This window comes from Amycolatopsis sp. NPDC024027 (assembly GCF_040638975.1).
GTDB lineage: Bacteria > Actinomycetota > Actinomycetes > Mycobacteriales > Pseudonocardiaceae > Amycolatopsis.
This window is the reverse complement of record NZ_JBEZYY010000001.1, coordinates 552743-607885: the sequence shown is the minus strand read 5'-3', so window position 1 is coordinate 607885 and position 55143 is coordinate 552743. Positions and strand designations below refer to the sequence as shown.

The window sequence follows — 55143 nt, the reverse complement described above, 5'->3', positions numbered from 1 at the left end:
GGCCCGAAGCAGTCCGGCGGGAATTCACCGGATCCGGCGTCAGTCCTCGACCAGCGCCGCGGACGTGATGCGGTGCAGCGAGTAGCGCTCGTTGTTCTCGCCTTCGAGCACCCCGCCGCCGACGCGCACGGGCCGGACGACGCGCTGGCTCGCCGTGCCCCGGGAGTCCACGAACCCGATCCACACCTCACGGCGCTCCAGCGTCGCCCGGGACAGCAGTTCCAGCGTCGCCGACGTGTCCGCGCCGCCGCCGACCGGCGCTCGCACCGACGAGCCGCGGCGGCGGGCCGAAGCCGCGTCGCCGGCGCGGAGGTTGGAGACGATCCGGGCCGCCTGGTCCTCCGTCAGCACCGCCTGCTCACCCGGGCCGCGGCGCGCCGCCCGTGCCTTCGCCGGCAGCCGGCGGCCGCCCGGCCGGATGTCGACCACCCGGCCGTCCGGGCCCTCCGCCGCCGGGGCGAACCCGGCGCCGCGCAGCGCGGTGAGGACCTCGTGCAGCGGGTCCGGGCTGATCACGACCGTCGGCGCGATGAGCCGCAGCGCGTGCTCCGCCGCGACCGGGTGGGCCAGCACCTCGGCCAGCAGCGCTTCGTCGTCGCACCGCAGGAACGACGCCGCGACCCCGCCGCGCAGCCGGCCGTGCCGCCGGGCGACGTCGTCGATCAGGTAGCTCAGCCCCTGCGGCACCGGCGTCGCCGACTTCGACTTGAACAGCGCGTGCAGCTCGTCGGCCGTGCGGCCGGTGTCCAGCGCGCGCCGCACCGAGCCCTCGGTGATCCGGTAGACCGTGGCGTGCCCCGACGACTCGACGTCGGCGGTGGCGGCGATTTCCGCCGCCAGCTCCGGTTCCAGCGGCCCCGGCGCGACGACCGTCAGGTCGGCCTGCAGCAGCACGCGGTCCACCGGCGCGGGCAGCGCGTCCATGATCGCCTCGACCGCGGCCGGCCGGTCGTCGGCGAGCAGCGCCCGCGTCGCCGTCGTGACACCCCCGAGGCCGACGATCCCCAGCGCGCTCGCTTCGGCCATCGTCCAGCGGACGGTCTCGTCCCGCAGCCGCCCGCCCCGGCGAGGCGCTCGCCAGGCCAGCACCGCGACGAGCTCGTCGACGCTCTTCACGCCCGCGCCGCGGGGCAGGTCGGCCAGCGCGGCGAGGATCCGCCGCCGGGCGACCGGGGCCAGCGGGCGGCGGAGGTCCTCCGACAGCGGCGCGATCGGCTTGTCCTTGGCGTCGCGCCCGCCGGCCATCCCCGGCAGGCGCGGCAGCTCCAGCCACGCCTGCGCGAGCGTCATCCACCGCTGCGCGGTCGGCGACGCGAGCCACGTGTCGGTCAGCGTCGTCGGCACCCACTCGGGCACGGTCGCCTCGCTGTCCGCGACGAGCCCGGCGCCCACGGCCAGCTCGGCGAGCAGGATCGCCTGGGTGTCGTCGATCTCCAGGTCCTTGGCGAGCTTCTTCAGCTCGCGGACACCGAGGCCGCCCGACTTGAGCACCGGCGGCGGGGCCGCCGACCACGCGCGCAGCAGGGCTTCGGTGTGGCGCAGGAACTCCATCGCCTCACCGGCCGCCGCTTCGTCCAAAATGGACGGCTGGTGCGGGTGAACCGGCAGCTCGGGCTCGGTGAGCGTGCCGGGCGCGAACGCCCCGCCCCGCACCGCGATGCCGAGCTCGCGCGGCAGCTCGACGGTCTGGTCGTCCCGCCGCAGCAGCAGGCCGCGGGCGAGCAGCTTCTGCACCGGCGTCCCGGCCTTCTCGAGCGGGAGGTCCAGCCCGGCGTCCCGGGTCCGGCCGATCGGCGGGCCCGCGGCGAGGGCGGTCAGCACGCCGCGTTCGTCGTCGGGCAGTTCGGCGAGCCGCGCGCCGAGGTCCTGACCGGCCAGCGACGGCGAGGACGAGCCCAGCCCGGCGGGGAACGGCCCCAGCGCCTCCCTGGCCGAGGGCGGCACGCGCAGGGCGTCGTCCGAGCCCCAGGTCAGCGCCCGCGCGCGCAGGCGGGCCAGCGGCTCGGCGACGTCGGTGCCGATGAGCTTCGCGACGTCTTCGACCGGCACCGGATCGCGGTCGGCGCCGGCGAGCAGGCACGCTTCGAGCACGGCCAGGGTGAAGGTGTCGAGGTCCTCGCAGGCGCGCGCGACCGAGCCCGGTGTACCGGCCCGGGTGGCCAGCACCGTGCTGTCGGAGGGCGGGGGCGTCGACAGGTCGCGCCGCGTGCGGAGCAGCTCTGCGAGTGCGTCGTCGGACTCCGCACGCAGCCAGTCCGCCAAAGAGGTCGCGGGCATAGACGACCAGGATACCGGGCGGTTGTGACCGGCTGCGCGGGCTCAGGCAGACTGTCTGCGTCAGCCGAAGACCGGTGGTGGGAGGACGTTGTGGCCAAGGGTGAGAAGAAGCACAAGGGCATCGACCCGACCTGGCCGGGCGAGGACGGCGAGCACCCCGTGACCGAGCTCGCGGCCGACCGCCAGGGCGCGCTTTCGCCGTTCGGCGACCTCACGTTCCCCCTCGACACGGTGCCCTACGTGCACCCCGAGACCGAGATCAACCGCTGAGCGCATTGTTACTGGTCAGTACCGGTATCGGCCCCTCGTGAGGGCGGTCACGGGAGTAGGTTTCCTCCCGTCCCAGCCCAGCTTTCCCACACGGGGGTAGTGCCATGCCGGTTCCCGGTCCCGGATATTCGATCACCGTCCGGGTGGAGGCCCCGGCCTCGGTCACCGCGGCCGGTGACCTGACCGCCGCCGTCGGCCGCGTCGGTGGCGTGCTGACCGCGTTCGACGTCGTCGAGTCGCACTCCGACTCGATCGTGGTCGACATCAGCGCCAACGCGCTGTCGGAGAACCACGCGAGCGACATCACCCAGACGCTCGACTCGCTGCCCGGCGTCAAGGTCCGCAAGGTCTCCGACCGGACGTTCCTGATCCACCTCGGCGGCAAGATCGAGGTCACGCCCAAGGTCGCGCTCCGCAACCGTGACGACCTCTCCCGCGCCTACACCCCCGGGGTGGCCCGCGTCTGCCAGGCGATCGCCGCCAACCCCGAGGACGCGCGCCGGCTGACCATCAAGCGCAACACCGTCGCGGTGCTCACCGACGGCTCCGCGGTGCTCGGCCTCGGCAACATCGGCCCGGCCGCCGCGCTGCCGGTGATGGAGGGCAAGGCGGCGCTGTTCAAGAAGTTCGCCGACGTCGACGCGTGGCCGGTGTGCCTGGACACCCAGGACACCGAAGAGATCATCCTGATCGCGAAGGCGCTGGCCCCGGTGTACGCGGGCATCAACCTCGAGGACATCGCCGCACCCCGCTGCTTCGAGATCGAGAAGCGCCTGCGCGAGCAGCTGGACATCCCGGTGTTCCACGACGACCAGCACGGCACGGCGATCGTGGTCGTCGCGGCGCTGCGCAACGCCCTGCGCGTGGTGGGCAAGAGCATCGAGGACTGCAAGATCGTGGTCAGCGGCGTCGGCGCGGCCGGCTCGGCGATCATCCGCCTGCTGCTGCAGAAGAACCCGGGCGACATCGTCGCGGCGGACATCGACGGCATCGTCCACCCGGCGCGCGGCAACCTCGACGACAACCTGGCGTGGATCGCGTCCCACACGAACAAGCAGCAGGTCAGCGGCACCCTGCACGAGGCTTTGGCGGGCGCGGACGTGTTCATCGGGGTGTCGGCCCCCAACCTGTTCGGCGCCGAGCAGGTGGCGACGATGAACAAGGACGCGGTGGTCTTCGCCCTGGCCAACCCGGATCCGGAAGTCGACCCGATGGAGGCCCAGAAGCACGCGGCGGTGGTGGCGACGGGCCGCAGCGACTACCCGAACCAGATCAACAACGTCCTGGCGTTCCCGGGCGTGTTCCGCGGGTTGCTGGACGCGAACGCCCACAACATCGACGACTCGATGCTCCTGGCGGCGGCCGACGCGATCGCGGACGTGGTGGACAACGGGAAGCTGAACGCGTCGTTCATCGTGCCGAGCGTGTTCGACAGCGCTGTCGCGCCGGCGGTGGCCGAGGCCGTGCGGAAGGCTGTGCTCGCGGAGCGCTGAGCCTTGGCGAACGTTTCCGCGGTGGCTGCCCGGGCCCGGAAGGCCGGGCTCGCGGGGCGCTGAGTCTTGCGAACGTTTCCGCAGTGGCTGCCTGGCGATGGGCCGGCCGCTGCGGGCTCGGCGCGCGGCCCCGGCGGGACCTGCGGAACGCTTTGCTCGGGGGCGCTGCCCGACCGCAAACCAGCCCCCGGTGGTGTCCGCCCGGCGCCGGAGGGCTGCGCTCGCGGGGCGCTGGCCGACCGCGAACCAGCCCCCCGTGGTGTCCGCCCGGCCCGGCAGGCTGTGCTCGCGGAGCGCCGAGCCTCAGCTGGTTCGCGCCAGCAGCCTCACCTCGACGTCCGGCAGGTCCTCGAAGCGGGCCTGGCCGTCCGTGGTCACCAGCGTGCGGCCGGTGGCCCGGGCGGTGGCCGCGATGATCAGGTCGTGTGCGCCGCGAACCTGCCCGGTCCGCTGCAGGTGGGCCAGGAGCTCGGCGTGGTGCTCGACGACGTTCGTCGTGTAGTCGACCACCGGCGTGACGGCCAGGAACTCGGCCAAGAACGCGCTGTGCGCCGCCCGGCGGGCCGGGTTCGGGTCGAGCCGCAGGCCCACCTCGTACTCGGTGAGCACCAAAGCCGGTACGGCGACGTCGTCCTCGTCGCCGATCGCGGCCGCCGGCAACCGACGGCGGGCGGCGTCGATGAGGATGCCGGTGTCGAGGATCAGCCGCGCCACGGGTCGCCGTCCAGCGCGGCGGACGCCGTCTCACGGACCTTCGCCACGTTCTCCTCGAACCGGTCGTCGACGTCGAGCTTTCCGGCCCAGCGGTGGAACACCGCGCACACCTCGGCGCCGTTGGCGCGCGGCGCGGGCACGATCAGCGCCACCCGCCTGCCGTTGCGGGTGACGACGATCGTTTCGCCCTTCTCCGCTTCGTCGAGCACTGCGGAGAACGACCGGGAAGCTTCTGACGCTGTCAGTTCCAGCATGGGATCAGATTATCAGATTCCGGGGTTCTGAACCACGCGGCCGCGGCGTTGTTCCCCCGATGGTGGAAGTAGCCTCGGCTGGTGAGTGAACTCAGCCACGTCGACGAGACCGGCGCCGCCCGCATGGTCGACGTCTCCGGCAAGACCGCCACCGCGCGCACCGCGCTCGCGGCCGGGACCGTGCGGACCACCGCCGAGGTGCTCCGGCTGCTGGCCACCGACGGCCTCCCCAAGGGCGATGCCCTCGCCACCGCGCGCATCGCCGGGATCATGGGTGCCAAGCGGGTGCCCGAGCTGATCCCGCTGTGCCACCAGATCGCGCTGTCCGGGGTCAAGGTCGAGTTCGCACTCGGCGAGGCCGAGGTCGGCATCCGCGCGACGGCGAAGACCACCGACGTCACCGGGGTCGAGATGGAGGCGCTGACCGCGGTGGCCGTCGCCGGGCTGACGCTGCACGACATGATCAAGGCCGTCGACCCGGCGGCGACGCTGGACGAGGTCCGCCTGCTCCGCAAGGACGGCGGCAAGACCGGAACCTGGGAGCGGCCGTGAAGCGCAGCGCGCGCGTGATCGTGGCGTCCAACCGCGCCGCGAAGGGCGTCTACGAAGACAAGACCGGTCCGGTGATCGCCGCCTGGCTGGCGGACCGCGGCTACGACGTGCCGGCGCCCGTCGTCGTCGAGGACGGCGACCCGGTCGGCGTCGCGCTGCGGGCCGCGCTGGCCGACGGCGTCGCCGTGGTCCTCACCACGGGCGGGACCGGCATCTCGCCGACCGACCGCACCCCGGACGTCACCCGCGCGCTGCTGGACCACGAGCTGCCGGGCGTCGCGGACGCGATCCGCGCCGCCGGCCTGCCGAAGGTGCCCACGGCGGTGCTGTCGCGCGGCGTGGCGGGCGTGGCGGGGCGCACCCTGGTCGTGAACCTCCCCGGCTCCAGCGGCGGCGTCAGGGACGGCCTGGGCGTGCTGGACGGCATCCTGGCGCACGCCGTCGACCAGCTGGCCGGGGGTGACCACCCGCGGCCAGCCGCCGCCGCCACACCCTCGGTGCGGGTGGCGCGGGCACTGGTGACCGAGGAGACGTTGTCGGTCGAGGAGCACGCCCGCCTGGTCGAGGACGACGCCGCGGGTGCGGTGGTGACCTTCTCGGGGGTGGTCCGCGACCACGACGGCGGCAAGGGCGTCCGGGACCTGACGTACGAGGGCCACCCGAGCGCGGGCCAGGTGGTCGCGGACGTCGTCGCGGACCTGTCGGCGCGCTGGACCGGCGTCCGCGCGGTCGCCGTGAGCCACCGGCTGGGGGCGCTGACGATCGGCGACGTCGCCCTGGCGTGCGCCGTGGCGGCCGAACACCGCGGGCAGGCGTTCGCGGCGTGCTCGGAGCTCGTGGACGAGGTCAAGGCGCGGCTGCCGGTCTGGAAGCACCAGCACTTCGCCGACGGCACGGACGAGTGGGTCAACTCGCCGTGATCCGGAACGCCGCGACCCGCTGAGCGGCCGCGGCGAACTCGTCCGGGTCGGGGCCGGTGACCAGGCCCAGCCGGACGAACATGGGCACGCCGTGCGGCACCTCGCGCGGGAAGGCGCGCATCACCCGCTCGCGCTCTTCGGCGTCGGTGACCTCGGTCAGCGTGACGGCCTGCTGGCGGCGCCCGTGGGCGAGCTCGCCCCGGCCGGCGGCGCGGACGTTGCGCGCCCAGTCGCCGTCCGGCAGGCCGGCGATGACGTACCGCTCGCCGTCGACGGTCAGCGGGGAGACCGGAGTGGGCCGTGGCGCGCCCGAGCGGCGGCCCGGGACGGTCAGGACGTGCACGGTGCCCAGCCGCAGCCCCAGGCGCGTCAGGAGGCGCACGAGGCGGTTGGCGGGGCGCAGCCAGCGGGGCAGGGCCGGGCGGGTGGTCGGCACGGCAAATCCTTTCGACGATCGAAATACTTACCGGCCAAGGTAGACTCTTTCGAGTGTCGAAGCAATCACTGGTCACCGAGGCAACCCACGCGGCAGCGGCGTTCGGCGCGGCGAACGACGTGGTGGACGAGGCCGCCGCGGCGGCCTTCGGCGTGAACCGCACGGACCTGCGCATCATCGGCCTGGTGGCGGCGGCCGGAGCGGTGACGGCGGGCCGGCTGGCCACGGAGGCGAACCTGAGCCCGGCGGCGACCACGACGGCGATCCAGCGCCTGGCGAACGCGGGCCACTTGACCCGCCGGACGGACGCGGACGACCGGCGCCGGGCGGTGGTGGAGCTGACGCCGGAGGCGGCGGAGCTGCTGGAGGAGGTCTACGGCCCGATCGAGCGGGCGGGCCGGGCGCTGCTGGCCGAGTACGCGCCGGAGCAGCTGGAGCTGGTCATCGAGGTGCTGCGGAAGGGCGAGCGGATGCAGCTGGCGGCGGCGGAGCGCATTCGTACGCGCTGAGGGGCCGGCGAATCCGTGCGCGCTTCTCGCGCTGAGGCGAGTGTGGGGCCGCTGGGGTGGCCTTCCGGCCAACAAGCCGCGGGCGTGGCCTCCGGCCACGGCTGAGGTGACTGTGGGCCCGCTCCTTGGCCTCCGGCCCCCGGTTGCCAGCTTACCGGCGAGGGCCGACAGTTCCTGGCGCCCGCGAAACGCGTGAAGGGCTCCCACCGCCCGGGGGATCGGCGGTGGGAGCCCGTTCAGGTCACGGCTCGAGGCCGGACCCGCGCATCACTGCGAGATCGTCACTTGGTGGCGATCTTCTGCCCGACGAGGATCAGGTCCGCGTTCGGGATGTACTTCGCGTTCATGTCCTGCAGCTTCTGGTAGCCGCCCTGGACGTTGAACTTCTGGGCGATCTTCGACAGGGTGTCGCCCGCCACGACGGTGTAGTCACCGGCCGGGTTGGAGCTGCTCACGCCGGTCGCCGCGGGGGCGGCCGGGGCCGACGCCGGAGCCGACGCCGCCTTCTTCGGGGCGGGCGCGGTCGTGCTCTTCTTCGGGGTCACCTTCTTGGTGGTGGGGCTGCTGGCCTTGGGGGCCGCCGAACCGCTGCCGCCCTTCTTGCCACAGACCGGCCACGCACCGATGCCCTGACCCTGCAGGACGCGCTCGGCCACGGCGATCTGCTCGTCGCGGGAAGCGTTCGCCGCGCTGCCGGTGCCGCCGTAGGCCTTCCAGGTGCTCTGCGTGAACTGCAGGCCGCCGTAGTAGCCGTTGCCGGTGTTGGTGTTCCAGTTGCCGCTGCTCTCGCACTGCGCGATGGCGTCCCAGTTGGTCGCCGACGCGGGGGTCGCGGCGATCGCGAGGGGAGCGCCGACCGCAATGCCCGCGATGGCGACGCGAGCGACGGTGCGGGTGGCAGCGGACATTTTGCGGTGCTTGCCTCGGTAAGACATTTGGATGCTTCTCGGTTTCCCAGCGCCTACGAACCGGTGTGAGGGTCAGGATCGGGGTCCTGGCGCCGACCATCTCAGGCCGGCAGGCGAGTCCGACGCACGGCGCGTCTTCGTCGTCCCCTCGTCCCTGTCCGGAAATGCTTTCGCTCGGGGTATGGGTCCGGGGATCCGTCGGACAGGGCTAGGCGCTACGGATTCCCGGTCGTGCTGGTTGGTCGGGGCCAACCGAAAAGCGACGGTACGTAACGATGGCCGTGATCGGAAATTATTCGGGGCGTGACCTACGTCACAGTAACAGCACGCAACCCTGGCCGATATGCCTGTTTGTGCAGGTCAGCGGGCCGTTATCTGGCCGTTTCCTACCCGAGATAAAACACGGATCGTGAGGCTTGCATCACGTGTTTCGCGGCGCGAATGGGCCATTCGCGCCCTCGGGATCGCGATTGAAGCGCGCATCTTAAGAGTCCCGTTGGTGCGGCGCCAGACTTGACATCCTGCACCAGATGCCTCAGGAGTCACAGTAGTCCCACCTGTTCGTGGGGTTTCCCGACCCGGTCGGAGCGAAGCCGACCGTCCCGCCCGAGCCCTGACGCCGACGCAGGGCGACGGACCAGGTGAAACGGGTCACCGGAAGGCGTGGTGGCCGGTCGCGATCAGCTTCTCGCGAACACCCGGATCCAGTGACGCGCCACGCCGACGCCCCGAAACCCGGTCGCCGAGCGGTCGGCCGCCGTACCCGAGCGGTCGACGATTTACCGGGAGGGCGAACTCGACACGCCTCCGCCGAACGGCCCACCCGCTTACAAGCTTCGGCGCAAGCCGCCAAGCCCAGCCCCCGTGTCTGGAGAGCCGACACGCGTGATCAGGAGGTCGACACACGTGATCAGAGGGTCGACACAGGTAGCTTGCCTAGCTTCGCCGTGTCGACCCTTCAATCACGCGTGTCGACTGTTCAATCACGCGAGTCGACCCTTCGATCACGTGGTGGCGGGTGGTCAGCCGCCGGCGAACGGGGGGAGGACGTCCAGCTCCGCGCCGTCCCGGAGGGGGCGGGTGAGGTCGCGGACCGCGATGCCGTCCAGGAGGTAGCTGACCGCCTCCAGCAGCCGGGGCAGGCCGGCGGGGTGCAGGCGGGCCAGCTCGGCCACGGCGTCGGCGACCGACGCCCCGGCCGGCAGCTGCACCTTCTCCTCTTCCACACCCGCCGCGGCCCGCGCCGCCGCGAAGTACCGCACCACGATGGTCACCGTCGCCACCTCAGCCACCGATCGCGCTCATCGGCCGGATCGGCTGCGCGAACCCGGCGTCGTTGATCTCGTGCCCGGCGAGCTTGCCCCACATCGTCGCCCGCCAGGCGTCCGCGACCTCCTCATCGCGCGCGCCCGCGCGCACGAGGGACCGCAGATCCGTCTCGTCGTTGCTGAAGAGGCAGGAACGCACCGCGCCATCCGCAGTCAGCCGGGTTCGCTCGCAGGCCGAGCAGAACGGCCGGGTCACCGACGCGATCACGCCGACGTCGCCGGGCCCGCCGTCGACCAGCCAGCGTTCGGCCGGCGCGCCACCCCGCTCGGCGGGGAACGGCGTCAAGGTGAACGCGGTGCCCAGCTTCTCGAGGATCTCGGCCGCGGTGATCATCTCGCCGCGGTTCCAGCCGTGCTGGGCGTCCAGCGGCATCTGCTCGATGAACCGCAGGTGGTAGCCCTCGTCGAGGCAGAACCGCAGCAGCGGCACGGCTTCGGTCTCGTTGAGCCCGCGGATCAGCACGGCGTTGACCTTCACCGGCGACATCCCGGCGTCCCGCGCCGCGGCGAGGCCGGCGATCACGTGCGAGAGCCGGTCGCGCCGGGTGATCGTCTTGAACAGCTCGGGGTCGACGGTGTCGAGCGAGACGTTGATCCGGTTCAGGCCGGCCGCCGCGAGCCCGGCCGCGCGCTTGGCGAGCCCGATCCCGTTGGTGGTCATGGACAACCGCGGCCGGGGCGACAACGCCGTGATCCGCGCGACGAGGTCCTCGAGGCCCGCCCGCAGCAGCGGTTCGCCGCCGGTGAGCCGGATGTCGGTGACGCCGAGCATTTCGACGGCGATCCGCATCAGCCGGATCAGCTCGTCGTCGGTCAGCACCTGCTCGCCCGGCATCCAGTCGAGGCCCTCCGCGGGCATGCAGTAGGTGCAGCGCAGGTTGCACCGATCGGTCAGGGAGACCCGCAGATCGGTGGCCACCCGGCCGAAGGTGTCGATGAGATGGGGGTTCTCGGGCCGGGGCACGCGAGAAGATCCTCGTGTACCGGGGACGCGAGGAAACCCGAGATCCACTGCTGTCATTACGCACAGAGTAGCCCCGGAACGCCCGGTTGAGATACTTTGCCCAGAGAGTGGTTCAGTGGACGAACTAAACGAGGGCCCGTGACGGAAAAGACTTACCCGGTCACCGAAGGGGAACTCTTCCGCTTCGCGGAATTGGGCCGCCAAGGCAGCACGTTCACCGTCCTGCGGCACGCCCGGATCGCCGAGCGGATGGGCCTGTCCGGCACCGACCACAAGACCTTCGACCTGGTCATCCAGGCCGGTGGACCGCTCACCGCGGGCCGGATCGCCGGGCTGACCGGCCTGTCCACCGGCGCCGTCACCGGCGTCATCGACCGGCTGGAGAAGGTCGGGCTGGTCCGCCGCGTACGCGACCCGGAGGACCGGCGCAAGGTCCTCGTCGAGGTGGTGCCGGGGACGGCCGAACGCTTCGCGCCGCTCTTCGAGTCGGCCTTCGACACCCTCCGCGAGCTGCTCGCGCAGTTCTCCCCGGCGGAGCGAAAAGTGATCGAGCGTTATCAGAACGCAATGCTCGAAGAGCTGCGCGCCGAAGTCATGGGCAATTCGCGCCCCGCGTAGCTTTTCCTCAACTGCGGAGATAATCTCTGCGGCATGCCGCAATTTCGGTTGTCCGAGGCCGCGCGCCTGCTCGGCGTCAGCGACGACACCGTCCGGAGGTGGGTGCGCGCGGGGCAGCTGACCGCGACCGACGACGCCGCCGGCCGCAAGGTCGTCGACGGTGCCCAGCTCGCCGGGTTCGCCCGGGCACAGGCCACCGCGCCCGACGACCCGTCCGCGGTCGGCCGGTCCGCCCGCAATAGGTTCGTGGGGCTGGTCACCGAGGTCATCACCGACAAGGTGATGGCGCAGGTGGAACTGCAGTGCGGGGCGCACCGCGTGGTGTCCCTGATGAGTACGGAAGCCGTCCGCGAGCTGGGCCTGCGCCCGGGGGTGCTCGCGGTCGCGGTGGTCAAAGCGACCACTGTCGTGGTGGAAACGCCGGAAGGAAGTCGATGAACAAGCCCGCTCTTCGGGGGTCCGGGTGGCGAAGCCCCCGGCTCGGGGCGAAGCCCCGATTTTCACAGCTCGCTCTCGTCGTGGCCGCCGTCGCCCTGTTCGCGGGCGCGTGCAGCAGCTCGGACGAGCCCAGCACGCAGCCCGGCGCGTCGGTCACCGCACCCGCGCCCAAGGGGGCCGGCAACACCGGCGGTGGCACGCTGACCGTGTTCGCCGCCGCGTCGCTCACCGAGTCGTTCACCGCGCTCGGCAAGGCGTTCGAAGCCCAGCACGCCGGCGTCACGGTGAAGTTCAGCTTCGCCGGCTCGTCCGGCCTGGTCCAGCAGCTGACCAACGGCGCCAAGGCCGACGTCTTCGCCTCGGCCGACCAGGCCAACATGGACAAGGCCGTCCAGGGCGGCGTGATCGACGGCCAGCCGGCGGTCTTCGCGACCAACAAGCTCGCCATCGCCGTCGCGCCCGGCAATCCCAAGGGCATCAAGTCCTTCGCCGACCTGAACAAGGCCGGCCTCACCGTGATCACCTGCGCCCCGCAGGTGCCGTGCGGTGCGGCGGCGAAGAAGATCGAGACGGCCACCGGCGTCACGCTCAAGCCGAAGAGCGAAGAGCAGGACGTCAAGCAGGTGCTGAACAAGGTCGCCTCCGGTGACGCCGACGCCGGGCTGGTCTACGTCACCGACACGACCTCGGCCGCGGGCAAGGTCGCCAAGGTCGACCTGCCCGAGGCGGCCCAGGCGATCAACAGCTACCCGATCGCCGCGGTCAAGGGCGGCCAGGCCGACCTGGCGCACCAGTTCGAGGAGTTCGTGCTCGGCGCCCAGGGCAAGAGCGAGCTGACGAAGGCCGGGTTCGGTCCTGCGCAGTAGGCGCGCCGCGAGTGGCCGGCGGGGTGACGTCCCCGCCGGCCACTCGCGCGTCCCGTGGGTGCTGGGGATACCGGCCACGCTCGCGCTGGCCCTCGTCGTCCTCCCGGTCGTCGGGCTGCTGGTGCGCTCGGACCTGACGCGGCTGCCGTCGCTGATCGTCACGCCGTCGTCGTGGCACGCGCTGCGGCTGTCGCTGATCACGGCGGGGCTGTCGACGCTGGCCTGCGTGCTGCTCGGGGTGCCGCTGGCCGTCGTGCTCGCCCGGGCCCGTTTCCGCGGGGTCCGGCTGCTGCGCCCGATCGTGCTGCTGCCGCTGGTCCTGCCGCCGGTCGTCGGCGGCCTCGCCCTGCTCTACCTGCTCGGCCGCAAGGGCTTCCTCGGCGTGCTGGTCACCACGCTGACCGGGGAGTCCGTGCCGTTCACCACGACCGCCGTGGTCATCGCGCAGACGTTCGTCGCGATGCCGTTCCTGGTCGTCAGCCTCGAAGGCGCGCTGCGCGGTTCCGGCGACCGCTACGAGCAGGTCGCCGCGACGCTCGGCGCGCGGCCGTGGACGGTGTTCCGCCGGGTCACGCTGCCGCTGCTGCTGCCCGCGCTCGGCTCCGGCGTCGTCCTCAGCTTCGCCCGCGCGCTCGGCGAGTTCGGCGCCACGATCACCTTCGCCGGCAGCCTCGAAGACGTCACCCGCACGCTGCCGCTGGAGGTCTACACGCAGGCCGAAGTGGACATCGACAGCGCCGTCGCGCTCTCGCTGCTGCTGATCGTCGTGGCGTTCCTGGTCATCGTCGTCGCGCGGCCGCGCTCGTGGGAAGGCGGCCTCCGGTGAGCCTCGCCGCCCGGATCACCGCCGTGCGCGGCTCGTTCGCCCTGGACGTCGGCTTCGACGTCCCCGCCGGGCACGTGCTGGCGCTGCTCGGCCCGAACGGCTCCGGAAAGTCGACGGTCCTGGGCTGCCTCGCCGGGCTGATCACGCCGGCGTCGGCGGAGATCACGGTGGCCGGCCGCGCGCTGGCCGGCGTGCCGCCGCACCGACGTGGGATCGGGCTGCTTTCCCAGGACGCCCTGCTCTTCCCACACCTGTCCGCAGTGGACAACGTGGCGTTCTCGCCGCGCTCCACCGGCGCCGGCCGCCGCGCCGCCCGGGAGCGCGCCTTCTTCTGGCTGGCCGAGGTCGACGCCGTTCCGCTGGCCGACCGGCGGCCCGGGCAGCTGTCGGGCGGCCAGGCCCAGCGCGTCGCGATCGCCAGGGCGCTGGCCGCCGAACCGGATCTGCTGCTGCTCGACGAGCCCTTCGCCGCCCTCGACGTCGACGCCGCGCCGGCGATCCGCGGCCTGCTGCGGCGGGTGCTCAAGACCGGGCCGACGACGGTGCTCGTCACGCACGACCCGCTGGACGCGCTCGCGCTCGCCGACCACGTCGCGGTGCTGAACGACGGCCGGATCGTCGAACGCGGCCCGACCCGCGAGGTCCTTTCGGCGCCGCGGACGGCGTTCACCGCACGGATCGCCGGCCTCAACCTCGTCGCCGGCACCGCGGTCGCCGAAGGGCTGCGGACGGCGTCGGGCGAGGTCGTCAGCGGGCTCCCGGCGGCCGACGTGGTGCCGGGGGAGCCCGCGGTGGCGGTGTTCCCGCCGAACGCCGTCGCCGTCTACTCCCGTGACGGCGAGCACCGCGGCAGCCCGCGCAACACGACCGGCGCGGTCGTCGCGGCCCTGGAGCCGCACGGGCCGGTGATCCGCGTCCGGGCCGAGGGCGACGGCTGGGCCCACGGCCTCACCGCCGACCTCACCCCGGCCGCCGTCGCCGAGCTCGCCCTGGAACCCGGCTCGGCGGTGACGCTGTCGGTGAAGGCCGCGACCGTGGCGATCCACCCGGCCGCGGCCTCTTAGCCGACGCCGGTCAGGCGGCGTCGTGGTGGTGGCCGCCGCCCGGGTGGACGTGGAACTTCGCCACCGCCGGCGGGTGCACGACGAACGGCCGCATCATGCCCTCGTCCTCGTGGTCGAGGATGTGGCAGTGGTACATGAACTCGCCGGTGCCCCCACCGAACTGCCCGGCGACGCTCACCCATTGGCCGGGGTTCACGATGATCGTGTCCTTCCAGCCCTCCTCGTACTCCTCCAGCGGGACGTCGGTGAAGCCGTCGATCGGCGCCGTCGTCCGCTCGCCGGCCTGGTCGAACGTCGTGGTGAAGGCCCGCCGGAACAGCGCCTGGAACTCCGTCAGGTGGATGTGGATCGGATGCGCCGGCCCGCCGTTCGCCACGTGCAGGATGTTCCACACCGCCCACCGGTCGTGGTCGATGAAGATCCCCGTGGTGTCGTCGAAGACCCGCCCGATCATCCGGAACGTCTTCAGGCCGCCGTTCGGGTCCTGGACCTGGATGATCCCCTCGCCGCCCGGGTCGGCCTCGACCTGCTCGAGGTCCCACAGCTCCGGGTGGCCGGCCTTGTTGAGCAGCAGCGCGATCCAGACGTGGTCGTGGTCCTCCGGCAGCGTCGTGCCGTGCTGCAGCCGGACGTACGACGTCGAGATCTTCTCCGGCAGCGTGAACGGGTCGTGCTTGGCCCGGCCGGCCACCCGGAACTCCATCAGGTCCGGCTCGACGATGCCCAGCCGCGGGTCGGCGTTGCGCAGCTTGAGCTTCTGGCCCTTGAAGCGGCTGAAGTCGATGAGGACGTCGAAGCGCTCGGCCGGGGCGACGGTCAGCCCGCCGGTGGGCAGCGGCGCCGGCGCGGGCAGCAGGCCGCCGTCGGTGCCGATCAGCCGGACGGCGTCGTTGACTTCGACGTTGTTCTCGTCGACCAGGTTCAGCGTGTAGAACCGCGAGTTGGCCGCGTTGAGCAGCCGGAAGCGGTACCACCGCGCGTCGACGTCCAGGTGCGGCCAGATCACCCCGTTGACCAGGTTGAACGGGCCCGAGAACGGGATCGCCGGGCCGGCCGGCGGGATGAACGGGAACTTGAACAGCAGCTGCCCGGTGAGCTCGCCGGTCGCCGGGTCGAGGTCCAGGTTCCGGTCGGTGATGACCAGCGGGATCTCGTGGTCGCCGTGCGGCAGGCCGAGCGCGTCCTCCTCGTCGTCGCGGACCAGGTACATCCCGGCCAGGCCCGTGTGGACGTTGAAGCGCGTGATCGCCATGGCGTGGTCGTGGTACCAGAGCGGCATCGCCCGCTGGCGGTTCGGGTACTCGGCCAGCTGGGACGTCCCCGGGAGGCCGGCGTTGTGCGCCCAGCCGTCGTTGCCCGCGTTGGTGCGCGCGCCGTGGAGGTGGACGACCGTCCAGGCCGGCAGGTCCGCGACACCCTCGACGATCGAGTAGTCCGGCCTCTCCAGTTCGCGGCCGGGGCGGCTCGTCGGCGCGTCGGCGAGCGGCCCCTGCACGGCCACTAGCGGGAACTCTCCTTCGATTTCGTTCGACCACGAAATCCGCAGCTGCTTGCCGTTGCGCACTTCGATCGTCGGACCCGGGAAATGTCCCGCGTACGTCCACAACGTACTTTCGGGCAATTCCGAGTGCAGCCGCTGCCGCGTCGTGATCATCGGAATCGTGATCATTTCCCGGCTGCGGGGCCGGAACACGGGTGGAATGCGCAGCGGGTCCAGGAACTTGGTGAGTCCCCAGTTGGGCGCGGTGATCGGCCAGGTCGTCGCCGGGCGCTCGATGATTTCGGTCATGGTTCTCCCCCTTCGGTGCGGGGGCAGGAAGAATTGCGCGGCGGCGCGCACGCCGTCGACGTCGAAAAGTATTCCCCCGAACCCCCTCGGTGACCGGACGCGCGACTCCCCTCGCGATACCGGCAATTCCCATGGTAGCCGTTTTCGACGTATCACGCAGGTGTCTCGCGCGCGTGATAGGTTCCGCACCATGAACGAACGCCGGTGGACGTACCTCTCCGACATGGACGGCGTCCTGGTGAAGGAGGAGCACCTCGTCCCCGGGGCCGACGAGTTCCTCGCCGAGCTGAAGGCGAACGGCATCGACTTCCTGGTGCTCACGAACAACTCGATCTACACCCCGCGCGACCTGCGGGCGCGGCTGGAGCGCACCGGGCTCGACATCCCGGAGGAGTCGATCTGGACCTCGGCGCTGGCGACCGCGAAGTTCCTCTCGTCGCAGCGGCCGAACGGCTCCGCGTACGTCATCGGCGAAGCGGGTCTCACGACGGCGCTGCACGAGGTCGGCTACGTGCTGACCGAGCGTGACCCGGACTACGTCGTGCTGGGCGAGACCCGCACGTACAGCTTCAGCGCCATCACGCGCGCGATCCGGCTGATCGAGGGCGGCGCGAAGTTCATCGCGACGAACCCCGACGCGACCGGCCCGAGCGTGGAGGGCTCGATGCCGGCCACCGGTTCGGTCGCGGCGCTGATCGAGAAGGCCACCGGCCGCTCGCCGTACTACGTCGGCAAGCCGAACCCGCTGATGATGCGCTCGGCGCTGCGCCGGCTCGGCGCGCACTCGGAGTCGACGCTGATGATCGGCGACCGGATGGACACCGACGTGCACTCGGGCATCGAGGCCGGGCTGCAGACCATCCTGGTGCTCACCGGCATCTCCACACCGGAGTCGGCCGAGCGCTATCCGTACCGGCCCACGCTGGTGATCAACTCGATCGCCGACCTGATCGGGCGAACCGGGGACCCGTTCGGCGAAGGCTGACCGCGAGCCGGGTGGCCACAGGGCATATCGTCAGCGGATGAGCAAGTCGACGTACGTGGTCGGCGACGTCCACGGCCACCGTGACGAACTCGCCGACGCGCTGAGATCCGAAGGCCTGGTCGACGAGGAGGACAACTGGTCCGGCGGCGAGGACCAGCTGTGGTTCCTCGGCGACTTCGTCGACCGCGGCCCGGACGGCGTCGGGGCGATCGACCTGGTCATGCGGCTCGAAGCGCAGGCGGCCGAGGCCGGTGGCCAGGTCCAGACGCTGCTGGGCAACCACGAGATCTTGGCGCTGGGGATGTACCACTTCGGCGACGAGCCGGTGCCGTCCGACTTCGGCCCGCGCAGCTTCGCCCGCAGCTGGGAGATCAACGGCGGCCTGCTGTCGGACCAGGACCGGCTGACCCCGGAACACATCGAGTGGCTGAGCGCGCGCCCGCTGGCCGCGCTCGCCGCCGACCACCTGCTGCTGCACTCGGACACGCTGGAGTACCTCGACTGGGGCTCGTCGCTCGACGAGATCAACGAGGCGGCTCGCGACATCCTCGAGGGCAGCGACATCGAGGCGTGGTGGGACGTCTGGCGCCGGATGACGACGCGCTACGCCTTCCGCGGCCCGGACGGCGAGGAAAACGCCCAGAAGCTGATGGACGCCCTCGGCGGCTCGCGGATCGTGCACGGCCACAGCGTCATCGCCGACCAGCTGGGCATCCACCCGACGCAGATCGAGGGCCCGTTCCTGTACGCGGGCGGCAAGGCGCTGGGCGTCGACGGCGGCCTGTTCGTCGGCGGGCCGTGCCTGGTCGTCGAGCTGCCGTACCAGCCGGAGTCCTAGGCGATCTCGACGATCTCCTTGCCGAGCGGCACCAGCGACACCGGGATCAGCTTGAAGTTCGCGATGCCGAGCGGGATCCCGACGACGGTGAGGCAGAGCGCGATGCCGGTGAAGACGTGCCCGAGCGCCAGCCACCACCCGGCGAAGACGAACCAGACGACGTTGCCGACGCACGACGCGGCGCCCGCGTCCCGCCGGTCGACGACGGTGCGGCCGAACGGCCAGAACGCATAGTGCGCGATGCGGAACGACGCCAGCCCGAACGGGATGGTGACGATCAGGACGCAGCAGATGACGCCGGCGAGCAGGTAGCCCACGGCCATCCAGAAGCCGCACAGGACGAGCCAGATGATGTTCAGCAGGGTGCGCATCAGACGTGCAGCTCCCCGCTGAGGACGGTGACGGCCTGGCCGGCGAGGTGGACGCGGTCGCCGTCCTGGCGGGTCCGGACGATGCCGCCGCGGGCCGAGACCTGTTCGCCGGTGAGGTCTTTCCGGTTGAGCCGCTCGGACCAGTAGGGCGACAGGATGCAGTGCGCGGAGCCGGTGACGGGGTCTTCGTCGATGCCGACGCCGGGGGCGAAGAAGCGGCTGACGAAGTCGTTTCCTTGCGCGGTGACCAGTAGCCGCCCGGTCCAGGTGTGCTTGAGCTTCTCGAGGTCCGGCTTGAGGCCGCGGACGGTGTCGGCGTCTTTGACGACGGCGAAGAGGTTCTCGACGCCGCGGCCGGTGTACTCGATCTCGACGCCGGGGAGGATTTCGGACAGGTCGTCATCGGTGGGCTGCGGCGGGTCGGAGGGGAAGTCCAGCTCGACCCAGCCGTCTTCGGCTTTGGCCCGCAGTTCGCCGCTTTTGGTGGTGTAGGTCTGTTTTCCGCCGAGAACGTGCGTGACGGCGAGGGTGGCGTGCCCGCAGAGCGCGACCTCGACGGCGGGGGTGAACCACCGGAGCGACTTGGGGCCTGCGTCGGTGGTGACGACGAAGGCGGTCTCGGCGTGCTTCATTTCAGCGGCGACGGCCTGCATCCAGGCCGGGTCGGCGGGTTCGTCCAGCAGGACCACCCCGGCCGAGTTCCCGGCGAAGGCGCGATCGGTGAAGGCGTCGACGATGAAGAAGCGCATGTCCCCAATGTAGCCGGGGTTTTTCCGGTTGATCTCGGGTCGGGCCGGATCCCGGGGATGACCCCTAGGAGGTCTCCCCGATGGTCGGCTTCACGATCTTTTCCCCGTCCGGACCGCGTTCCGGCTTGAGATCGAAGACCTCTTCGTCGACGGCGTACTTGTTCTTGTGCTCTTTGTCGTCTTCCTTCTTTTTCCCGGCCCCGGCGGCCCCGGCGGCTCCGGCGGCACCGGCGCCGCCTTTCCCGCCCTTGGCCGCGGCGGCCGCGGTGGCTCCGCGCTCGAGCCGTTCGCCGGGCTTGCTTCCGGTCTTGCTGCCGCCTTCGCCGGGTGCTTCCTTGGGGGAGGCTCCGGCCTTTCCGGCGCTGCCGGAGACTCGCGACCCGGCGAACCCGGTCCCGGCCCGCCCGGAGCCGATGCCTTTGCCGCGGGTGACGTCGCCGCCACCTCCGGATGTGCCGCCGGAGGTGGTACCGGGCATGGCGAGCCCGTCGGGCGTGACGCGGCCGAAGGTGCCGGCGGCGGGGGTGGCGCGGAAGTTGGAGTTGCCGCTGAAGGTGCCGGTGCCGGTGCTCGTTCCCGGGGGGACGTAGGTGGTGCCGCTGGGGGTTCCCGGTCCTCCTGGCCCTCCGGTGATCCCGGGTCCTGTGGTGCCGCCGGGTCCTCCTGTGCCGCCGGGTCCTCCCGGGCCTCCGGGGGCGAAGGTGCCGCCGGGCCCGCTTCCGCCGATGGCGGGGGTGCCGCCGAAGCCGGTGCCGCTGGTGCCGTGGAAGCCACTCACGGAGGTGGAGTCACCTTGCCCCAACTGCGGCGGCGGGGTGTAGGTGGGCTGGGTGCTGGCGGTTTCGTGGTAGGTGGAGTCGAGGTTCTGCAGAACCTGAACGGCCTGCTGATGAGCGGCATCGGCCTGCTGCTGCTTGGCGGCAACGTCGTTCATGGTCTGCGTCGCGCCGGCGACGTCTCCCGCCTGGTATTGCACGGTGGCCTTGGTGATCTCGGCCTGCTGGTTGAACCCGGTGGGCTCGGGCATGTTCTTCTGCGCATAATCGGCGGCGGCCGCTTGCTGGGAATAGCGGTTGGAGCTGAGCTGGGCGGCATTCGCGGTATCACCCGTGTAGGTGGCGGTGCTTTGGAAGAAGCTGTGCGCCTGGGCGGCTCCGGAGCCTTGCCACTGGATCTCGCTCGAGTTGACGGCGTCGTTCGCGGCGTTGGAGACGTCGGCAAGCCAGTTGCCGAGCTTGTTGGCGACCCGGCCGCGATCGTCGAGATCCGCCGGCCGCATGTTGTCGTGCACCATGCCGTACAGCTCTTCATGCGAGCTGGAGGCGTAGTTCTGCCCAGGCGCGGGCGCGTCGCCACGGGTGGCCTGGTCGTGCAGCAGAACCTTGCCTTGCTCGACGGAGTACTGCGCTGCTTGGTTCTGCGTCTGCGGCGTGACTCCGTCGCGGGCGTCCCCTTGGTCCTCGGCGCCGAAGTGGTGCACGTTCTGCTGCAGCTTCTGCTGGGTCTGCGCGTAGAAGTCGCCCTCGTACTGACGATGTTCGGCGTGCTCGTGCGCCATGGTCACTCGCTCCCGCGGAGCTTGGCGAAGGTCTGGCTGTGGGCGTCTTCGGTTTCGCGGTAGTTCTTGCGGGCGATCTCGAGTGCTTCGCGGACCTGTATGAACCCTTGCTTCAGCAACTCGAGGTTCGGGATGAGCGACTGGTCCCCGTCGGCAGCCACCTTCGCGTTGAAGTCGGCTATGTCCTTTGCGTAGCTACTGGAGCCCATGCCCGGAGCTCGCGCGAGGAGTTTCACGTCGTGGAAGATTTCGTCGAATTCGTGGATGAATCGGTCGCACACCTTGGTGTACGCGTCGAAACCGGCTTGGTTGATCCCGAAGCCGCCGCCCTCGGCCAGCGACTTGAATTGCTGGGCGCCGGCGTTGAGCCGCTTGGCGCCTTCCTCGTCGAGCGGGACGTCGAGCAGGCCGGACAGGAAGTGGGCGCCGGCGTCGCCCGCCGCAGGCGGCTCACTGCCGAAGTGTGCACCCGTCGTCATCGCCCACCCCTCTCGACACCGTGCGTACCCGAGTCAACTGTAGTAGTGACGATCCGCTATGTCAGCAGCTCCGTGACGCCGGCAACCCGTCGAGGGACGCTCTCAGCCGTTCGCGGGAAGAAGAGGTTCGACCTTGGTCGAGACGTCGTTGGCCACCTGGCAAGCCTCATCGGTGCCTGCCGTCTGGAGGGTGACCAGGACGGTGGCTCGCGACTTCGGCTTCACCTCCATGGAGACGTCACAGGAACCCGTCCCGCCGAGAGCGTCGCGCTCCTGCACCGCGGGGCGCCCGTTGACGTCCCCGGTCACGGCCTTGCCGGGGGCCGTGACGATGTCGTTGATCGATTGTCCGGGCTGAAGAGCGAGACCGATCACGCCGTAATCGGTCTTCTTCGTGTCGCAGTTGTGGGCCGCGTCCGCATCGCTCCGCTTCGCGGCTGCGTAGCCCTGGCCCGCCAATACCTGGTCGAGGAGCTTGCACGGATCCATCCCGGCGAACGGGTTGTCACCGCCACCACCACTCGGCTTGGTCGTGGGGGCGTTGCTCGACGACGTGCCCGCGGCTTGCGGCGTACCCCCCACCTTGCTGTCGCAGGCGCTCAGCGCGAGCGCCAGGGTAGCCAAGGCGAGGACGGTGGCTGCTCGGGTCACAACCTGAACACTACGGGTAGATCACACGCCGATGCGAGGACGCGGCTCACCGCTGGGTCGTCTCCGCGATGCGCTCGTGCAACCACCCTCTCAGGTGTCCCCCGTCCGAGGGGACGAACCTCAACCGGGACTCGCCGCCTGGCAGGGGCTCGGTGAACGTCAGGTAGCGGCCGGCGTCGGTGTCCACGAATATCACCGTGCCCACCGGGCGGAGGTTGCCCTGGCCGGCTCGGGTCGAGAGCTCGAACGTTCCGTGGCGGTGGGGGGCCCACTGGGCGTACTCCCGCAGTGCTTCGGTGTCCGGTGGCCGGCTCGGGCCCACCGTCGACGTCGCCGGGGCCACCGGTAGCGGCCCGTAGCGGGGGAGGATGCCGACCAGGGCGTCGACCAGGTGGTCGGGGCGGATCTGGACGAAATTGATCCCGTCCGGCACCCGTTCCGAGTACACGCCCAGGCCGTGGCCGATGGTGGCTCGGTAGAACACCTGGCGCCCGTCCGCCACCTCCGCCGCGCGGACGATGATCAGCACCTCCGGCTGGGTCCAGGCGCGGAGCGTCTGCTCCACCTCGATGTCCAGCTTCTCCGGCCCCGCCAGCCCACGCCCTCGCATCGCGTCCCAGGCCGCCGCCAAGATGCGTTCGTGCTCCTCCAGCGTGTGGCCCGGGCTGGGGATCTCGAACGGGTGCCAGTGCGCCGGGAGACCCGTGCGCCGGACCGCCGCGGTGACCTCCGTCAAACCCAGCGAGAATTCCTCCGGCACGTCTCGAGCGTAGCGGAATCCCTCAGATGTCCAGCTGACGAACGCCCGTCTCCGGCAACGCCACCCGACCGGCCGTCGCCCGTCCGCGCAACCGGACTATTTCGTGCGGCTGCAAGCCGATCGCCACTCCGAAGGCCTCCACGTCCGGGAAGCTTCCCTGCCTCCGCCGCAGCTCCAGAGCCGTCGCCACCCGCGATGGGGAGAGGCCCGGCAGGCGACCCAACTCGTCGGCCGGAGCCGCGTTGACGTCCACCAAGTCCACCAAGTCCGCCGCCGCCACCGGTGGCAGCGGAGGTGGCGACAAAGGGGGCGAAGAAGGCACATACGCCTCGATCACGTCGTTCTGGCGCAGATCCCGCGTCCCGAGCCCGACCGTGAACACCCGCGATCCCGCCGTCGTCCGCACCGCGATCCCGTCGCGCGCCAGGGAAAGCACCGGCAACCCCGCGGCGACGACCGTGCTCCGCTCGTTGAACGTCGTGCCGATCGGCCGCAGCACCCGGACACTCACCCCCACCGTGAACGCCGCGCTCCTCCCCTCCGGCACCTCGACCGCCGCCACCACCGCGCCTTGGCCGAGGTCGCTGACGCCGTGCACCACCGCCGTTCCGTCGCGCTGCTCCACGAACTCCGGCGACGGGAACGCCGTCAGCGTGTCGCCGGCCATCGGGGGCGCGTCGCACTGGAAGCCCAGCAACACCGTCCCCACCTGACCCGATGACAGCTCCTCGAGCGGCCCGGCCGGCCCGAACAGCCCCAGCACCCGCATCGGCTGGCCGCCGCGCGTCGAAGAACACAACGCCCCGAACCGCAGAATGCCTTCACGGACGTGCACTTGCGCGTGGAACCCCGTCAGCGGCTCGAAAGCCGGCGCCACCACCGACGCGGCACCCTCCGGACGGCTCATGTCCGGGCCGGCGGCGTCGTCGGTGTACAGCTCCAGCGCGTCGCCGTTGCCGAGATCCCGCCGCCCGACGGCGACGAACACGTCCTTCAGGAACCCGGCGTCGGTCACCGGCTCGACGTCGCTGGAGAAGTACTTCTTCCGCACCACGATCCCCAGGCGCAGGTTGTCCTCGACGATCCGGTCGCCCCGGCGGAGCCGCGCGCGGGCGCCGCGGACCGCGCGCCCCGCGCTCACCTGCCCGCCCGGCAGCTCCCCGAGGCCGGGGACGGTGACCGAGTCGTGGATCGCCTTGCCGAACTCGATCAGCCCGACCCTGGTCTCGGTCACGACGTGGCGGCCAGCGTGACGCTGATCGACTGGTCGGCGTTGACCCGCTCCGCCTCGACGCGCATGCCCGCCTGAGCCGCCCGGTCCTTCAGCCGGGCCAGTACCGCCCGCTGCACTTCGGCCGCGTACGCCTCGTCGACCGACAACACGAGCCGCGAAGCTTCCTCGGGCACCAGGCCCGGCCCGTCGACGTGCGCGACCTGGACGCCCTCGGGGCCGTAGCCGAACGTGATCCGCCGGCCCTCCCAAGCGGCGACGACGGACGTGCCGTCGTCGGTGACCTGCGCCCGCAAGCCGGCGAGCGCGCGGGCCAGCAGGTCGCGGTGGCGCATCCGGGTCCGCACGGTGACGACCCCCGGCCGCGCCTGCGCGTGCGCGGCGATCGTGGCGGCGTCGAGCTGGGCCAGTGCCGCACTGCGCAGCTTGAGCGTGACACTCATCGGCGATCCCCTTCGAGCAGCGCTTCGAGTACTTCGGTGGTGGCGAACCCGTTCAGCTCGATCACGCCGTCGCGGGCGATCGTCAGTTCCAGGCGGTTCGGGGTGGCGAAGATCGACTCGTCGTAGCGGTCGGTGAGGAAGTGGAACCGCTGGTTCGCCGAGCCCACCCACGGCCGGGACGGCTCGGGCCGGTCCGCCAGGAATGGCCCGTCCACCAGCAGGTCCGTCGAATCCAGCAGCGGAGACGGCGGCAGGTCCTCGAGGACGTGCCCGGTGAACGTCATCACCGAGAGCCCCGCCGAGCGCACCGCGGCGGCGAAGCGACCCAGCGGCTCAGGCTGGTCGAACGGCTCACCGCCGAGCAGCGTGACGCCTTCGATCCCGGGAACGGCGAGCACGCGCGCCACGAGGTCTTGCCAGGAAAGGGAAAACCCGCCGCGGGTCGTCCACGTCTGCGGGTTGAAGCAGCCCGGGCAGCGCACCGAACACCCCTGCGTCCACACGGCACACCGGACGCCGGGGCCCTCGGCGGCGGTCGTGTCGACGATCCGGTGGAGGTTCAGGAGTTCCATTGCGACTGCTGCTGCGAAGCGGTGTCTTCCGCGGACGTGGTCGTGCGCCGGTAGTCCTCGGTGAACTCCGACGTCACGGTCTCCGCGTCGAGCAGGTCCTCCAGCAGCGGGATGTAGTCGAGGCACTTCGAGCCGGTCACGCCGTGCGTCTCGGCGCTGATCGAGCCGTCCTTGCCGATGGTCACGGTCACGCGGTGCGTCATACGTCGATCGTCCTCCCACTCGGTGCCGCCGGAGGTGGCGGCGCGACGGGCTCCGCACCGGGAACCGCAGTGTCCGCGGCGGCGACGGCCCTGGTCTCCGCCCAGTTCCGGATGGCCAGGATCTCGTCGGCCTGGGTGACCGACAGCGGCACGGTCGACTTCACCGCCCGCACCAGGTCGTCGCGGCGCAGCGGCCGCTTCTCGGCGAACGCGTCGACCAGGCCGGACAGCACCGCCTGCTCGATCTCGGCGCCGCTGTACCCCGCGCTGACGTCGGCGAGCTCGGCGAACAGCGCGTCGTCCAGCCGCAGTTCGCTGCCCACGAACGGATCGGTGACGCGCTTGCCCAGGTGGATCCGCCAGATCGCGGCGCGCTCGGGCGCCGAGGGCAGGTCGACGAAGAAGATCTCGTCGAACCGGCCCTTGCGCAGGAACTCCGGCGGCAGCGAGCCGACCTGGTTCGCCGTGGCCATCACGAACACCGGCGCCGACTTCTCCTGCATCCAGGACAGGAACGTGCCGAACACGCGGCGCGCGGTGCCGCCGTCACCCCCGCCGCCGGCACCGGCGAGGCCCTTCTCGATCTCGTCGACCCACAGCACGCACGGCGCGATGCCCTCCGCGGTGCGGATGACCGTGCGGATGTTCTTCTCGCTCGAGCCCACGAGCCCGGCGAAGACGCGCCCGAGGTCCAGCCGCAGCAACGGCAGCCGCCACATGTTCGCGACGCACACCGCGGACAGGCTCTTGCCGCAGCCGGGGACGCCGGTGAGCAGCAGGCCCTTCGGCGCCGCGAGGTTGTACGCCGACGCCGCCGGTGTCCAGGTGCCGGTGCGCTTGGTCAGCCAGCGCTTGAGCCGGTCGAGGCCGCCGACGGCGTCGAAGCTCGTCTCCGCCGGCACGATGTCGAGCATCCCGGACCGCCGTACGGCCTGGCGCTTCTCGGCGAGGATCAGCTCGAGGTCGCTCGGGTCGAGCCCGCCGCCCTCGACCAGGGCCCTGGCGAACGCGTTTTCGGCCTCCGGCAGCGTGAGCCCGCGCGCGGCGGCGACGATCATGTCGCGGTCGTCGCGGTCGATGGTGATCCGGACGTTCTGCCGGTGCGCGGCGACCATGCTGTCCAGCAGCTCGCCGATCTGGCGCTGGTCGGGCAGCGGGAAGTCGACGACGGTGGCGTCGTGCTCCAGCTCCGGCGGCACGGGCAGCGACGGCGACACGAGGATCAGGCTCAGCGGAACCGGCCGCGTCTTGAACGCGGCGGCGAGCTCCCGCAGCCGGCGCACGACGTCGGGATCGGGCCGGTGGCCGCCCTCGGACACCAGCGAGGGATGCAGGTCGGCGAACACGAAGACGGCGGGCTCGCCCCAGCCGTAAATGCGTTCGAGCGCGGCGGCCGCGGTGCGGGTCTCGCTGATCGGCGGCCCGCCCGCGGGCGCCAGGCCGGTGGTGGACGACCAGACGTGGACGCGCCGCGGGGTGCGCAGCCGGTGGGCGTCTTCGGCGACCGCGCGGATTTCCCGCAGGACCCGCTGCTCCTCGTGCGTCTCGACGACGAGCAGCGGGTAGCGCGCCTGCAGCAGCTGGGTCAGCTCGTCGCGAAACCCCTCGCCGGCCATCGAACGCCCCCTCGAAGTCCGTTCGGACCCTACCAACCCCGCCGGGCGCTCACGCGTCGACGACGAGGACCTCGTAGGTCGGGCTGGTGGGCGGGGTGCCGCTGTAGATGTGGGAGTTGACGACGGCGAGCCGGTCGCCGATCTTCGCCGCCGAGACGGGCTGGTCGAACAGCGGATCGGTGATCGTCTCCGTGAGCCGGCCGTGGCTCAGGTCGCCGTCGAGGCACCACCGGGTGATCTTGTCGTCGAGCTGCACCGCCCAGAGCCGGTGCCCTTCGAGCACGAGGCTGACGACGCTGGGCGCGTCCACGCCCGCGATCTCCGCGCTGGCCCCGGTGACCGGGTTGATCTTGTACACCTTGCCGGGGATCGTGGCGGCCACGAGCAGGGTGTCGCCGGACGGCGTGGCGATGACGTCGTTCATGAAGAAGCTGCCCGGAGCGCCGCCGGCCCCCGGCCCGCTCAGCGGCAGGGTGCGGGGCGTGCCGAGCCGGCCGGCCACGATCGGCACGAAGAACAGCTGCGGGTGGTACGAGTCGGTGAACCACGCGCCCTGCGGGGTCACCGCCACGTCGTTGATGTAGGACGTCTGCGGGTCGCCGAAGGTGTAGTCCGCGACCTTCGCCTTGGTGCGGACGTTGTAGACGTACGCCTTGCCGTGGTCCCCACCGGCGACGAACAGCAGGTCGTGGCGCCGGTCCAGGTCCACCCCGGCCGCCGCGGTGCCGGGCGGCGCCTCGATGAAGCGCTCGGCCTTCCCGCTCCGGACGTCCTCGCGGAAGATCGTGCCGGCGAAGAGGTCGCCGGTGTAGTAGGTACCGCCGCCGGCGGAGGTGATCCCTTCGGCGGACGTGGCACCGGGCAGCACGATCACCCGCGTCGCCGCCGACGCCGGTGCGGCCGGTGTGAGCAGCAGGATCGCCACGGCCAGAGCAAGAAGTCTTCGCATCGGGTTCCCTCCCTCGTTCGCGGGTGGATCCTGCCACCGACCTGGCTGACCCGGTACCTGGTTCTTAGACTCGGCGGCAGTCACCGTCGACTTCAGGAGGCACCATGCCTGACGCGCCCGCCCTGCCGAGCTACGCCTCGGGGACCTCGGAGGTTCCGCTGCTCGGGGACACCATCGGCGACAACTTCGACCGGACGGTGGCCGCGTTCGGGGAGCGGGACGCCCTCGTCGACCGGGCCGCCGGGAAGCGGTGGACCTACCGGGAGCTGGCCGCCGAGGTGTCCGCGCTCGCGCTGGGGCTGGTCGCGCAGGGCATCGGCAAGGGCGACCGGGTCGGCATCTGGTCGCCGAACCGGGCGGAGTGGACGTTCCTGCAGTACGCGACGGCGAAGATCGGCGCCATCCTGGTCAACATCAACCCCGCCTACCGCGCGCACGAACTGGAGTACGTCCTCAACCAGGCGGGGATCCGGCTGCTGGTCGCGTCGGACTTGTTCAAGACGTCCGACTACCCGGCGATGGCCGAGGAGGTGCGCGAGAAGTGCGCGGGGCTCGAGCAGGTCGTGATCCTGGGCGGCGAGGGCTGGCAGGCGCTGCTGGACGCCGGCCGCGGGGGTGACCCGGCGCAGCTGGCGCACCTGCAGGCCGGGCTGTCGGCCGACGACCCGATCAACATCCAGTACACGTCCGGGACCACGGGCTTCCCCAAGGGCGCCACGCTGTCCCACCACAACATCCTGAACAACGGCTACTTCGTCGGCGAGCTCTGCAACTACACCGAGCAGGACAAGGTGTGCATCCCGGTGCCCTTCTACCACTGCTTCGGCATGGTGATGGGCAACCTGGCCTGCACCAGCCACGGCGCCTGCATGGTCATCCCGGCCCCGGCGTTCGACCCCCGCGCCACCCTCGAAGCGGTCGCGGCCGAGCGGTGCACGTCGCTCTACGGCGTGCCGACGATGTTCATCGCCGAGCTCAACCACCCGGACTTCGGCGAGTTCGACCTGACGTCGCTGCGCACCGGGATCATGGCCGGGTCGCCGTGCCCGGTCGAGGTGATGAAGCAGGTCATCGACCGGATGGGGATGGCGGAGGTGTCCATCTGCTACGGCATGACCGAGACGTCCCCGGTGTCGACGCAGACCCGCTCCGACGACTCGATCGAGCGCCGCGTGTCGACGGTCGGGCGGGTCGGGCCGCACCTGGAGGTCAAGGTCGTCGACCCCGAAACCGGCCTGACGGTCCCGCGCGGCGAGCCGGGCGAGCTGTGCACGCGCGGGTACTCGGTGATGCTCGGGTACTGGGAACAGCCCGACAAGACGGCCGAGGCGATCGACGCGGCCCGCTGGATGCACACCGGCGACCTGGCGGTGATGGACGGCGACGGCTACGTCAACATCACCGGCCGCATCAAGGACATGGTCATCCGCGGCGGCGAGAACCTGTACCCGCGTGAGATCGAGGAGTTCCTGTACACGCACCCGGACATCCTCGACGCGCAGGTGATCGGCGTCCCCGACGAGAAGTACGGCGAAGAGCTGATGGCCTGGGTGCGGATGCGCGAAGGCGCTTCGCCGTTGACGGCGGAGAAGGTGCGCGAGTTCTGCAGCGGCAAGCTGGCGCACTACAAGATCCCGCGGTACGTCCACGTCGTGGAGGAGTTCCCGATGACGGTGACCGGCAAGGTCCGCAAGATCGAGATGCGCGAGAAGTCGATCAGCCTGCTGGGCCTGGAGCAGGCCGCGGCAGCCAAGCACGCCTAAACCGCACGCGACTAAACCGGCCGGGGTGGCCAGGCGTTGTCCCGTCGCGGCGGGGGACGCTTCCGGACGGAAGCGACGGGAACCGCCGCGGGAGGGGGAGTCGTGCTGTCCAGCCTGAAGAAACCGCTCACCGTGGGGACGCTGCTCGCGGCGGCCGCGCTGGGCCTGCCGGGTGTCGCGACCGCGGCCACGGTGGGCCCGGTCGACCTCGGCACTCTGCCGGGCGACGCGTTCAGCACGGTGAACGCGATCAACGCCGGCGGCACCATGGTCGGCGAATCGCTTCCGCAGGACGTGCGCATGCGGTTCCACCCGGTGAAGTGGGACCGCCAGGGCCGGATCAGCGCCCTGCCGACGCTGGGCGGCGAACAGGGCCGGCCGGTCGCCGTCAACGACTACGGGGTGGCTGTGGGCTGGGCCCATGACACGCAGGGCGACATACACGCGGTTCGCTGGGCCCCGGACGGCTCGGTCAAGGAGCTGCCGTGGGCCGGGTCGTCCGACGCGGCCGTGATCAGCCGGACCGGCGTGGTCGCCGGTGGCGGCAGCAACCCGCAGGGCACCTATGTCGCGCTGCGCTGGGCTCCGGGCGGTTCGGTCACCCAGCTGGCGTCGCTGCCCGGCGGTGGGCAGGCCGTCGTCACCGGGATCACTGCCGACGGCTCGCTGGTCAGCGGCGAAGCCTGGGACGCCGCAGGCAACCAGCACGCGGTCCGCTGGAGCGCCACCGGCGCGATCACCGATCTCTCGCCGGGCAACCAGGGCAACCCGGGCGCCACGGCGGCCGCGATCAACGACTTCGGGGTGATCGCCGGGACCGTCACCGAGGCCGGCCAGCAGGTCCCGGTGGCCTGGAAGCGGGATGGGCGGCAGGTGCGGCTCGACTGGCCGGCGCCGCCGGCCTCCGCGACGCCGCGCGCGATCAACCGCGCCGGGGTGGTCGTCGGCAGCGGGGACGTCGACTTCGCCGAGAACCGGGCAGTGCGCTGGACCGCGAGCGGGGTGACCGTGCTGCAGGGTGCTCGGCGGTCCGTGGCGGTGGCGATCAACGACTCGGGCACGGCGGTCGGCGACGTCGAATCGGTGGCGGCCCGGTGGGCGGCCGATGGCACCGAAACGATCCTCGGCGCCCTGCCCGACGGTGCCTACAGCTGGGCGACCGGGATCTCCGCCGACGGGACGATCATCGGCCGGTCCGATCGGTCCTACGGCTGGCACGCGGTCTACTGGCCGGCGAGCTGACGACCTGGCGCCGGGGCGGTGTCCGCACCGCCCCGGCGAGCGTCCTCAGCCCACCGCCGCGGCGGCCTCCGCGATCGCCTTCGCGTCTTCTTCGCCGAAGGTTTCCTCGAGCTGCTCGGGCGAATAGTCGACGTCGATCTGCTCCACCGGCATCCCGCGCGCCGACTCGATCGCGCCCAGCCGCCGCTGGGCCCGGTCGGCCGCGTACTGGATGATCTCCTGCGGGTCGTTGTCGAACGGCAGTTCCTCGAACTGGTCCTGCACCCACTGGATCATGCTCAACGCGTGCGGCAGCAGTTCGCCCATGCGCTGCTGCACCGCGTCCCACAGGGAGTCGTCCGCCGCGACGTGCCGGCGGCAGGTGAACGTGCCCCAGGCCATGTGGCGGCGCTCGTCGTCGCCGATGCGGCGGACCAGTTCCTGCATGCCCGGCAGGATGTCGTGCTGGGTGCAGATCAGCTGCCACGAGTAGTACCCGGTGAGCGCGAGGCTGCCCTCGATCACGTGGTTGTAGGTGACGCTCGCACGGATCTGGTTGAGCGGGCTGGGATCGTCCTCCAAAGCCCGCAGCGACTGCGGCAGCTCTTCGTAGAACAGCTTGCGGTAGTGCGGGTTTTCGGCGACGAACGGGTGGAGGTCCTGCGTCAGCCCGACCGCGTCCATCCAGCGCCGGAACACCTCGGTGTGCTTGGCTTCCTCGAAGCAGAACTGCGTCAGGTACATCTCGTCGCCGAACCGGCCGGTCGCCGACATCGCCCGCATGAACGGCTGGATGTCCTCGGTGACCGCCTCTTCGCCGGCGATGAACTGCGCGACGAGGTACGTCGTGCTGCGCTGCTGCTCCGGGTTGAGGGAGTCCCAGCCTTCGCGTTCCCGGCTGAAGTCGATGTCCGCCGGGTTCCAGAACTTCTTGTTGCCCTTGACGAACAGCCGCAGCGGGAACGAGTCCCAGTTCAGGCCGCCCTTGCGCAGCGAGGAAAAGCCGGTCCGGAGTTCCGGGAGCGTGTCGGTCATCGTGTCACTCCGATAGACGATTTCAGTGGACGAATCGGCGGATGGCGGGTTCCAGTACCGCGGTGACGGCGTCGGCCGCTTCGGTCGCCGAGTGCGTGGAGAGCACCAGGTGCGACAGGGAAAGGCGCACGGCGGTCTCCGCGAGCAGGGCCGCGGCTTCGGCGGAGAGCCCGGGTTCGAACTCGCGGTACTGCTCGGCGGCGAGGTCCGCGGCCGCGGTGAGGATCGGCTCGCCCCGGGTCGTGAGCAGCGGCAGCAGGTCCTCGGCCGCTTCGGTGCCGAGCGCCGCCGCGACCAGGCGGTTCTCCCGGGCGTGCTCGATCGTGTAGACGACGGCGTGGTGGATGCCCGCCAGGAGCCCGTCCGCCGTTTCGAACCGCTGCCGGATCCCGTCGAGGAACTCCGCCGCGGTGCGCAGCGCCACCGCCTGGGTCAGCGCCGCCTTGTTCCCGAACTCGTTGTAGACCGTCTGCCTGCTCACGCCGGCCTTCGCGGCGACGTCGGCCATCCGCAGGCCCGCGTGGCCGCGGTCCGGCAGCAGGTCGGCGGCGGCGTCGAGCAGTGTTTCGCGGAGGGACGCCTTCGTCCGCTCGGTGAAGCTGGTCACACTTTCACCTTGACACAGATCGCTCTCCTGTCAAGGTGCTGTACACGTTCGGTTCGCGCGTAAAACTGTCGGTAGCAGCGGCTACCGTGTCGGCTGTGGGCATCACCGTGGGGTTCGACCTCGACATGACACTGATCGACGCGCGGCCGGGGATGGCCGCGGCGATGAACGCGCTCGGCGTCGAATCCGGCTTGCCGCTGGATGGCGACGCGTTCGCGGCCAACCTCGGCCCGCCGCTCGACGACATCCTGCGCGGCTTCGAGGCGCCCGAGGAACGCATCCCCGGGCTCGTCGACCGGTTCCGCGCGATGTACCCCGAGGTGGTCGTGCCGAGCGCGGTCGCGCTGCCGGGGGCGGTCGAGTCGCTCCGGGCGGTCCGGGCCGCGGGCGGCCGCACGCTGGTCGTCACCGGCAAGTACGGGCCCAACGCGCAGCTGCACGTGGACGCGCTCGGGCTCGACGTCGACGAGGTCGTCGGCGAGCTGTGGTCGACGCAGAAGGCCGAGGCGCTCCTGGCCCACGACGCCCGCGTGTATGTCGGAGATCACGCCGGTGACATCCGGGGTGCGCTCGCCGCCGGGGCGATCCCGGTCGGCGTCACCACCGGGCCGTGCGACCGCACGCTCCTGCTGAGCGAAGGTGCCGAGGTGGTGTTCGAGTCGCTGACCGAGTTCCCGGAGTGGTTCGAGAAGACGTTCGCGGGGAGCGTGGTGCCTTAACTCATTTCTTGGCGCGCGCCTCGATCACCAGCGCGATCAAGCCCAGCGCCAGGCCCAGGGGCGTGATCACCCCGGCGGCGAGGGACAGCCACACCGGCAGGTTCTCCAGGCCGGCGGCGAACATGATGAACACCGCCAGCACGGCGACCATGCCGAGACCGAAAAGCCCGATGCCGATGCGCATCAGGAACGGTTTGCCGGGAGCGGCCACGCCCGCCTCCTTCGTCGTGCTCTTCATGACGCAAAAGGGTATCCGGCGGTATCGGCTTCTCCCCAGGGCCTGTGGCGAGATACCCTTTACCCAGCGCGCCCTGGGTACGCCCCGGGCGCGTTCGTCGTGAGCGGACAGCAGAAAGACTGGTGAGGGAAGTGCCGACCGGCAAGGTCAAGTGGTACGACGCGGAGAAGGGGTTCGGCTTCGTCACGCAGGACGGTGGCGCCGACGTCTACATTCGCAAGGCCGCGCTGCCGCAGGGCGTCGAGGGGCTGAAGGCCGGCCAGCGGCTGGAGTTCGGCGTCGCCGACGGCCGACGCGGTCCGCAGGCGCTCTCCGTCCGGCTGCTCGACCCGCCGCCGTCCGTCGCCGAGGCGCGCCGTCGCCCGGCCGAGGAGCTGCACGGCCTGATCGAGGACATGATCAAGCTGCTCGAGCTGAAGGTGCAGCCGGACCTGCGGCGCAACCGCTACCCGGACCGCAAGCACACCAAGCAGATCGCCGAGATCATGCGCGCGGTCGCCCGCGACATCGATCCCTAAGCCTCCAGCCGCAGGCCCCACACGTCACTGGGCAGCAGCCCCGACTCGCCGGTGTCCGCGTTGAGCACGGCCGTGTACTTCTGCACGTCCACCGCCGAGATGCGGTCGGCGGGCGTCGGCGGCGTGACCGTGTAGGCGTAGCGGTCCAGTGACGTGAACGGGATCGGGGCGCTCTGCTTGAACTCGCCCTGCGGGGTCACGTACTCGTAGACGATCTGCCAGGGCGAGTCCGCGACTTCGCCGGGCACCGAGATCTGCACCGGCTTGCCCGGGCGGACCTTCAGCGTCTGCGTCGAGCCCTTCGCGTCGCAGGGCTGCGCGAGCTTCTGCGAGTAGTCGCACGTGAGCACGGGCGCGGTGTTGATGGTGTGGCCGTCGGCGTAGAAGGTGACCTCGGCCGGGCCGGGTGCCGAGCAGCCGGCCACCGCGAACCCACCGGCCGCAAGCAGGGCCACCACCCGGGTACGTCGCATGGGCTCAGACCCTACCGGCGGGCTCGCGGGTCGCTGGGCAGGCCCTGGGCCGGGAAGCTGCCGGTCGGCTCGGGGCGCAGCGGCCGGTCACCGCCGAGGCCGGGCACGAGCGAGCCGCCGCGGCGCACGAGGAACGTCTGCGCGCACCCGACGGCCAGCACGACCGTGATCACCAGGAAGCCGATCCAGTACGTCGGCGGCAGCAGCAGGCCGACCGCGCCGCCGAGGCACCAGGCCAGCTGCAGCACGGTCTCCGAGCGGCCGAACGCCGAGGCGCGCGACTCCTCGGGCAGGTCTTCCTGGATGACGGCGTCGAGGCTGATCTTGGCCAGCGCGCTGGCGGTCGCGCCGACCAAGCCGACGATCGCGGCCGTGGCCAGGCCGGGCAGGATCGTCGCGACCAGCGCGGCCAGCACGCAGCCCGCCACGCACCCGACGATCACCTGGTCCGGGCTGCCGAAGTGCAGGCGCGAGCCCAGCGCGTTGCCGAGGAAGCCGCCGGCCCCCGCCGCGGCACCGATCACGCCGAGCAGCAGCAGCTGCATGAACGGCGTCTGGCCGCTGCCCTCGGTCTGGGCCTTGACCGCGAACGCGGCGAACATCATGAGGAAGCCGGTGAGCACGCGCACCGAGCCGTTGCCCCAGAGCGCGACGACGATGTGGCGCCCCATCGGCTGACGTCGTTTCTTCTCCTTCGGGTGAGCCGAAAGGGAAGTCGGCACCTCGCCCTCGGTGGCCTCCACCCAGGCCGGGATCCGCATCGACTGCACGGCCGCGGCGACGCAGATCAGCGCGGTGAACCACAGCGCGCCCGCCGAGCCGGAGATCGCGTTGATGCCGCTGGCCACCGCGCCGAACACCCCGGCGGCGACCAGGCCGAACGTGGTCAGCCGGGCGTTCGTCTTGGACAGCGTGATCTCCGACGGCAGCACCCGGGGGGTGACCGCGGCCTTGAGCACGGTGAACGACTTCGACAGCACCATCATCCCGAGCGCGGCCGGGTAGAGCAGCCAGTCGTCGAAGTGCAGCGCCATCACCACGGCCATCAGGCCCTGGCCGATCGAAGACGCGCACATCGCCAGCCGCCGGCCGCGCTGCACCTTGTCGAGCGCGGGCCCGATCACCGGCGCGACCAGCGCGAACGGTGCGATCGTGATGAGCAGGTAGAGCGCCACCTTGCCCTTGCTCTCGCCGCTGGTGGCGGCGAAGAACAGGGTGTTGGCCAGCGCGATCGCCATCGCCGCGTCGCTGGCGTAGTTCAGCATCACGGCGTAGGTCAGCGAGGTGAGGCCGGACTTCTCGGCGCCGTCGGCCTTCGTCGCGCGCTGGAAGGCGCCGACGGCCTGGCCGGTCAGCTGGCGGCTGCGCATCGCCGCCACCCGCGTGACGGTGATCTTCTTCGGCAGCTTCGGCGTCCCGCCCGGCGTGCGCGGCTCTTCCCGGGGCGGCTGCGGTGGCTGGGGCGCCGGCTCCGGCGGCCGCGGTTCGCCCGCGTAGCCGCCGGTGTCGTAGTGCTCGTACTCGCCGCTGCCGGGGTAGCGTTCGCCCTGGTAGAAGCCACTGCCGGGCGGCTCGCGGCGCACCGGCTCGGTGCGGTGCGGGTCATAGGGCCGGGCCCCGCGCGAGGGCGGCGGCCGGTGGTTCGCCGGCGCGGCCGCGGTGGGGGCTTCGTCGGCGTTCGGCACGCGGCCGCCGGGGAACCCCGCGCGCGGCGGGACGGGCCGCTGGACGCGGGTGGGTGGGGGCGGGCTGCCGTGCTCGGCGCGCGGCGCGGCGGCATCCCGCCAGGACCGGGCCTGCGCGGCGCCCGGTTCCGGCGTCCAGCGCCGCTTGGACTTCCGGCCGTGCGGCTGGCCCGACGGGGTGCCGTCGGAGCCGGAGCGCGAGCCGAAGAGTGCCACGTGTCAATCCTGCCTTACCGGGGGCCGGTTCCGCCTGCTCATCCGTGCTTTCACGCCGGAGCCGGGACGAAGCTCACCCGGAACGTGACCGGCCACTGCTTCCCGGTGAGCAGGAAATCGCCGGTGCCCGGGACGGCGGCGATACCGTTGAGCACGTCTTCGGCGCCCGTGGCGTTCACTTTCGCGCGCAGCTGACCTGCGTCGATCGTCCCGGTCACGCGTCCGGTGGCGGCCTCGATCCGCAGGATGGTGTCGGTGTGCCAAACGTTTGCGTAGACGTCGTCGCCGACGCATTCAAGCTCGTTGAGCTGGTCGCGGCCGACGTCGACACCCCCGGTGACGGCGAAGGTCTTGGGGTCCCGGAAGGTCAGCCGCGCGGAGCCGTTGCTCATCACCAGCCGGCCGCCGGCCTGGTGGCACAGGCCCCAGCCTTCGCCCTGGAACGGCACGCGCCGCAGCTCGGTGAGGGTCGCCGAGTCGCGTTCGATGGCGAACCCGTCCTGCCAGGTGAGCTGCCACAGCGTCGGCCCGAGGACGGTGACGCCCTCGCCGAACAGCGGCGACGGCAGCGTGGCCGTGGTCCGGGGCTCGCCGCCCGCCGGCCCCGCGGTGAGCGTCGACCGCCCGGCGAGCCCGGTGCTCTCGTACAGGGTGTCGCCGGCGAACTCGAGGCCTTCGGTGAAGGCGGCGGGGTCGTGCGGCAGCGTCGAGACCACCTGGACGGTGAGGCGTTCCGGGCCCGCCTCCTGCGCGGGGGCGCCGGCGCAGCCGCCCAGGGCGGCGGCCAACAGCAGCGAGGTGACGATCGGCGTGCGCACGTAGAACAGCCTGGCACGGGCGCCGCGGATGCGTGCGGCACAATTGGCCGTATGACTCTGCTGCTGACCCTGGACGACGGTGCCGTGCAGCGCAAACTCGCCGAAGCGGTGGAGTTCGCGCGAGCTGCGGTGCTGGAGGACGCACCCGAGGAGCAGCTCGGCGCCCATGTGGGCGTCACCCGCGAGGACGCGGTCACGGCGAGTCACCTGTTCGAGGCCCAGGTCCCGGGCTACGGAGGCTGGCGCTGGTCGGTCACGGTCGCGGCAGCGGGCGAAGACGAGCCGGTGACGGTCAGCGAGGTCGTGCTGGTGCCGGGCCCCTCGGCGCTGGTCGCCCCGGCCTGGGTGCCCTGGGAGCGCCGGGTGCGCGCGGGCGACCTCGGAGTGGGCGACATCTTCCCGACGGCGGAGAACGACCCCCGCCTGGTGCCGGCGTACCTCCAGTCGGACGACCCGGCGGTGGAGGAGGTCGCCCGCGAGGCGGGCTTGGGTCGCGTGCACGCGCTGTCCCGGTTCGGCCGTACGGAGGCGGCGGCGCGGTGGCACGCGGGCGAGTTCGGACCGCGGTCGGACATGGCCCGCAGTGCACCGGACGTGTGCGGGACGTGCGGGTTCTTCGTACCGCTGGCGGGCTCGCTGAGCGGGGTGTTCGGGGTGTGCGGCAACGACATCGCCCCGGCGGACGGCCACGTGGTGGACGTGGAGTACGGGTGCGGAGCGCACTCGGAGGTGGAGGTCGAGGTGACCTCGTCGGTCCCGGTGGCCGAGCTGGTGTACGACGATTCTTTGTTGGACTTCACACCGGCACCGGCACCGGCGGTGGTGGAGACGGCGGCGGCCGAGCCGGAGACGGGCATCGCGGAGTCGGACGTATCGCCGGCGGAGGTGGAGCCGGAGACGGTACAGGCGGAGTCTGCTGAGGCGGCGGCTGCGGTGGCCGAGCCTGCCGCGGCGGAGGTCGCTGAGCCGGGTGATGCGGCGGTGGCCGAGCCGGTGACGGCGGTGGCCGAGCCTGCCGCGGCGGAGGTCGCTGAGCCGAGTGCTGCGGCGGTGGCCGAGCCAGCGGCGGCGGAGGCCGAGGCTGCGGCGGAACCGGTGGCGCCTGAGGTGGCCGAGCCGGGTGATGCGGCGGTGACCGAGCCGGTCGCGGAGGAAGCGGTGGCCGAGCCGGTCGCGGCTGAGGTCGCTGAGCCGGGTGAAGCTGCGGAAGCGTCTGAGCCGGTGGTGTCGGAAGCGAGCGACGTGCCCGAAGTGGTCGGCGAGTCGGCCGAGCCGGTGGAGGCCGGTGAAGTTGCCGAAGCGGTCGCAGCTCCGGAGGCGCCCGAGGCGCCGGCCGAACCGGTTGCGGACCCTGCGGTGACCGATGCGGTGGCCGAGCCGGTGGTGGACGAGGTGCTCGAGCCCGCGGAAGCCGAGCCGACGCAAGCCGAGGTCACCGATGCGGCTGTGGTTCGGGCTGCTCCCGAGCCGCAGGAACCCGCGATCGAGCCCGAGACGGGTGAGATTCCGGTGGCCGCCGAGTCGGATGCTGCGGAGGTGGATCCCGTCCCCGCCGAGGTGACCGACCTCGCTGCCGCGCCGGTCTCGGCCGAGTCTGCTGAAAGCGAGCGGCAAGGAGTAGCGGCGCCGACCTCGGCTGAAGCTGAGGCCGAGGCTGAGGCCGCCGTGGTGCCGGAACCCGCCGATGCGGAGCCGACCCAGGTCGAGGTGACCGATGCCGAGCCGGCCTCGGGCGACGTGCAGGGCGATGCGGATGGTGAACCTCAGGACAGCGATGTTCCCCCCGCCGTCCTCACCGACAACGTTGTGAGCGAGGCCGACGAAGCGCAAGCCCAGGTCGACAACGCTCCCGAACGGTGATCGGCGACACCCCTGAGCCGGGCGATCCCTTCGGGACCGCGCGGCTCCGCGAGGCCACCCTGCGCTCCTGGCGGGACTCGCCCACCCGGCTCACCGAAGACACCAACGTCGAACGGGACCTCCGTGTCGGCGCCTACCGGGATCGGCTGTTCGTCGAGCTCGCGCAGAACGCCGCCGATGCCGCCATGGCCGGGGGGACGCCCGGGCGGGTTCGGGTGTCCCTTGTGGACTCCGAACTGCGGTTCGCCAACACCGGCGCTCCGCTCGACGCCCGGGGCGTCGCCTCGCTCGCCTCGCTGCGGGCCTCCGGCAAGACCGGGGAGACCGTCGGGCGCTTCGGGGTCGGGTTCGCCGCCGTGCGGACCGTCTCCGACGAACCGCGCGTCGTCTCCGCCACCGGCGGGGTCGCCTTCTCCGCCGATCGCACCCGGCAAGCCGCCGGGATCGAGGGGGACGTTCCCGTCCTGCGGCTCCCGTGGCCCGTTCCCGCCGACGTGCCGCCCGGCTTCGACACCGAAGTCCGGCTGCCGCTGCGGGACGGCGTCGACGGGCGGACCCTGCTCGACGACCTCGCCCGGGACGTCGCCGATCTGCTGCTGGCCCTGCCCTGGCTGGCGGAATTCGACGTCGACGGTCGCGTTTGGACGCGCGAAGCCGACGGCGAACACGTCGAAATCCGGGGCCCCGAACGGGAAACGCGCTGGCTGACTCATCGCGGCGATGTCGTGTGGGCGGTCCCAGTCGGTGCCGATGGGGCACCGCGGCCGCTCGACGAGGATGTTCTGCACGCCCCGACGCCCACCGACGACGGGCTGTCGCTGCCCGCCCGGCTGCTCGCTTCCGTTCCGGTCGAACCGTCGCGACGTCGCGCGCTGCCCGGACCCGAACTGGCGCAAGCGCTCGAGGCGGCGGCGAAGGAATACGTCGGGCTCGTCCGGCTGCTGCCGGCCGGGCAACGGTTCGCGCTCGTGCCGGTGCCCGGGTTTCCGAAGTCCACTGTAGACAACAAGCTGCGTGACGAGGTCTTGGCCGTCCTCGCGGTGGAACCGTGGCTGTCCACTCGGGACGGCAAGGAAGTTGCCGGTCGGCAGGCCCGGGTGCTCGACGTCGACGTGCCCGGCCTGCCCGCGCTGCTCGCCGAGCTCGTGCCCGGCCTGGTCGAAGGGCCCGCGCAAGTCATCAAAGCCGTTTCGGGGCAAGTGATCGGCATCGAAGAGGTGCTGGACACGCTCACCGGCGTCACGCGCGATCCGGGCTGGTGGCGGGAACTCTACGCGGCACTGGCGATCGCCGTCGAGTCGCACGCGCTCGCCGCCGAACGGCTGGACGGTCTGCCCGTTCCGCTGTCGGACGGCCGGACGCTGCCGGGCGCCCGCGGCTGCCTGCTCGTCGAAGGCTCGGCCGAACTGCTTGATCTGCTGTCCGATGTGGACATCCCGGGGCTGCGGCTGGTGCACCCGGCCGCCTCGCACCCGCTCCTGGAACGCTTGGGTGCCAAGCACGCTGACGCCCGCGAACTGCTCAACGCCGATCAGCTGCGTGACGCCGTCGAGCGCAGCACCGAGGACGTCCGGTCCGGTTTGGACGGTACGACGCTCGCCGGTGCGGTGCTGCGGCTGATCGCCGACTGCGGGGACGACGCCCCGCGCTGGGTCGGTGCGCTCGCCTTGCCCGGCACCGATACCTGGCGCCGGGCCGACGAACTCGTCCTGCCGACGTCGCCGCTGCTCGACATCTTCGACGAGGAAGTGTTCGAAGAAGACGGCGCGATGGACGTCCTCGACGAGGACTTCGCCGAAGACTGGCCGCAAAGCACCCTCGAAGCCGCCGGTGTGCTCGACTCCTTCGCGGTGGTCGTCGACGACGAGCCGCACGAGCCCGACCACGACCTGCCCGACGAGGAAGCCTGGTGGGACTCGCGGCCGAAGCCGCCGTCGACGCTCGTCGCGATCCGTGACCTGGACCTCGTCGCCGACGACGCCTGGCCCGCCGCCCTGCGCCTGCTCGCCGCGCGACCGGAAACCTGGCAGGCCCTGCGCGCGCCGCACGGGCACGCCGCTTGGTGGATCGCGCAGTACGCCGTGCTCGAAGGGGCCGCGCCGAACGAATGGCGGCTGCCGGACGCCGATCTGGCGGGGCTCTTCGACGAGATTCCCGATGTCGGCCTGAGTGCAGAACTTCTTGGGATTGCCGGTGTCCGCGCGGACCTGACATTGTCCAGTGTGGACGAGGCGAAAGATGTCCTCGACCGGCTCGCCGACCCGGAACGCGTGGTCTCGCCCGGGCTGACCACGCGCGCTTACGACGCCGTCGTCGAGTCCGGATTGGAGCCGGGCGTGCCGCGGGCCGTCCGGGCCGCGGACGGGTCCGTTGTGGACGACGCGCTGGTTCTGGACGTGCCGTGGGTCGCCGGGGCGCTCGAACCCGGCCAGTACCTGGTCGCCCCCGAGGACCCGGAGCGGCTGGCGGACCTGCTCGACCTGCCGCTCGCGAGCACGGAGGAGGCCCGGGTCGTCAGCGAGGGCGAGTACGCGCCCTGGGCCGAGCTCCCCGCGCTGAAGCTCGTCGCGGACCAGCTCGGCATCCGGCTCCCGGACGGCGGCGTCCTGGTGCACGACCCGCTCTCCGTGCGCATCCAAGGTGCCGAACACGACGTCCAGTGGTGGTCCGACGACCGGTTGCACGCGGCCGACACGTCGGAGGGCTTGGCCCGCGCGTTCGCCTGGGCGGCCGGGCGCTGGCCCGACCGGCACCTGATCACTGCTCTCCTCGAGGACCCTTCGCCCAGGACGCTGCTCGCGTAAACGGCAGCGCCTCAGAGCCGCTGGGCCGACTTCGACCCGCGACGGGCGGCGGCGCGCTGCCAGGCGATGATCGCCAGGCCGACGAAGCCGAGCGCGAAACCGGACAGCGCGGTCTGCACCCACAGCCCCGAAGTCGTGAAGAAGAGCACCACCAGCGCGACAGCCCAGATCGAGGTGCCTACGATCACCACCGGCGTCAGGTCGGTGAGCCTCTTGGGCAGCTCCGGCGTGTGCCGCAACGAGCCCGTAACCTCCGGTGGATTGATCGGTTCACTCACGTGGTGAAGGGTACTCCGCAGCAGCGAGAGAATGGGCAGGGCGAATGGCGGAGCAGGAGACGACCCGCACCGGGACGTCCACACTGGACCGGTTCTTCAAGATCACCGAGCGGGGGTCGACCGTGCCGCGCGAGCTGCGCGGCGGCCTGGTCACCTTCGTCACGATGGCCTACATCGTGGTGCTGAACCCGCTGATCATCGGCAGCTTCTCGGCCGGCGACGCGGGCGCGCACAAGGACGTCCTGGGCGGCATCCTCCCGGTGCCGCAGGTCGCCGCGGTGACCGCGCTGGTCGCCGGCGTGATGACCATCCTCATGGGCCTGGTCGCGAACTACCCGTTCGCCATCGCGACCGGCCTGGGCATCAACAGCCTGGTGGCGGTCACCATCGCCCCGCAGATGACCTGGCCCGAGGCGATGGGCCTGGTCGTCATCGAGGGCGTGATCATCGTCCTGCTGGTGCTCACCGGGTTCCGCACCGCCGTGTTCCGGGCCGTGCCGGCCGCGCTGAAGTCGGCGATCGCCGTCGGCATCGGCGTGTTCATCTGCCTGATCGGCCTGGTCGACGCCGGGTTCGTACGGCGGCTGCCGGACGCCGCGCACACCACCGTCCCGGTCGGCCTGGGCATCAACGGCTCGATCGCCTCGTGGCCGACCGCGGTGTTCGTCGTGGGCCTGCTGGTCACCGGCATCCTGGTCGTCCGGAAGGTCAAGGGCGCGATCCTGATCGGCGTGCTGACCTCGACCGTGCTGGCCATCGTCGTCGAGGCGATCGTCAAGGCCGGGCCGTCGCAGGGCACCAACCCGAAGGGCTGGAACCTCGGCTACCCGGCGCTGCCGGACCAGGTGCTCGGCCTGCCGAACCTCTCGCTGGTCGGCGACGTCTCGTTCGGCGCCTGGACGCGGCTGCCGATCATCACCGTCTGCCTGCTCGTGTTCACGCTGGTCCTGGCCGACTTCTTCGACGCCATGGGCACCATGACCGGCCTCGCGAAGGAGGCCGACCTGCTCCCGGCGGACGGTCAGCTCCCCAACGTCGGCAAGGCGCTGTTCGTCGAGGGCCTCGCGGGCGCGGCCGGCGGGTTCGGCTCGGCCAGCTCGAACACCGTGTTCGTCGAGTCGGCGTCCGGCATCGCCGAAGGCGCGCGGACGGGACTGGCGAACGTCGTCACCGGCGTGCTCTTCATCGCCGCGATGTTCCTGACCCCGCTCTACCAGGTGGTGCCGGTCGAGGCGGCCGCGCCGGCCCTGGTCGTGGTCGGCGCGATGCTGATGGCGCAGGTCCGCGACATCGACTTCACCGACTACTCGATCGCGCTGCCCGCGTTCCTGACCATCGTCGTCATGCCGTTCACCTACTCGATCGCGAACGGCATCGGCGCCGGGTTCGTCAGCTACGTCGTGATCCGCGCCGCCACCGGCAAGGCCCGTCAGGTGCACCCGCTGATGTGGGTGATCGCGCTGGCGTTCGTCGCCTACTTCGCGGTCGGGCCGCTGCAGGCGGCGTTCCGCTGATCAGCCCGCGGCACTGACCTTCATCGCGGCGTCCAGCACGCCGCGGTTGCGGTCGAATTCGGCGGGCGGCGCCTCGTAGCGGATCGTGACGAGGCTGTCGCCCGCGCCGAGCCCGATGACGGTGGCCCGTAGGGGGTAGCCGTCGCGGAGGTAGGTGTAGTCCCATTCCGCCGCATCCCCTTCCCCGATGTCACCGGCGGCCACGGGCTTGACGACCGAGTCGGTCTGGTGCGCCTTCGCGGCCACGGCTTTGAGCCCGCTCAGCGCGTCCTCCTGCGTGATCGGCACCTTGTCGGTCTCCAGGAGGAGCTGACCGCTGCGGTAGCTCGCGCGGTCGTTCTCGTGCGTGACTGTCCAGCCGGTCGGGACCGGGATCTGGATCGACCAGCCGCGCCCGCCGGCCACATCGGGGAAGTTGTAGGCCTCCAGGGTTCCCTGGTACGGCAGCGTGGTGGTCGCCGGCATCGACGGCGACGGCGGTGGTGCGGCGGCGGGCGCTTCCTCGCCGCCGCCTGCGAACTGGACCACCACGATCGCCAGGACCGCCGCGCCGACCACGGCCGAGCCCACCAGCTTCTTGTTCATCCGACTCCCCAGGTTTCTGCTCCTGGGGAAGACGCACGGCCCTGTTCCAGGTTGCGGATAGACGGAGATCACCCGCGCGGCGAAGTTTCGTAAGGTATGCTAACTATATGTCCGGCGACACGCACGAACGCTCTTTGGCGAGCCGTCTGCGTCTCGCGGTGGTCCGGCTCAACCGCCGGCTGCGGGCACAGCGCGTCGGGGACGACCTCACGCTGACGCAGGTCGCCGCGCTGTCCACCCTGCACAAGTGTGGTGCGCTGACCCCGGGTCAGCTCGCCGCGAAGGAAGGCGTCCAGCCACCTTCGATGACGAGGGTGATCGCCGCGCTCGAGGAACTGGGGTTCGTCGAGCGGCGCCCCCACCCGACCGATGGCAGGCAAGCCATCGTCGAGCTGTCCGAGAGCGGGCTGGCCTACGTTCGGAGGGCCATTTCCGTGCGGGAGGCGTGGCTGGACCGGCAATTGGCGGAACTCGGCGACGAAGAGCTCGAAGTGCTCTCCAAGGCCGCCGAAATCATAGACAGGATGGCGGGGAACTAACCACGGTGACGGCCACGGGTAGCGAAACCAAGCGTTCGATCCAGACCACTGCTACCCGGGAATCGGCCGCACCGCCGTCCGCGTCACCACCGTCCGGACCCCGGCGCGGCAGCATGTTCGCCTCCCTGCGCGTCCGCAACTACCGGCTGTTCTTCACCGGCCAGGTCATCTCGAACATCGGCACCTGGATGCAGCGCATCGCCCAGGACTGGCTGGTGTTCACCCTCAGCGGCAACAACCCGATCGCCCTCGGGGTCGCGGTCGCGCTGCAGTTCACGCCGACGCTGTTCCTCTCGCTCTGGGCCGGCGTCCTCGCCGACCGCGTCGACAAGCGGCGGCTGCTCACCTGGATCCAGGTCGCGGCGTGTTCGCAGGCCGTCATCCTCGGCGTGCTCGACCTGAGCGGGATCGCCGCGCTGTGGCACGTCTACGTCCTGTGCTTCACCCTCGGCGTGACGGCGGCGCTGGAAGTGCCGACGCGGCAGTCGTTCGTCGCCGAGATGGTGGGCCGCGACCAGGTCACGAACGCCGTCGCGCTGAACTCGTCGATCTTCAACATGGCGCGGATCGTCGGCCCGGCGATCGCCGGGTTCGCGATCACCTGGATCGGCACCGGCTGGCTGTTCATCGCGAATGCGCTCAGCACGGTCGCGGTGATCACCGGGCTGATCCTGATGAACCCGGACAAACTGTTCCGCGTCGCGGCCGTGCCGCGCGAGAAGGGCCAGCTGGCCGAGGGCCTGCGGTACGTCCGCCGCCGGTCGGACCTGATGACGGTGATGGTGCTGGTGCTGTTCGTCAGCACGTTCGGCATCACGTACTTCAGCTCGCTGCCGATCGTCGCCGCGAACGTCTTCCACACCGCGGCCGACGGCTACGGCCTCCTCTCGACGCTGGTCGCGGTCGGCACCTTCACCGGCGCGCTGATGTCCGCCCGCCGGGGCACCAAGGGGCGCCCGCGGGTGCGGCTGATGCTGGTGTCCGCGTTCTTCCTGGGCGTGTTCGAGCTGCTCACCGCGTTCATGCCGACGTACCTGACGTTCGGCCTCGGCCTGATCCCGCTCGGCTTCGCCACGATGACCTTCCTCAACACCGCGAACGCGCTGGTGCAGACGTCGGTCAGCCCGGAGATGCGGGGACGCGTGATGGGCTTGTACGTGCTGGTGCTGATCGGCGGCAACCCGATCGGCGGGCCGATGGTCGGGTGGATGGCCCAGGAGTTCGGCGGGCGGTCTCCGTTCTACATCGGCGGCGCGGTTTCGGCCGTGGCCGCGGTCGTGTGCGCGGTGGTGCTGATCCGGCGGGGCGGGATTTCCTGGCCGGTGAAGCGCGGCCTGGGGCTGCGGGTGCTCAAGCGGACGAAGTTCTGACGGGACGTATCGGTTCGAATTCACGGCGTGACCGTATCGGCGACCACCGACAAAAACCGGGGGCCAGCCGCCTCGATGTCACCCGGAAGAGTGAGATCGGAGTCTCTGTCGCCGCTCTCTTGCCCGCGCAGATGAGGTTAGGCTAACCTCATGCTTGTCCGCTTCGTGGTGGGAGCGGCAGTCAGTTCGGGAACGGACGGAGCCCCGGCCCTGGGAAAACCCCAGGCCGGGGCTTCGTTCACATCAGCGCAGTGTCCGGCTGGCGCACGCGGTCGGTCAAGGGACTCCCGCCCGGCGGGACCGGCAGGTGCGTCAGAGTCATCCCGAAGTACACGCGGTACGCCGCGCGGATCGCCTGCGAAGAAGGCAGGCGAAGCTCGTTCCGGACGCCGTCGACCGTCTCGATCAGCTTGTCGCCCGACAGCGTCACCCGGCCCTGCGACGTCGGGCGGGAGCACGTCAGCGAGCGGGTGAAGTGGGACTCGGGCGACGTCGTCTGCCACCACGCCATCGGGATGAAGTCGGCCAGCGGGCGCGGGCGGCGCTCCAGGCGGTACTGCGGCTCGCCGTCCCGCAGGACGTCGAAGTCGCCGTGCGGTGCGTCCAGCACCAGGAACTCGCCCTCGGGGTCCGGTTGGCCGTCCACGGCGGACAGCCGCAGCGGATGCCGGGAGAACCGGCCGAAACCGACGTCCACCAGCCAGTCCTCCTCCAGGGAAACGACGATCGCCGCGTGGTCCAGGGGCGGGCCGAGCGTGCCGTCGGCGTGGAAGACCTGCGCCGCGTGCAGTGAAGCGTCGTACCCCAGTTCGCGCAGCAGTGCGACGAACAGGCCGTTCAGCTCGTAGCAGAACCCACCCCGGCGGCGGTGCACGATCTTGGCGAACAGGGCGTCCTCGTCCAGCTCGACGGGCTCGCCGAGGTGGCTGCTCAGGTTCTCGAACGGCACCGCGGACAGGTGGCGCTCCTGCAGGTGGCGCAGCGTCGCGAGGTCGGGCGCGGCCGGGCGGGCGACGCCGAGGCGGTCCAAGTACGCGTCGATGTCCATGCCGCCCACTGAAACACCTCGACCGCACTCGAGGTCAAGGGATTTTCACCCGGCGACGAAAACGGGGCCCTCCCCGCAAGGGAGGGCCCCGCCGACGAGAAAACTCAGCCGAGCAGCAGGCCGTTGCCGCCCGCGACGGCGTTGTCGAAGCGCTTGCTGATCTCCGCCCAGTTGAAGATGTTCCACAGGGCCTTGACGTAGTCGGGCTTCACGTTCTTGTAGTCCAGGTAGAACGCGTGCTCCCAGACGTCGACCAGCAGGATCGGCACGGTCGGCAGGATCAGGTTGTTGTGGTGGTCACGCAGCTGCTGGGTGATCAGCGTCTTGCCGATCGGGTCCCAGGAGAGCGCGCCCCAGCCGTTGCCCTGGATCGTGGTCGAGACGGCGGTGAACTGCGCCTTGAACTTGTCGAAGGAGCCAAACGCCTCGTCGATCGCCGCGGCCAGCTCGCCGGTCGGCTTGTCGCCACCTTCGGGCGACAGGATCTTCCACCACACGACGTGGTTGGCGTGGCCGGCCAGGTTGAAGGCCAGCGTCGTCTCGAGACCGACGATGTTGCCGAAGTCACCGGCGTCGCGGGCTTCCGCGATCTTGTCGAGCGTGTCGTTCGCGCCCTTGACGTAGGTCGCGTGGTGCTTGCTGTGGTGCAGCTCGTTGATCTCGCCGGAGATGTGGGGCGCCAGGGCGCTGTAGTCGTAGTCGAGATCGGGGAGCTCGTAGCGGGCCATTGGCCCTCCTTCTGTCTTCGACACAAGTTTCCGGTATCGAACCTAGTAGCACACGCCCCCTTGCGGCGAGCGGGGGCAGGTGGCCGTCACTGCGTGGGACGGCGGCTCTTCAAGTGGCGTACCCGAGGGTCCGGCACCCGAAACCGAGCCTGCTACCTGCACCTAAGTGGAGGTCAACGAGCTGTGAGATCGATCATTCAGGCGCGGAACTCGTCGAGCCGCAGCGCCAGTTCGTCGAACACGGCGACGTTGCACTCGAACGCCACCAGTGTCTCCTCGATCACGCGGGCGCGCTCGTCGTCGTCCCAGGGCGCGTTGTCCAGCTTCGCCCGGTACTGGTCCCGGAAGCGAGGGGCGCTGCCGATGCCGTCGAAGTGGTAGAACAGCGCACCCGCCTCGGCGACGTCGTAGTTCTTCTCGAGCGTCCGCCGGATGACCTGGCCGCCGGCGATGTCGCCGAGGTAGCGCGTGTAGTGGTGGGCCACGTACCCGCCGGCCCACGTCGAGGCTTCGCGAATCCGGGCGACGTACTCGCGAGTGGCGGCCAGCGGCGAGATCGTCGCGCGCCAGTCCGGGCCGGCGAGGTGGGCGAGGTCGCGCTCGAGGAGCGGGAGGCGCCGCAGCTCGTCGAAGACGAACTCGCCGCCGACGCCGTCGCCGGCCATCGCGTCGCTCGCCGCCTCGATCGCGCCGTAGATGAAGTAGTACTGGATCGCCAGCTGGGTGTAGCCGTCCCGCGTCAGTTCCCCGCCGAGCAGGGCGCGCATGTAGGCCGAGTAGTTCGCCCGGTCGTGGACTTCGAGGGTCGACGCGCGCAAGGTCGCCGAAAACGGGCGGGCGTCCGTGGTCACCGACATGGGCAGGCCTCCCGGCGATCGATCTGACACGCTGTCAGAAAGATCGTAGGGCAAGAATCGGACTTAGGCCACCCTAAACCGTCGCGCCGACCGCGCGCAGGACGAACCGCACCGCCGCCTCGACGACGTCCTCCAGCTGGTCGGCGGGTCCGTCGACCAGGGTCCGGTTGCCCAGCGCCGCGGTGATCATCGGGATCAGGACGTCCGGGTCCTCGGCCGGCCAGCGGCCCAGGTCGACGCCGCCGGCGAGGATCGCGCGCAGGCGGTCGGTGATCGGGTCGGCGTGCGCGCTGATGCGGCGGTACGCCGCCGGGGCCAGTGCCGACGCCAGCGCCGTGCCCGGTGGCATGTGGTACTCGGCCAGCACGCGCAGCTGCAGCCGCACGAACGTGGCCAGCTGGTCCACCGGATCCGCCTGGGCCTCGACGGCTTCGGTCAGCCGCGTGACGTACTGGGCCGCTTCGTCCTCGACGAAGGCGACGAGCAGGCTCTCCTTGTCGGGGAAGTGGTTGTACAGCGCCGTCCGGCCCACCCCGGCCGCCGACGCGACGCCGGCGAGGGTGATCGCGTCGAAGCCGCGCTCGTAGAGCTGCGCGCGCAGGACGTCGAAGACCCGGGACCGCACCTCGCGCCGGTGCGCCTCCAGCGACTCACCGAGAATCTTCGGCATCCGCCCAGGCTAGCGTCAATCGGCCACCGGCCACGTGTGCACCGGTTCGCCCGCCTCGGACAGCTCGAGGTAGCGCCCCAGCATCAGGCTGAGCGCCGCCTCGCGGTCCAGGCCGCGTTCCTGGGCGCGCAGGACGTAGTCACGCTGCCAGGTCGCGCCGGTCCGCCGCGCCAGGCACCGGCGCTCGATGATCCCGAGGTAGCGCTCGCGGGCCTCGTCGGAGACGTCGGAGCGGCGCAGGCCCTCGTGGGCCAGCGGCAGCAGCACGCGCAGCGCCAGCTCGTCCGGCGGGATCCAGCCGATGCCCGGCCAGTACAGCTGCCCGTCGAAGCCGCGCCGCGCGCCCGCGTAGAAGTTTTCCTCGGCGGCCTGGAACGACATCTGGCTCCACACCGGGCGTTCCGCCTCGGCCAGCGCGCGCTGGGCGCCGTAGAAGAAGGCCGCGTTCGCCACCGTGTCGACCACCGTCGGGCCGGCCGGCAGCACCCGGTTCTCCACGCGCAGGTGCGGCAGGCCGTCGACGACGTCGTACACCGGGCGGTTCCAGCGCCAGATGGTGCCGTTGTGCATGCGCAGCTCGGTGAGCTTCGGCGCCTGACCCGCGTCGAGCGCCTCGATCGGGTCTTCGGCGTCGGTTTCCGGGAGCAGGCCGGGGAAATAGCGGACGTTCTCCTCGAACAGGTCGAAGATGGACGTGATCCAGCGCTCGCCGAACCACACCCGCGGCCGCACGCCCTGGTTCTTCAGCTCCTCCGGCCGGGTGTCGGTCGCCTGCAGGAACAGCGGGATCCGCGTCTCGTGCCACAGCGCCTTGCCGAGCAGGAACGGCGAATTCGACGCGAGCGCGATCTGCAGCCCGGCCAGGCACTGCGCCGCGTTCCAGTGCGCGGCGAACTCCTCGGGCGCGACCTGCAGGTGCAGCTGGACGCTGGTGCAGGCGGCCTCCGGCAGGATCGACTCCGCGTAGCTGCGCAGGCGTTCGGGCTGCTGGCCCGGCAGCGGCACGCCTTCCATGGCGAGCACCGTGCGTTCGCCGCGGGCGGCGAAGATCTGGTCGTTCAGCGAGGAGTACCGGGTCTTGTTGGTGAGCCACTTCTGGTCGAAGTGCTCGTGCTTCAACGTCGGCAGGATGCCGATCATCGCCAGCGCCGAGCCGGTGTCACGCGCCTTCGTCGTCGCGGTGTCGAGGTACGCGCGGAGGTCGTCTTCGAGCTGGAGCGCGGAATCGCCCGCCAGCGGCCGCGGCGGGACGTTCAGCTCGATGTTGTGCTGGCCCAGCTCGGTGGTGAACGACGGGTCGTCGAGCGCCTCCAGCACCGCGGTGTTCGTCATCGACGGGCGCAGCTCGCGATCGACCAGGTTCAGCTCGACTTCGAGGCCGATGTTCTTGCGGGGGAACGAAAAACTGCCATCGGTGAGCATGCGGGCCAGCGTGTCCAGACAACGCTGGACCTTGCGGCGGTACCTTCCTCGGTCCAGCGTGTTGAACGACTGAGCCTCGAGGTCCATCCCCATGACCATCCCTGCTTCGTGTCGGCGTGGACTAGGACGTGTTTCAGGCCCCGGCGGACAACCGTTACACAGGCGATGCAGCCGGGCTAGCGGCCAAACTGGTGCACTCCGTCACGGTCAGTTAACCGAAAGCAAAATGGCGCCGTTCGCACCACATCACGGCGGACGTTCGGACGAGTGAGCCCCCCGGCAAGCGGGTGACAGACTGGGCGGATGGGCGTGATCCACATCGACCACTCCGGCGATCCCCGCGTCGACGATTTCCGCCACCTGTCCACTGCGGACCGCCGGCCCGACCGGCCCGGCGGGCGGGGGCTCGTCATCGCCGAAGGCACCGTCGTGGTGTCCCGGCTGGTGGCGTCCCGCTACCCGGTCCGTGCCCTGCTGGGCGTGCAGCGGCGGTTCGCCGAACTGGCCGGGGACCTGGCCGGGCTCGACGTGCCCCAGTACGTCGCCTCCGCGGAAACCATGGCCGAGGTGGTCGGTTTCCACCTCAACCGCGGGATCCTCGCCGTCGCCGACCGGCCCGCGCCGCTGACGGTCCCCGACGTCACCGGCGGCACCGGCCCGGTCGCCGTGCTGGAAGGCGTGGGGGACCACGAAAACCTCGGCGCGCTCTTCCGCAACGCGGCCGCGCTCGGCGTCGGCGGCGTGCTGCTCGGCCCCGGCTGTTCCGACCCGCTGTACCGGCGCAGCGTGCGCGTGTCGATGGGGCACGTCCTGCGCGTGCCGTTCGGGCACCTGACGGACTGGCCGGGCGGGCTCGACGACCTCCGGGCGCGCGGGTTCGCCGTCGCGGCGTTCACCCCGCGGCCGGGTTCGATCCCGCTGCGCGAACTGCGTGAGCACGCGCCCGGGCGAGTGGCGTTGCTCTTCGGCGCCGAAGGTCCCGGGCTGACCGAGACGGCGCTCGCGGCGGCTGATCATGCCGTCCGGATACCCATGCCGGCGGGAGTCGATTCACTGAACATCGCCACGGCCGCCGCCATTGCCTTCTACGAACTGGCCCGGGACGGCTAGAGTTTTGGTCTCCGAGGCGGAAAGGGGCACCATGGAGCTGCGGATCCGCGGCGAGCGCGCCGTGCTGGCCGGCCCGGGCGGGGAGCACGCGCGCGAGGTGGACCCGCACAAGCTCGCGATCGGTGCCGAACTGGCGCAGGCCCTGCACGAGTGGGCGCGCGTCGCGTCCGCGGTCACCGCCGACCCGGGGGCGGAGGCGGGCGCGGTGGTCTCGCAGCGTGGCCGCCAGCTGGCCGGCCGGCTGGCCTCGGTGATGGGCACGGCCGTGCGGTTCGTGGATCCGGTGACCGGGGCCGACACCGTCGTCGAGCCGCCCCCGCCGTCCACCGAACCCGGCCACCGGTTCGTCCGGGCGGTGCTCGGGCCGCCCGGCCCGCCCGGCGAGCCGACGCCGTGGCTGACCGGGCTGACCGTGTCGGCGTTCATCGCGGCCGTGGTCGTCGTCGCCATGCTGGCGCTGGCCTCGACGCTGGCCCGCGAGACCAGCGGCTGGCTCGCCCTGGCGGCGTCGGTGATCGTGACGGCCGGGATCACCCCGTCGCTGTGGCTGATCCGCCGCACCCCGATCCTGCGCTGGGCCGCCTACGGTGCGGCGGGCGGGGTCGTGATCGCGTGGATCGGCGTGCTGGTGATCGCCTTCTAGCGCAGCCTGGCGTAGGTCACGAGCGTGCCCTGGGCGCTGGTCGCCGTCTGGCTGCGGAAGAAGTAGCCGTGGAACGCGGCGATCTGGCGGACCAGTTCGGGGGAAACGCCGAACTGGCCGGTGAAGAACGTCACGCTGGTGCTGCCGTCGAACTCACCCGCCAGCCAGCCGACGCGCACGGAGCGGGGGAACGCCCGGAGCACCCACAGCAGTGGCGGCACCCCCAGCACGGTGAGGGCGAAGCCGATCGCGGCGATGCGCTCGTCGCCGGTCAGCGTCGCCGTCAAGAGCCCGCCGACGAAGCACAGCGCGGCCCACCCCGCGGGGGCGAGGAAGCCGGTGAACGACATCCGGAACTTCGGCGTGGGGACCGGCGATCCGCGCCGCAGCAACACGATCCGATCGGTGCTGTCGGCGAATTCCGCGGCGGGGAGCAGCCCCTCGGCACCGGCGATTTCGGCGATCCGGGCCGGCGTCAGCTTCGCGTGCCGGACGCTCACCCACAGCTCGTCGCGACCGTCGAGGTGGTTGCGCAGCCACTGTTCCCGGTCCGGCGACCCGGCCGGGACCTCGTAGGCCGGGATGACCCGTGGGGCCGGGGTGCCGAACACCAGGCCGGGGCGCGTCTTCCGGAACAACAGGTCGAGGTGGTTGCGGGTCGACTCGCACGGACCGGCGGAGAAGTAGCCGTAGAGCGAAGCGACTTCGCCGAGCAGTTCGGCGGACACCGACGGCGGCGGCAGCACGACCACCTGGGCACTGCCGTCGAACGGTTCGTCCAGCCACGGCATGCGCGGTGACCGGCCGGCGATCCCCCGGATCAGGAACTGCGCCGCCACCGCGGCGATCAGGTAGACGGGGATCAGCACGAGCGGCCACTTCTGCTCGGCGGTGGCCGCGACCCAGGTGCCCGCCGTCACCACGGCGATGCCGAGGACCCCGGCCAGGGTTTGGACCGTGCTCAGGTCGAGCCGCCCTCCGGTCGTGCGGGGCCGCAGTTCTTCGTCGGGCAGGCCGGTCCGCCGCAGCAGCAGGAGCCGGTCGGTCGGGTCGGCGGCTTCGGCGACCACGGTCATCCCGGCCGCCGCCGCGGCCTTGCCGATCTCGTCGCGGCCGAGCCGCAGCCGCCGCGAGCTCGCCCAGAACTGCTCCTGCGCGCTGAGCAGCTTCGCGAGCCGCCGCCGGTCGGCGTCCGTGCCCGGCCCGCGGTCGAACGGCGGTGGGAAGAGCCCGGGCGCGAACTCGAACCGCAGGGCCCCGGCGTGGCCGGTGGCGGTTTCGCGGTAGCGGCGCGAGTGCGCGGCCTGCCGGATGGTCGTCGGATCGAGGCCCCACTGCGCGGGCGCCACTTCGGCCACCGGGGCGCCGCTGAACGCGCGGTACCGCAGCTCGCCGAAGCGGACGAGCCAGGCCTGCTGGTCACCGTGCATGATCGATCCCTCCCTCAGCGTGACATCGTAGCCTGGCGGGATGGAGCAGCTGGACGCTTTGCGAAAGTTGTGCCTGGCCCTGCCGGAGACGACCGAGCGGCTCAGCCACGGAGAGCCGACGTGGTTCGTGCGCGGCAAGAAGACCTTCGTGATGTTCGCCGACCACCACCACGACGACGTGCTCGCGTTCTGGTGCCCGGCGCCGCCGGGGGTGCAGGAAGAACTGGTGCGCACCGAGCCGGACCGGTTCTTCCGGCCGCCGTACGTCGGGCACCGCGGCTGGCTGGGGGTCCGGCTGGACGTCGACGTCGACTGGGGCGAGATCGGCCGGATCGTGCGCGAGGCCTACCGGCTCGTGGCGCCGAAGACACTCGCGGCGCGGGTGGACTAGCGCTCCAAGGCCACCTCGGGTGGCCTTGGAGCGGTGGGGTCTCAGCCGCGCTGGGAGCGGACCCCGAGCAGCACGTCCTCCCAGGACGGAACGATCGGGTGGTTCTTCTTGGTCTTCGGTCGTGGCTCCGGTACCGCCGCGTCCTCGTCCGGGTCCGCCGGGACGCGCGGGATTTCGCGGGTGTCGTCGTCCGGGTCCGGCTCGGCCGACGGCAGCTCGGCGCGCTCCGGCACCACGGAATCCAGCGTCGGCTGGAACTCCGTCTCGCGGGCCGGCGCCAAGGCGCGGACCGTGCGAGGGGCGCGGTACGCGTTCGGATCCAGGAGGACCTCGGCGTTCTCGTCCAGCGCCGTCACCGTGCCGCCGTGCGCGCCCGGCGAGAACGCCCAGTGCGCCCGGTTGTCCGACCGCCCGGCCTTCCAGCGGAGCACCACGACCCAGCGGCCGTCGTCGCCCTTCCAGGAGTCCCAGGTGGCCTGCGAGTAGTCGTGGCCGCGCACGCCGAAGCTGTGCGCGACGACCTCACCGAGCGTCTGCACGTCGGGGCCGTCCTCACGGACCGGGTGGGCGCTCTGCGCCAGCTCGGCGGTCCGGGACCGCTCGAGCAGGACCGGGTAGGCGTAGCGCTCGACGCGCTGCGCCGAGACACCGGCGCCCGCGGCGACCTGCTCGACGGACTCGCCGGCCCGGATGCGCTGCTGGATCTCGCGTGGCCGCATCTGGCTCTCCAACTCGATTTCGATCTGGCCGAGGCGGGTGATGTCACCCCGCGCCGCCGCGCGCAGTCGCTCATCAGCCGGGAGCAGGAAACGAGTACGGCTCGCCGGGTCTTCGAGCACGATGGACTTCCCGTCCTCGTGCAGTCCGACCACTCGCAGCGCCCGCATTGTTCTCGCCTCCCCGATCTTCTTCACCGTTGTGGGTGCCCACGTTAGAACGGCGCGTCGGCTTGACGTGCGAGGCGCGCCGA

At 71.3% G+C, this 55143-nt stretch carries 59 protein-coding genes; 24 read left to right on the top strand and 35 right to left on the bottom strand.

Going from position 1 to position 55143, the window contains the following annotated elements:
• Positions 1-39: 39 nt before the first annotated feature.
• On the bottom strand, positions 40-2277 hold the full coding sequence (locus AB0F52_RS02955; protein WP_360163906.1) for a helicase-associated domain-containing protein: 2238 nt from the start codon (positions 2275-2277) through the stop codon (positions 40-42).
• Positions 2278-2367: 90 nt separating this feature from the next.
• Between AB0F52_RS02955 and AB0F52_RS02950 the strand changes: the two genes are divergently transcribed.
• A complete protein-coding gene (locus tag AB0F52_RS02950; protein ID WP_103336426.1) occupies positions 2368-2547 on the top strand; it encodes a hypothetical protein in 180 nt (59 codons plus the stop codon).
• 104 nt (positions 2548-2651) lie between these two features.
• Positions 2652-4040 carry an NAD-dependent malic enzyme gene (locus AB0F52_RS02945; RefSeq protein ID WP_360163904.1) on the top strand — a complete coding sequence of 463 codons (1389 nt, stop codon included), beginning with the start codon at positions 2652-2654 and terminating at the stop codon, positions 4038-4040.
• 303 nt (positions 4041-4343) lie between these two features.
• On the opposite strand, the gene AB0F52_RS02940 is transcribed toward AB0F52_RS02945, so the two are convergent.
• Both AB0F52_RS02940 and AB0F52_RS02935 read right to left on the bottom strand, forming a co-directional pair.
• Positions 4344-4754 (bottom strand): type II toxin-antitoxin system VapC family toxin, encoded by a 411-nt coding sequence (locus tag AB0F52_RS02940; RefSeq protein ID WP_360163902.1) that lies wholly within the window; start codon positions 4752-4754, stop codon positions 4344-4346.
• A complete protein-coding gene (locus AB0F52_RS02935; protein ID WP_360163900.1) occupies positions 4742-5008 on the bottom strand; it encodes a type II toxin-antitoxin system prevent-host-death family antitoxin in 267 nt (88 codons plus the stop codon). The genes AB0F52_RS02940 and AB0F52_RS02935 overlap by 13 nt, the downstream gene beginning before the upstream one ends.
• 81 nt (positions 5009-5089) lie before the next feature.
• Between AB0F52_RS02935 and moaC the strand changes: the two genes are divergently transcribed.
• A complete protein-coding gene (gene moaC, locus AB0F52_RS02930) occupies positions 5090-5560 on the top strand; it encodes a cyclic pyranopterin monophosphate synthase MoaC (protein ID WP_091318516.1) in 471 nt (156 codons plus the stop codon).
• On the top strand, positions 5557-6480 hold the full coding sequence (locus AB0F52_RS02925) for a molybdenum cofactor biosynthesis protein MoaE (protein ID WP_360163897.1): 924 nt from the start codon (positions 5557-5559) through the stop codon (positions 6478-6480). The genes moaC and AB0F52_RS02925 overlap by 4 nt, the downstream gene beginning before the upstream one ends.
• Here the strand turns inward: AB0F52_RS02925 and AB0F52_RS02920 are convergent.
• Positions 6467-6916: a nitroreductase family deazaflavin-dependent oxidoreductase gene (locus tag AB0F52_RS02920; RefSeq protein ID WP_360163895.1), complete on the bottom strand. Its 450-nt coding sequence runs from the start codon at positions 6914-6916 to the stop codon at positions 6467-6469. The two genes, AB0F52_RS02925 and AB0F52_RS02920, sit on opposite strands and share 14 nt — an antisense overlap.
• Before the next feature lie 53 nt (positions 6917-6969).
• Between AB0F52_RS02920 and AB0F52_RS02915 the strand changes: the two genes are divergently transcribed.
• On the top strand, positions 6970-7425 hold the full coding sequence (locus AB0F52_RS02915; RefSeq protein ID WP_360163893.1) for a MarR family transcriptional regulator: 456 nt from the start codon (positions 6970-6972) through the stop codon (positions 7423-7425).
• Positions 7426-7706: 281 nt separating this feature from the next.
• Here the strand turns inward: AB0F52_RS02915 and AB0F52_RS02910 are convergent, their stop codons facing one another.
• The 3 genes from AB0F52_RS02910 to moaA form a co-directional block, all read right to left on the bottom strand.
• Positions 7707-8360 carry a transglycosylase family protein gene (locus tag AB0F52_RS02910; protein WP_360163891.1) on the bottom strand — a complete coding sequence of 218 codons (654 nt, stop codon included), beginning with the start codon at positions 8358-8360 and terminating at the stop codon, positions 7707-7709.
• Positions 8361-9355: 995 nt separating this feature from the next.
• Positions 9356-9607 carry a MoaD/ThiS family protein gene (locus AB0F52_RS02905; RefSeq protein ID WP_360163889.1) on the bottom strand — a complete coding sequence of 84 codons (252 nt, stop codon included), beginning with the start codon at positions 9605-9607 and terminating at the stop codon, positions 9356-9358.
• 10 nt (positions 9608-9617) lie between these two features.
• Positions 9618-10625, bottom strand: coding sequence for a GTP 3',8-cyclase MoaA (gene moaA, locus AB0F52_RS02900; protein ID WP_360163887.1), 1008 nt, complete (start codon positions 10623-10625; stop codon positions 9618-9620).
• Positions 10626-10763: 138 nt separating this feature from the next.
• Between moaA and AB0F52_RS02895 the strand changes: the two genes are divergently transcribed.
• The 5 genes from AB0F52_RS02895 to AB0F52_RS02875 all read left to right on the top strand — a co-directional run bounded on the left by AB0F52_RS02895 (position 10764) and on the right by AB0F52_RS02875 (position 14437).
• On the top strand, positions 10764-11243 hold the full coding sequence (locus AB0F52_RS02895) for a MarR family transcriptional regulator (RefSeq protein ID WP_360163885.1): 480 nt from the start codon (positions 10764-10766) through the stop codon (positions 11241-11243).
• A gap of 33 nt (positions 11244-11276) precedes the next feature.
• Positions 11277-11681, top strand: a complete 405-nt coding sequence (locus tag AB0F52_RS02890; RefSeq protein WP_014467790.1) for a helix-turn-helix transcriptional regulator — start codon at positions 11277-11279, stop codon at positions 11679-11681.
• 80 nt (positions 11682-11761) lie between these two features.
• Positions 11762-12547 carry a molybdate ABC transporter substrate-binding protein gene (gene modA / locus AB0F52_RS02885; protein ID WP_360163883.1) on the top strand — a complete coding sequence of 262 codons (786 nt, stop codon included), beginning with the start codon at positions 11762-11764 and terminating at the stop codon, positions 12545-12547.
• A 58-nt stretch (positions 12548-12605) separates the two neighbouring features.
• Complete coding sequence (locus tag AB0F52_RS02880) at positions 12606-13373, top strand: ABC transporter permease (RefSeq protein WP_360163881.1); 768 nt, start codon at positions 12606-12608, stop codon at positions 13371-13373.
• Complete coding sequence (locus AB0F52_RS02875) at positions 13370-14437, top strand: ATP-binding cassette domain-containing protein (RefSeq protein WP_360163879.1); 1068 nt, start codon at positions 13370-13372, stop codon at positions 14435-14437. The genes AB0F52_RS02880 and AB0F52_RS02875 overlap by 4 nt, the downstream gene beginning before the upstream one ends.
• A gap of 10 nt (positions 14438-14447) precedes the next feature.
• Here AB0F52_RS02875 and AB0F52_RS02870 read toward each other — a convergent pair whose 3' ends face one another.
• Positions 14448-16226 carry a multicopper oxidase domain-containing protein gene (locus AB0F52_RS02870; RefSeq protein WP_360163877.1) on the bottom strand — a complete coding sequence of 593 codons (1779 nt, stop codon included), beginning with the start codon at positions 16224-16226 and terminating at the stop codon, positions 14448-14450.
• Positions 16227-16416: 190 nt separating this feature from the next.
• Here AB0F52_RS02870 and AB0F52_RS02865 point away from each other — a divergent pair, with 190 nt between their 5' ends.
• Both AB0F52_RS02865 and AB0F52_RS02860 read left to right on the top strand, forming a co-directional pair.
• Positions 16417-17211: an HAD-IIA family hydrolase gene (locus AB0F52_RS02865; RefSeq protein ID WP_360163875.1), complete on the top strand. Its 795-nt coding sequence runs from the start codon at positions 16417-16419 to the stop codon at positions 17209-17211.
• A gap of 37 nt (positions 17212-17248) precedes the next feature.
• On the top strand, positions 17249-18049 hold the full coding sequence (locus AB0F52_RS02860; RefSeq protein ID WP_103336447.1) for a metallophosphoesterase: 801 nt from the start codon (positions 17249-17251) through the stop codon (positions 18047-18049).
• Here the strand turns inward: AB0F52_RS02860 and AB0F52_RS02855 are convergent.
• From AB0F52_RS02855 to AB0F52_RS02800, 12 genes are all read right to left on the bottom strand, one after another.
• On the bottom strand, positions 18046-18420 hold the full coding sequence (locus AB0F52_RS02855) for a YccF domain-containing protein (protein ID WP_103336448.1): 375 nt from the start codon (positions 18418-18420) through the stop codon (positions 18046-18048). The genes AB0F52_RS02860 and AB0F52_RS02855 overlap by 4 nt on opposite strands.
• Positions 18420-19169, bottom strand: a complete 750-nt coding sequence (locus AB0F52_RS02850) for a PhzF family phenazine biosynthesis protein (protein WP_360163872.1) — start codon at positions 19167-19169, stop codon at positions 18420-18422. Before AB0F52_RS02850 ends, AB0F52_RS02855 begins: the two co-directional genes overlap by 1 nt.
• 64 nt (positions 19170-19233) lie before the next feature.
• A complete protein-coding gene (locus AB0F52_RS02845) occupies positions 19234-20727 on the bottom strand; it encodes a hypothetical protein (RefSeq protein ID WP_360163870.1) in 1494 nt (497 codons plus the stop codon).
• 2 nt (positions 20728-20729) lie between these two features.
• Positions 20730-21206: a hypothetical protein gene (locus AB0F52_RS02840; protein WP_360163868.1), complete on the bottom strand. Its 477-nt coding sequence runs from the start codon at positions 21204-21206 to the stop codon at positions 20730-20732.
• A gap of 102 nt (positions 21207-21308) precedes the next feature.
• Positions 21309-21857: a DUF3558 family protein gene (locus tag AB0F52_RS02835; RefSeq protein WP_360163866.1), complete on the bottom strand. Its 549-nt coding sequence runs from the start codon at positions 21855-21857 to the stop codon at positions 21309-21311.
• Between the two features lie 46 nt (positions 21858-21903).
• Positions 21904-22617: an ESX secretion-associated protein EspG gene (locus AB0F52_RS02830; protein ID WP_360163864.1), complete on the bottom strand. Its 714-nt coding sequence runs from the start codon at positions 22615-22617 to the stop codon at positions 21904-21906.
• A 22-nt stretch (positions 22618-22639) separates the two neighbouring features.
• The gene (locus AB0F52_RS02825) at positions 22640-23851 is read right to left on the bottom strand and encodes a helix-hairpin-helix domain-containing protein (RefSeq protein WP_360163862.1); all 1212 of its coding nucleotides are present in this window, start codon (positions 23849-23851) and stop codon (positions 22640-22642) included.
• Positions 23848-24291, bottom strand: a complete 444-nt coding sequence (locus AB0F52_RS02820; RefSeq protein WP_360163860.1) for a hypothetical protein — start codon at positions 24289-24291, stop codon at positions 23848-23850. Before AB0F52_RS02820 ends, AB0F52_RS02825 begins: the two co-directional genes overlap by 4 nt.
• Positions 24288-24863 carry a 4Fe-4S single cluster domain-containing protein gene (locus tag AB0F52_RS02815; RefSeq protein WP_360163858.1) on the bottom strand — a complete coding sequence of 192 codons (576 nt, stop codon included), beginning with the start codon at positions 24861-24863 and terminating at the stop codon, positions 24288-24290. Before AB0F52_RS02815 ends, AB0F52_RS02820 begins: the two co-directional genes overlap by 4 nt.
• Positions 24851-25066: a DUF2997 domain-containing protein gene (locus AB0F52_RS02810; protein WP_360163856.1), complete on the bottom strand. Its 216-nt coding sequence runs from the start codon at positions 25064-25066 to the stop codon at positions 24851-24853. Before AB0F52_RS02810 ends, AB0F52_RS02815 begins: the two co-directional genes overlap by 13 nt.
• Positions 25063-26682 (bottom strand): AAA family ATPase, encoded by a 1620-nt coding sequence (locus tag AB0F52_RS02805; RefSeq protein WP_360163854.1) that lies wholly within the window; start codon positions 26680-26682, stop codon positions 25063-25065. Before AB0F52_RS02805 ends, AB0F52_RS02810 begins: the two co-directional genes overlap by 4 nt.
• A 49-nt stretch (positions 26683-26731) precedes the next feature.
• A complete protein-coding gene (locus AB0F52_RS02800) occupies positions 26732-27631 on the bottom strand; it encodes a hypothetical protein (protein ID WP_360163852.1) in 900 nt (299 codons plus the stop codon).
• A gap of 104 nt (positions 27632-27735) precedes the next feature.
• On the opposite strand from AB0F52_RS02800, the gene AB0F52_RS02795 reads away from it, so the two are divergent.
• Positions 27736-29394, top strand: a complete 1659-nt coding sequence (locus AB0F52_RS02795; protein ID WP_360163850.1) for an AMP-binding protein — start codon at positions 27736-27738, stop codon at positions 29392-29394.
• Between the two features lie 102 nt (positions 29395-29496).
• Entirely contained in the window at positions 29497-30636 is a 1140-nt protein-coding gene (locus AB0F52_RS02790; protein WP_360163848.1) for a hypothetical protein, read from the top strand.
• Positions 30637-30681: 45 nt separating this feature from the next.
• Here AB0F52_RS02790 and AB0F52_RS02785 read toward each other — a convergent pair whose 3' ends face one another.
• Both AB0F52_RS02785 and AB0F52_RS02780 read right to left on the bottom strand, forming a co-directional pair.
• The gene (locus tag AB0F52_RS02785; protein ID WP_360163846.1) at positions 30682-31650 is read right to left on the bottom strand and encodes a R2-like ligand-binding oxidase; all 969 of its coding nucleotides are present in this window, start codon (positions 31648-31650) and stop codon (positions 30682-30684) included.
• 22 nt (positions 31651-31672) lie between these two features.
• Positions 31673-32257: a TetR family transcriptional regulator gene (locus AB0F52_RS02780; protein WP_360163844.1), complete on the bottom strand. Its 585-nt coding sequence runs from the start codon at positions 32255-32257 to the stop codon at positions 31673-31675.
• Between the two features lie 95 nt (positions 32258-32352).
• Between AB0F52_RS02780 and AB0F52_RS02775 the strand changes: the two genes are divergently transcribed.
• Entirely contained in the window at positions 32353-32976 is a 624-nt protein-coding gene (locus AB0F52_RS02775; protein WP_360163842.1) for an HAD family hydrolase, read from the top strand.
• A 1-nt stretch (position 32977) separates the two neighbouring features.
• Here the strand turns inward: AB0F52_RS02775 and AB0F52_RS02770 are convergent, their stop codons facing one another.
• Positions 32978-33214, bottom strand: a complete 237-nt coding sequence (locus AB0F52_RS02770; protein ID WP_360163840.1) for a hypothetical protein — start codon at positions 33212-33214, stop codon at positions 32978-32980.
• 131 nt (positions 33215-33345) lie between these two features.
• Here AB0F52_RS02770 and AB0F52_RS02765 point away from each other — a divergent pair, with 131 nt between their 5' ends.
• Positions 33346-33732 (top strand): cold-shock protein, encoded by a 387-nt coding sequence (locus AB0F52_RS02765; protein WP_013230216.1) that lies wholly within the window; start codon positions 33346-33348, stop codon positions 33730-33732.
• On the opposite strand, the gene AB0F52_RS02760 is transcribed toward AB0F52_RS02765, so the two are convergent.
• From AB0F52_RS02760 to AB0F52_RS02750, 3 genes are read right to left on the bottom strand one after another with little or no spacing between them, the layout of a single operon-like run.
• The gene (locus AB0F52_RS02760; RefSeq protein ID WP_360163838.1) at positions 33729-34205 is read right to left on the bottom strand and encodes a DUF2771 family protein; all 477 of its coding nucleotides are present in this window, start codon (positions 34203-34205) and stop codon (positions 33729-33731) included. The genes AB0F52_RS02765 and AB0F52_RS02760 overlap by 4 nt on opposite strands.
• An 11-nt stretch (positions 34206-34216) precedes the next feature.
• Positions 34217-36106, bottom strand: coding sequence for an MFS transporter (locus tag AB0F52_RS02755; protein WP_360163836.1), 1890 nt, complete (start codon positions 36104-36106; stop codon positions 34217-34219).
• Positions 36107-36156: 50 nt separating this feature from the next.
• Positions 36157-36924 carry a glutaminyl-peptide cyclotransferase gene (locus AB0F52_RS02750; protein WP_360163834.1) on the bottom strand — a complete coding sequence of 256 codons (768 nt, stop codon included), beginning with the start codon at positions 36922-36924 and terminating at the stop codon, positions 36157-36159.
• Positions 36925-36975: 51 nt separating this feature from the next.
• Here AB0F52_RS02750 and AB0F52_RS02745 point away from each other — a divergent pair, with 51 nt between their 5' ends.
• Positions 36976-38784, top strand: coding sequence for a DUF3027 domain-containing protein (locus AB0F52_RS02745; RefSeq protein WP_360164595.1), 1809 nt, complete (start codon positions 36976-36978; stop codon positions 38782-38784).
• On the top strand, positions 38781-41588 hold the full coding sequence (locus AB0F52_RS02740) for a molecular chaperone Hsp90 (RefSeq protein ID WP_360163832.1): 2808 nt from the start codon (positions 38781-38783) through the stop codon (positions 41586-41588). Before AB0F52_RS02745 ends, AB0F52_RS02740 begins: the two co-directional genes overlap by 4 nt.
• Before the next feature lie 11 nt (positions 41589-41599).
• Here the strand turns inward: AB0F52_RS02740 and AB0F52_RS02735 are convergent, their stop codons facing one another.
• Positions 41600-41827 carry a DUF2530 domain-containing protein gene (locus AB0F52_RS02735; protein ID WP_013230210.1) on the bottom strand — a complete coding sequence of 76 codons (228 nt, stop codon included), beginning with the start codon at positions 41825-41827 and terminating at the stop codon, positions 41600-41602.
• A gap of 83 nt (positions 41828-41910) precedes the next feature.
• Here AB0F52_RS02735 and AB0F52_RS02730 point away from each other — a divergent pair, with 83 nt between their 5' ends.
• Positions 41911-43380 carry an NCS2 family permease gene (locus tag AB0F52_RS02730; RefSeq protein WP_360163830.1) on the top strand — a complete coding sequence of 490 codons (1470 nt, stop codon included), beginning with the start codon at positions 41911-41913 and terminating at the stop codon, positions 43378-43380.
• Here AB0F52_RS02730 and AB0F52_RS02725 read toward each other — a convergent pair whose 3' ends face one another.
• Positions 43381-43965: a hypothetical protein gene (locus AB0F52_RS02725; RefSeq protein WP_360163828.1), complete on the bottom strand. Its 585-nt coding sequence runs from the start codon at positions 43963-43965 to the stop codon at positions 43381-43383.
• A gap of 107 nt (positions 43966-44072) precedes the next feature.
• Between AB0F52_RS02725 and AB0F52_RS02720 the strand changes: the two genes are divergently transcribed.
• A complete protein-coding gene (locus AB0F52_RS02720; protein WP_360163826.1) occupies positions 44073-44504 on the top strand; it encodes a MarR family transcriptional regulator in 432 nt (143 codons plus the stop codon).
• A gap of 113 nt (positions 44505-44617) precedes the next feature.
• Complete coding sequence (locus tag AB0F52_RS02715) at positions 44618-45874, top strand: MFS transporter (protein ID WP_360163824.1); 1257 nt, start codon at positions 44618-44620, stop codon at positions 45872-45874.
• 238 nt (positions 45875-46112) lie between these two features.
• Here the strand turns inward: AB0F52_RS02715 and AB0F52_RS02710 are convergent, their stop codons facing one another.
• The 5 genes from AB0F52_RS02710 to AB0F52_RS02690 all read right to left on the bottom strand — a co-directional run bounded on the left by AB0F52_RS02710 (position 46113) and on the right by AB0F52_RS02690 (position 50692).
• Complete coding sequence (locus AB0F52_RS02710; protein ID WP_360163822.1) at positions 46113-46922, bottom strand: arylamine N-acetyltransferase; 810 nt, start codon at positions 46920-46922, stop codon at positions 46113-46115.
• Positions 46923-47026: 104 nt separating this feature from the next.
• Positions 47027-47650 (bottom strand): superoxide dismutase, encoded by a 624-nt coding sequence (locus AB0F52_RS02705; protein WP_103336673.1) that lies wholly within the window; start codon positions 47648-47650, stop codon positions 47027-47029.
• Between the two features lie 197 nt (positions 47651-47847).
• Positions 47848-48507, bottom strand: coding sequence for a biliverdin-producing heme oxygenase (locus AB0F52_RS02700; protein ID WP_360163820.1), 660 nt, complete (start codon positions 48505-48507; stop codon positions 47848-47850).
• 73 nt (positions 48508-48580) lie between these two features.
• Positions 48581-49177 (bottom strand): TetR/AcrR family transcriptional regulator, encoded by a 597-nt coding sequence (locus tag AB0F52_RS02695; protein ID WP_086844978.1) that lies wholly within the window; start codon positions 49175-49177, stop codon positions 48581-48583.
• 15 nt (positions 49178-49192) lie between these two features.
• Complete coding sequence (locus AB0F52_RS02690; protein ID WP_360163818.1) at positions 49193-50692, bottom strand: glutamate-cysteine ligase family protein; 1500 nt, start codon at positions 50690-50692, stop codon at positions 49193-49195.
• 210 nt (positions 50693-50902) lie between these two features.
• Here AB0F52_RS02690 and AB0F52_RS02685 point away from each other — a divergent pair, with 210 nt between their 5' ends.
• Entirely contained in the window at positions 50903-51709 is an 807-nt protein-coding gene (locus AB0F52_RS02685; protein WP_360163816.1) for an RNA methyltransferase, read from the top strand.
• 31 nt (positions 51710-51740) lie between these two features.
• Positions 51741-52352, top strand: a complete 612-nt coding sequence (locus AB0F52_RS02680) for a DUF2537 domain-containing protein (protein WP_360163814.1) — start codon at positions 51741-51743, stop codon at positions 52350-52352.
• Here AB0F52_RS02680 and AB0F52_RS02675 read toward each other — a convergent pair.
• The gene (locus AB0F52_RS02675; protein ID WP_360163812.1) at positions 52349-53782 is read right to left on the bottom strand and encodes a hypothetical protein; all 1434 of its coding nucleotides are present in this window, start codon (positions 53780-53782) and stop codon (positions 52349-52351) included. The genes AB0F52_RS02680 and AB0F52_RS02675 overlap by 4 nt on opposite strands.
• A gap of 40 nt (positions 53783-53822) precedes the next feature.
• Between AB0F52_RS02675 and AB0F52_RS02670 the strand changes: the two genes are divergently transcribed.
• Positions 53823-54173 carry an MmcQ/YjbR family DNA-binding protein gene (locus AB0F52_RS02670; protein WP_360163810.1) on the top strand — a complete coding sequence of 117 codons (351 nt, stop codon included), beginning with the start codon at positions 53823-53825 and terminating at the stop codon, positions 54171-54173.
• A 41-nt stretch (positions 54174-54214) separates the two neighbouring features.
• On the opposite strand, the gene sepH is transcribed toward AB0F52_RS02670, so the two are convergent.
• Complete coding sequence (gene sepH / locus AB0F52_RS02665; RefSeq protein WP_360163808.1) at positions 54215-55060, bottom strand: septation protein SepH; 846 nt, start codon at positions 55058-55060, stop codon at positions 54215-54217.
• Positions 55061-55143: the final 83 nt, after the last annotated feature.

Coding starts and splice junctions, on each gene's coding strand:
- AB0F52_RS02955 (WP_360163906.1), bottom strand. CDS start 2,277: ATGCCCGCGACCTCTTTGGCGGACTGGCTGCGTGCGGAGTCCGACGAC.
- AB0F52_RS02945 (WP_360163904.1), top strand. CDS start 2,652: ATGCCGGTTCCCGGTCCCGGATATTCGATCACCGTCCGGGTGGAGGCC.
- AB0F52_RS02935 (WP_360163900.1), bottom strand. CDS start 5,008: ATGCTGGAACTGACAGCGTCAGAAGCTTCCCGGTCGTTCTCCGCAGTG.
- AB0F52_RS02910 (WP_360163891.1), bottom strand. CDS start 8,360: ATGTCTTACCGAGGCAAGCACCGCAAAATGTCCGCTGCCACCCGCACC.
- AB0F52_RS02890 (WP_014467790.1), top strand. CDS start 11,277: ATGCCGCAATTTCGGTTGTCCGAGGCCGCGCGCCTGCTCGGCGTCAGC.
- AB0F52_RS02870 (WP_360163877.1), bottom strand. CDS start 16,226: ATGACCGAAATCATCGAGCGCCCGGCGACGACCTGGCCGATCACCGCG.
- AB0F52_RS02865 (WP_360163875.1), top strand. CDS start 16,417: ATGAACGAACGCCGGTGGACGTACCTCTCCGACATGGACGGCGTCCTG.
- AB0F52_RS02860 (WP_103336447.1), top strand. CDS start 17,249: ATGAGCAAGTCGACGTACGTGGTCGGCGACGTCCACGGCCACCGTGAC.
- AB0F52_RS02855 (WP_103336448.1), bottom strand. CDS start 18,420: ATGCGCACCCTGCTGAACATCATCTGGCTCGTCCTGTGCGGCTTCTGG.
- AB0F52_RS02850 (WP_360163872.1), bottom strand. CDS start 19,169: ATGCGCTTCTTCATCGTCGACGCCTTCACCGATCGCGCCTTCGCCGGG.
- AB0F52_RS02845 (WP_360163870.1), bottom strand. CDS start 20,727: ATGGCGCACGAGCACGCCGAACATCGTCAGTACGAGGGCGACTTCTAC.
- AB0F52_RS02840 (WP_360163868.1), bottom strand. CDS start 21,206: ATGACGACGGGTGCACACTTCGGCAGTGAGCCGCCTGCGGCGGGCGAC.
- AB0F52_RS02820 (WP_360163860.1), bottom strand. CDS start 24,291: ATGAGTGTCACGCTCAAGCTGCGCAGTGCGGCACTGGCCCAGCTCGAC.
- AB0F52_RS02815 (WP_360163858.1), bottom strand. CDS start 24,863: ATGGAACTCCTGAACCTCCACCGGATCGTCGACACGACCGCCGCCGAG.
- AB0F52_RS02810 (WP_360163856.1), bottom strand. CDS start 25,066: ATGACGCACCGCGTGACCGTGACCATCGGCAAGGACGGCTCGATCAGC.
- AB0F52_RS02805 (WP_360163854.1), bottom strand. CDS start 26,682: ATGGCCGGCGAGGGGTTTCGCGACGAGCTGACCCAGCTGCTGCAGGCG.
- AB0F52_RS02800 (WP_360163852.1), bottom strand. CDS start 27,631: ATGCGAAGACTTCTTGCTCTGGCCGTGGCGATCCTGCTGCTCACACCG.
- AB0F52_RS02795 (WP_360163850.1), top strand. CDS start 27,736: ATGCCTGACGCGCCCGCCCTGCCGAGCTACGCCTCGGGGACCTCGGAG.
- AB0F52_RS02785 (WP_360163846.1), bottom strand. CDS start 31,650: ATGACCGACACGCTCCCGGAACTCCGGACCGGCTTTTCCTCGCTGCGC.
- AB0F52_RS02770 (WP_360163840.1), bottom strand. CDS start 33,214: ATGAAGAGCACGACGAAGGAGGCGGGCGTGGCCGCTCCCGGCAAACCG.
- AB0F52_RS02760 (WP_360163838.1), bottom strand. CDS start 34,205: ATGCGACGTACCCGGGTGGTGGCCCTGCTTGCGGCCGGTGGGTTCGCG.
- AB0F52_RS02745 (WP_360164595.1), top strand. CDS start 36,976: ATGACTCTGCTGCTGACCCTGGACGACGGTGCCGTGCAGCGCAAACTC.
- AB0F52_RS02730 (WP_360163830.1), top strand. CDS start 41,911: ATGGCGGAGCAGGAGACGACCCGCACCGGGACGTCCACACTGGACCGG.
- AB0F52_RS02725 (WP_360163828.1), bottom strand. CDS start 43,965: ATGAACAAGAAGCTGGTGGGCTCGGCCGTGGTCGGCGCGGCGGTCCTG.
- AB0F52_RS02720 (WP_360163826.1), top strand. CDS start 44,073: ATGTCCGGCGACACGCACGAACGCTCTTTGGCGAGCCGTCTGCGTCTC.
- AB0F52_RS02715 (WP_360163824.1), top strand. CDS start 44,618: ATGTTCGCCTCCCTGCGCGTCCGCAACTACCGGCTGTTCTTCACCGGC.
- AB0F52_RS02710 (WP_360163822.1), bottom strand. CDS start 46,922: ATGGACATCGACGCGTACTTGGACCGCCTCGGCGTCGCCCGCCCGGCC.
- AB0F52_RS02705 (WP_103336673.1), bottom strand. CDS start 47,650: ATGGCCCGCTACGAGCTCCCCGATCTCGACTACGACTACAGCGCCCTG.
- AB0F52_RS02700 (WP_360163820.1), bottom strand. CDS start 48,507: ATGTCGGTGACCACGGACGCCCGCCCGTTTTCGGCGACCTTGCGCGCG.
- AB0F52_RS02695 (WP_086844978.1), bottom strand. CDS start 49,177: ATGCCGAAGATTCTCGGTGAGTCGCTGGAGGCGCACCGGCGCGAGGTG.
- AB0F52_RS02690 (WP_360163818.1), bottom strand. CDS start 50,692: ATGGGGATGGACCTCGAGGCTCAGTCGTTCAACACGCTGGACCGAGGA.
- AB0F52_RS02685 (WP_360163816.1), top strand. CDS start 50,903: ATGGGCGTGATCCACATCGACCACTCCGGCGATCCCCGCGTCGACGAT.
- AB0F52_RS02680 (WP_360163814.1), top strand. CDS start 51,741: ATGGAGCTGCGGATCCGCGGCGAGCGCGCCGTGCTGGCCGGCCCGGGC.
- AB0F52_RS02675 (WP_360163812.1), bottom strand. CDS start 53,782: ATGCACGGTGACCAGCAGGCCTGGCTCGTCCGCTTCGGCGAGCTGCGG.
- AB0F52_RS02670 (WP_360163810.1), top strand. CDS start 53,823: ATGGAGCAGCTGGACGCTTTGCGAAAGTTGTGCCTGGCCCTGCCGGAG.
- sepH (WP_360163808.1), bottom strand. CDS start 55,060: ATGCGGGCGCTGCGAGTGGTCGGACTGCACGAGGACGGGAAGTCCATC.